We start from the raw sequence: 48357 nt of genomic DNA, 5'->3' as shown, positions 1-48357 counted from the left end.
TGTTCCGGTTCAGGGTGGCTTGGTTGTTCTGGTGTCGTGGTACTAGGCTGTTCCGGTTCAGGGTGACTTGGTTGTTCCGGTATCGTGGTACTAGGCTGTTCCGGTTCAGGGTGACTTGGTTGTTCCGGTATCGTGGTACTAGGCTGTTCTGGTTCAGGGTGACTTGGTTGTTCCGGTATCGTGGTACTAGGCTGTTCTGGTTCAGGGTGACTTGGTTGTTCTGGCTCAGTCACATTCGGTGTTTCGTCTTCATCTGGATTTTCCGGATTAGTAACACTGGGCGTTTCTGGGGCAGTTGTTTCGGGCCTGCTGATGTTAGCTGTCGCCGACCCCTGGTTGTTGTTTTTATCAGTATAATCAACATTGTTCGTAAAGGTAGTTGTATCAGCTGAGTGACTAATTTCTGTCTTGTAGGTCAGCGTCAGTGATGACGTATAAGTTCCAGTGGCACTGAAACTGAGTTGATTGCTGGTTGCGGTGGTGATGACAGGAATTGAATTTCCATTTGCATCATGTAGAACTGCACTACCAGTAACAAAAGTTTGACCAATACCTAGTGTATCCGCGAAAGTTGGGTCAACTAATTGATTGCCATTTGATGAAACGTGTACTGTCCAGTTGATGTGAGAAGGATCAGCTTCATTTTCCCATGCCGCATATTTTGTCAGTGAAATGGGTACTTGATTTCCGGGGTGACTTGGCATGGTTCCCTTAACGTCTAAGTTAACGTATCCAGAACGGTTGGTTGAATATTGGTATACTTTGTTGAAAGTAACGATTCCAGTATGTGAACCTGCCGCAATAAAGAAATTACCGATGGTACCCGCAATTGTTCCAATCATTGGAAAAGCTTCGTTGGTTGGAATTTGTACATTTTCTGGTACGTGGAAGGTCATGGTGTCGCCAGCCGTGATCTTAACACTATTTGGAATCCGCCATTTATAGTTAACCGTATAATTATCATTTTCTGGTAATTGCGCTTCATGAGAAATGACATTACCCTTACTATCTTTGATAACTACACTATTGACATCATTTCCAGTTGCTTCAATAACGTCACGTGCTTGACTGATTATTGGAGGGGCCAACATTAATAAAAGAAAACCTGTAAGTACTAATAAGAACAATTGCCATCTGTTATGCATGGCAAACACCTCCTAATATGAATTGTCCATAGGTTACCATTATTATACAAATTAATTGTGCACGAAGGTTTTGTTTGATAAGTGACCTAACCCTAGTTGGAAAGGTCAGATATAGTCATAAAAAAACGTCCGATTCACGCTAATTAATGTTGAATCGGACGTATAAATAAGATTTTCTTAGTCATTTGGTACTATGCAAATGCTTAGTTAGTCGTTGAGCCGTATAGGAATTGCATAATAAGTAAGTCAACTTGTGGGTTGATGTGAAGCATGGAATGAGCAGCGGTTAGAGGGCTGCCTTGAATGACACGGGTTTGTGGTTGCCAACCGGCTATCTGTAATTGACGACTGAATTTTAAAACATCCTTCAAATTGACCCCACCATCGCCAGTAGTATGCCAGATTTTTCCGCCAATATTTAAAATGGAAATTTGCGTTGGTAGTTGTTTTAAGACTTGTTGGGTGAGCCCCGGATAAGTTGAACCAATTGTAACGAACTTGTTGATTTTAGCGGGATGTTTGATGTCAGCTGTGAGGTAGTCGAAAATAATGTTGCCACCGGAAGAGTGACCAACTGCGTTATAGCGTTTCACATGATACCGATCAGCTAGGACGGTAATGACAGTTGCAAATTGGCGTGCTTGGCGTTTGGCATGGTGATTATCTGCAAAAATGACCTGAATTGTCGGGTTAGTTGTAAATGGCGCAAATTGTTTTACGCTGACATGTCCAGTTTGACTGACGTGAACGACGAGTCCCTTTTTCATTAGGTGGGCAGTTGTCAGTCGATGGACAAAACCATTGGTGGAGAATGCTCGGGCATAATCACCGCCGACAAAAATTGTTGGCACTGTAGTTTGGTTGACCCGCATTTTCTTCAATGGGGTGAGACGCCGTTGCCAATAAGTCCCTAAGCTGATAATTAGTGTGGCACTGATGATTGCCATGATTTTAATAAGCTTACTGTGTCGCATATCTCACCATCTCGCTTTCAATTCCTATTATAGGCCGTTTATTATGAATTGTGATGATAAAAATACAGGGATTAAGGCAAGTATTAAATGCCGTCGTATGAGGACCTTTTATAAGCTCATTTACGTGTCTTATTTTTAGTTTGTGAGTTGATTAGTTGAGTCGTTTAAAGGACGGTCTTACCCAAATAAATAAATTTGTTTTTGCAAACCCTCACAGAATCTACTAGAATTAGAAGCAACAAATCTACATACAAGAGAGCTGGGAAACGATGAGTTCAGATTACGATTTAACAATTATTGGTGGTGGCCCGGTTGGTATGTTTGCGGCCTTTTATGCTGGCATGCGGAACGCCCGCGTTCAATTATTAGAAAGTCTGCCCGAACTAGGTGGGCAGGTGCAAGCGTTATACCCTGAAAAGATGATTCACGATGTTGCTGGTTATCCGGCAATTAAGGGGCGCGAGTTGGTTGCACAATTGGCCAAACAACTGGACCAATTCCCCATCGATGTGCGGTTGGCTTCTCCAGTAACGGATGTGACGGGGGCCATGGGTGACTTTACTATTACAACTATTAATGGTCAAGAATCCCATACCAAAGCCATCATCGTTGCCACCGGGAGTGGGGCCTTTGAACCACGCCGTCTGGCAGTAGACAATGCAGCTACTTTTGAAAACACGCAATTATTTTACCATATTCCAAGTGTTGAGCGTTTCAGAGACCAGACTGTTTTGGTTGCTGGGGGTGGTGATTCAGCGATTGATATGGCTTTGATGCTAGAACCGGTGGCTAAGCAGGTATATATTATGCATCGTCGTGATCGTTTTCGGGGCATGGAACATAATGTTGACTTACTGAAGGCCTCATCGGTGAAAATCAAAACGCCATTCCTGATTAAACAACTCGATGAGTTGACTAGTGGTCAATTACAATTGACCATGAAAGAAGTTCGCGGAACAGCTGAGGAGACCTTAGCCGTTAATGATTTGATCGTGAACTATGGATTTATTGCAGATAACAAAGTGATTCGCAATTGGCATGTGACGCCAACCATGGAACATCGGCTCATTACAGTTGATACCCAGATGAACACAGATGTTCCCGGGATTGCAGCAATTGGTGATACGGTTACTTATCCTGGTAAGTTGGGGTTAATTGCGAGTGGCTTTGGCGAGGCACCAAATGCTGTTAATCAGCTGATGATGATGTTATATCCTGAACGTCGTAGTCCGTTACACAGTACGACTTTGTTTGAAAAAATGTAGCACACGCATAATTTATGAATAAAAATAGTCGCTACCGGTTGTCAGTTTTTACTGATTATTGGTAGCGGCTATTTTGATAACGACGATGGTCAACAAGCAATCAAGGTAGTTTAATCAGTTATTATTAACCAAAATATATGCTATGAATGTGCTAGTAGCAGAAATAGCTTATTCATTGCTGGTCAAGCTTAACTCATTCATGAATGTTAACAGTAACTTGGCATAGCTAGGGTGGTCAGTGTTACTCTTAGCCTCTTGTTGCATTTCTGTTAAGTTGTCGGTAATGACTCCTGTCACACCCATGAACATCATTCGATCCATTTGGTCTGTGTCATCAATATCCCACGCGTAGACTGATTTGTGATACCGATCGGCTTTATCGACGAATTGGTCATTAAGCGTTGTAACCTCCATGGTATATCCGTTGGCATCCGTATGTGGGAAGGTCAGGTTATAGGGTAAAATGTAGCTGACAAATTGTTGCCGGTCAAGTCGTTTTAAATCTCGCATAATCTTGTAGCTAAGTGTGTGTACTTGGTCGTGATGTGTGATCAGGATCGAACCGTATCGGTGGATAAAGCGTTTGGTATCAGCGCGGGTGTAGGCGCGACTCGTTTTAATTTCTACCAATAATTTTTGATGATGCTTATCAGCTGCCTTCAAGTAGGCGTCAAAACTCGGAATCTTGGCCTGATAGCCATTCTCGCGGACAGTAATTTTTTCTAACTGTTTCAAGGTCAATTGTGCAGGTTTCTTGTTGATACCTGCCAGTGCTTTGAGGGTCGGGTCATGCATGACGACAAATTGGTGATCCTTCGTGATTTGGATATCCATTTCGACGTAATCAGGCCGTGCCTTACTGGTTTTGATGAGGGCCGGTATCGTATTTTGCACACCATTGCCGTCGTCAACGCCGCGATGAGAAATAATAATGGGTTTTGTAATCACAAGCCCGTTCAAGTAAACAAGATTTACCGCTACTAATAAACTAGTTGCAAGTATAATTCCAACGGCAACGCTAGCTCGAGTCCACCGTTTTAGCCGAGGCGCTTCGTTAAAGTGTTGCGGTATTTGCCGAAGTAGGGTGAAGTCTTGCCGGTAACAGGCGATGATGAGCATCATAAAGACGGCGGTCGTGTAGCAGATAATAATTTCTGTAATGGCCTCCATAATGAATAAGTTGACTGTTGCGGCAGCCATTGCAATGCCAGTCTTATCGAATTCTAACTGAGAAATATAAATTAAAGTATAAATCAACGTTACAGTGACAAAAATCATGAATAAGATTACTAGCATTGTCCACAAGTACCGGAGTGTTCGATGCTTGGTGTGGTGCCAACTACGAGTCATGGCGGTTTTCCATGGCAAGTGATCAATAATCATCAGTGGCAATAAGCTGATTAAGCGAATGCCTAGATAACCAGCGATTAAATAGAAACATGCCAATCCGAGTGCCATCCACGGGTTCTCAAGCAAGTAATTGACGATAAAGGCTGGAATCTGGGCTTTGTTTAGAAGCGGGGTGGTAAAAATAAAGCTTCCAAAAGGCAAGATAACAATGAAGTAGCCAATAAAAAATAAGAATGTACTTGGCGAAGTTAGTGTCAAACTTGTGATGGTCGTTCGCAAAACGGACTGAATCCTTTGCGGACGACCCCTAAAGATATTAATAATTCCTAGCAGTAAGAAAGCAAATTGCCAATAAACCAATATAATAATTGCTAATAAAATAGCTAACATACCTAATGCTGCAATTGGTTCGTGAACAATAATACTGCCGATATTTGTATATGAAACGTAGCTCACACCTTGCCATTTCAGCAATATTTCGAGTACCCAATTGAAAAATGGAACTGCCAGATAGCTAATGACCAAATTGGTGCTGAAAATTAGCGCAATGTAACTACCCCAGTTTTTATAAAAGCGGCGGGTACTATCCCACCAGAAACGCCAAGCGCCCATGCGTATTGTCCCCCTTCACGTGATCGAGCACATCACGTGTTAAAAATAATCATACTGACTGCCCGGCCAATCCCCAAGTAGTCAGCGTGTATAATTAATTTTATTCTATCATGAAATGCATCAGTGTAGACGGACGGTTTAAAATGCCTCAGTAAAATGAAACCGACTGAGTTACTATGATACGCGTTATACTAATTAATTTGTCATGAATCATGATTAAAACGTACTAGTTCTATGATTAAAAACGACTATCTGAAGCTTACTGGGAAGGTAAAGGCTGTTGATCAGAAATAATATATCCTAGTCGGCAAGCTATCTTTTGTCAATTAATAGACCAATTCCCCAAATTTATACGCTTACTGATTAAAATCTTTAGACACATGGATGAATGTGATACTCGTAAGTATTCTAGTATGAAATTTGAATCGAAACTGGTCATAAAAAAGCCCCTAAGGTTGATTAATCAGCCTTGGGGGCTCGGTTTCATATATATTAGAAAATTTAACTTGAATTTTGCGCTGAGGGACTTAATCCAAGTTACTTAGAACTGCTGGAACTAGTCGTGCTGTCAGTATCGTCTGGATTGGTAATCTTGATTCGAGTTGAATCCGTCTTCTTATGTGATGCTTCTGGTGCATCCGTCTTATACAGGTCAACAGTTGACTTGTTACCATTCTTGGAGTACAAGTTGGTTGACTTACCGGCCAACTTGTTTTGAATTTCGATTTCTTTTTCAAGGCCATCGGCGTAGTTATACTGAGACGCGTCGACTTTCTTGAAGTCCTTTGGCGTATAGAAGCGTAATAGGTTTTTATTATTGAGTGAGTCGGAGAGACTTAATGCTTTGTCCACCTTTTTCTGATCTTTGTCGACCAACTTCTGAACACTTTCATCATCTTCAATTTGTTGGCCAGTGGCATTATCAAAAATTTTGCCACTCAGGACAGTATACTTCGGCGTTACGAAATCACGATTTCGGAAGGCAACCGTAGTGTCATGTTGTTTGGAGAACAGGTCGGTGCCAAACTGGATATAGCGTTTACTTGAGATTCCGAGAAGATGCAAAATTGTTGGCAAGACGTCGATTTCACCACCATAAGTCGATTCAACTTTACCGCTTTTAATACCAGGAATATTAATCATAAATGGCACGCGTTGCAGTTGGGCACTGTCAAACGAAGTCCAGTTGTCCGCTGACTTGCCGAGAATCGGTGCTAGAGTCGAATTTTCACTATTAGAAAGGCCATAGTGGTCGCCATACAAAACGATCATTGAATTCTTAAGCAAGCCCGCCTTTTTTAGATAGGCATAAAATTCTTTGATCGATTGATCTAGATAATGGGCGGTCTGGAAATAGCCGTTAATCGCTGAATCGCTAGTATCAGTCGTCTTGAAGGTCGTATCTTCACTGTCCAGTGAGAACGGAAAGTGGTTCGTGACAGTGATGTATTTGACATAGAATGGTTGCTGGAGACGTTCAAGATATTTAACGGAGTCCTTAAAGAGTAACTTGTCTTTCAAACCATAACCCGTGGATTTGTCACCCGTGGTATCAAAATAACTAGCATCAAAGAAATATTGATATCCCATATTTTTGTAAGTGTTGTTCCGGTTCCAGAAACTAGCGACATTTCCGTGGAAGACTGCGGATGAGTAGTTAGCTCGTTGATTTAAAATTGCGGGTGCTGCTTGAAACGTATTATCTGAGCCTAATTGCGAGAATAGTGAACCAGTTGAAAGGCCGTAAGTACTTGTTTCAAGCATGTTTTCAGCATCGGAAGTCTTCCCCTGGCCGACTTCATGAAAGAAGTTCTTAAAGCTGTATGTCGATTGGCTGGCATACAGCTTATTTAGGAATGGCGTCACTTCTTTACCATTGATTTTTTGACCAATTAAAAACTGTTGGAAACTTTCCAGATGAATTACAATCACATTACGGCCCTTTGCGATACCATACATTTTAGCATTTGGAGCGGCGTAGTGTTTTTCCGTGTAATCTTTGACGGTGTCCAGTTCGGATTTCTTTGCACTGGCCCGTTGATGATTCGTTTGTTCATCCTTAATGCCATCATAAACTGTAAAGGCATCCAGACCGAGATATTTAACGATATAGGTGCGGTCAAATGTTCTGGTCAGAAGCTGAGGACGATTGGACTCGGCTAATGTGAGATTGAGTCCAAAACCTGCAATTGCTGCTGACGTGTACGCAAAAGCAGTGTGCTTTTTAATGGGCCGTGTATCTTGTTGAATGCGATGGAGAATCACTAAGATAAGGATAATGACAATATCCGCCCAATAAAGAATATCGCCCCAATTGGCTAAGGCCAATGAAGAACCAGTTAATCCTTGACTGACCTTGGAGACCCCAGTAATTGTACTCACGGTCATGAAATCAGTGAACTCACGGTGATAGATGACATTGGCGTAAAGTAAAATGGTGTCCAATGCATCAATGAATAGCAAAATATAATAGTATACACCAGTTTTACGAATGTAGAATGCCAAACTAAACAGGAAGGCCGTCGTTGCAATGGGATTAACAAGCATTAAAAAGGCCTGCAAAGGGTCTGCAACGCCGAGCGCAAATTCGGTTAAGTAGGCGTAAACTGTTTTGGCCCAGAATAGAAAGACTAACAGCCAAAAGAATCCAATTCGTGTATTAACGTATTGGCGAAATTTGGTAAACATCGATAAAGACCTCATTTTTAACAAATTTGGATATGACTCGATAAACAGTCATCAAGTCATTTTACCATAACATTTAGGGCCGTAATCGCTAACAATTTTAAGAATGCGTTAATTTCAGTGAGTCATAATTTGACGATAATGTGGCATACGCGTATTGTCAAAGGTATTTGAAAAGAAAAGTAGGCGATAATATGGAAATCAAGATGAGCAATCAGACTGATTCGGATGTCTATGCTGATGCGATTGCAATTCGACGGGCCGTATTTGTTAAGGAACAGCATATTGATGAAGCGTTGGAAATTGATACAGTTACCCCGGCAACTTGGCACTATGTGGGCTATGATGAACAAGAAAAGGCCGTTGCTACGGCACGAGTTACCCCCAGCGACGCAATAACTGGGCATATTCAACGAGTAGCAACGTTAAAATCCGCTCGTGGGCACGGTTATGCGCGCCAATTACTGACCAAAATTGCGCAGGACGCTACCAAGTGGGGTTGGCAACAGCTGACTTTGGGCGCACAAGTGACGGCCCAGAGTTTCTATGAACAATTAGGCTATCAACCAACTGGTGCGCCATTTATGGAAGCCGGCTTGTGCCACCAGACAATGACCAAAGTATTGACAAAACCTTCCAAAGATTAAAGAAGACTGTTAAATGATTAAGAAAGCACGGTAATATGATCTTGATGAGATCATATTACCGTGCTTTTTTCACAGTCGTTTGTGGTTGGTTAGCGGTTTGTTTGATTAGTTGGCGAATAAAAGTTATTGTTCGTCAGTAACTAATGAGTTGCGGTATTGTACATATAGAACCGATCAGCAAAATGTACTGATTGGTGCTCAGTTAGACGTCAGGTGATGGTCGGACTGATAGTATAGATAGGTCGTGTGGCTTTTTTGAATGGGGGAGGAACATATGCGAAAAAAGCGAGTTGGGTTTTTATTAAGTGTTTTGATGGTGATATTAACTTTATTTGTGTTGGGCAGTACAGTACACGCCAAAGAAATCAATGTGACTGGTCTCGATGTTGGTAGCGCCAAAATCTATGACTCAAGTGGGCAACTGATGCCTCCTTCCAGTTCTCTAAGTACAAACAAGGGGTATCAAGTGCGGTATGAGTGGCAGATTCCTGATTCTGAGGTCATCAATGCTGGTGACACAGCTACGGTTGAAATACCAACTAGTGTGATGCTTCAAGGCGATCTCACTTTCCCAGTTTTGGGGCCAACTGGCGAGACGCTCGGAACATTTACGTATAAGAAAGGTGACGCGACTGGAACGATTACTTTTAATGAAGCGTTAGGCAGTCTAAAGAATCGTGAAGGCACGTTGACTTTGAATGCGAATGGTAATGCTACTGTACAGGAGGGTGAACGTAATATTACCAAAGATGGACTGGTTTTAACATCGGATGCGAACGGGACACCAACCACGCTGTTCTGGCATATGACTGTCACACCTGGCAATGACCCTACCGTTATTGTGACTGATACATTGGGACCAAACCAGACCTTCTTGCCGGATAGCGTTCAGGCATATATGCTCACAACTGTGAATGGCACCCTGATGCCGGGTCAGCCACTTACACCAACAGTTGCTGTTAACGGTAATGTGGTCACGTTCTCATTTACGAACGTGACTGGTAAGATGGCGATTTCTTACAAAACTCAAGTAACTAATGCTGTTTCAAATGGGTATAACGTTTGGCATAATACGGCTTCCTTGAATGGTTTAGACGTGGCTGCCGATGCTGATATTGCAGCCGGAGGAAGTGGTACTGCCACGCAAACGTATAGTGTACAGTTAACTAAGCATGACGCCGAGACCAAAGCTGTCCTTGCTGGCGCAATTTATGAGTTACAAGATAGTACTGGCAAAGTATTACAGTCAGGGCTAACAACGGATGTGAACGGTCAAATAACAGTCAAAGATTTGGCAGGTGGCACCTACCAATTTGTTGAAACGCGGGCTCCAGCTGGGTATGAATTAAATCCTAATCCTGTGACTTTCACATTAGGTGGCGCCAAAACTGTGATTTCTTTGAAAGTCAGTCAAGATGACCAGAAGACACCAGTCTTACCAGCGACTGGTGATGTTACGTTGACGAAGACGGATGCAACAACGAAGAAAGCTCTAGCTGGCGCTATCTATGAATTGCGCGATGCGAACGGCAAAGTCTTACAGTCGAATCTGAAGACGGATGCAACTGGCCAGTTAACGGTGACAGGATTAACGGTAGGTGATTACCAGTTTATTGAAACGATGGCACCGACAGGATATCAGTTAAATGCAACACCATTGCCGTTTATGATCAAAGCAGGTCAGACTGCGGCAGTGACTGTTTCTGCGACTGATGTGCCGGTAACTAATCCAAGTCAGCCGGGTGAGCCAGGAACGACAGAACCAGGAAAACCGGGTGAGCCAGGAACGACAGAACCAGGAAAACCGGGTGAGCCAGGAACGACAGAACCAGGAAAACCGGGTGAACCAGGAACGACAGAGCCAGGAAAACCGGGTGAGCCAGGAACGACAGAGCCAGGCAAACCGGGTGAACCAGGAACGACAGAACCAGGCAAACCGGGTGAACCAGGAACGCCAAGCGAACCCGGAACAAACGAACCAAGTTACCCCGGGACTACTGATCCTGGTCGGCCTGGTATAACTGGGCCAAGTAATCCGAGTCAACCGGGCACAACTGAACCAAGCACGCCGGATCAATCGGATGGGTCGCCAGCGGCTAATGCTAGTCAAGCGCGCACAACGGCACCAAATTTATCAGGTGACGGTGCCCAATTTGCAAGCAATTCAGGTATGACCACGTCAAATGGTTCAGGAACACCAGCTTCTGGCACTAGTTTAAGTGGCACGAACACGGATACCAATGGGTCTGGTGCAGACCACAGTGGAACACTACCACAAACATCTGAAACGCCGACTACATTATTACTGATGCTCATGGGTTTGATCGGGTTGTTATTTGTTAGTACCGGTGTTGTCTATCTTCGGCATCGGCATAATTAAAATTAATCAATTTACTGACAGATTGAAGAATTGATAAGCTTCAAAAAAAGAACGCCAGCTAGCCGGCGTTCTTTTTGTTCACCCAAAGGCGGAGCTACTTTGGGTCTTGCCGAGTAATATGGACAGGGGTTTCAAATTGAAGATATTCTTGCTGTTGGTATTAAAAGACCGCTTTAAGCGTATACCTCAAACCTGGTCTACTTATAACGGCTGTTTAGAAACTTGAAAATTAGAAGATTGAGTAATTGTAATAAACGTGACGGTTGTGCTTTCATGATGTGCGGCGTTTGACTAGTTGCGACCAACGTGGGAAGTCGATAGTCCAACGAATTAGTCCTGGAAGCGTAGCGGGTACGATCAGATTGCTTAGACTAATCCCAATCAGGCTCATCAGAGCTAAGGCTTTTAAATTTGGTGCAATTGTCAGGCCGAGTGGTAGGAGATAACTACATTCCAACAATGTTATTGGCCATACGATTTGCCCGCAGATATAAAAATGCGTCTGTAAGCGGTGACCATCAAAGTTATGGAACCAGTTCTGTCGATCAACTGTGATAAGCGTGATCATCAACCAGTGGAGGGTTAACAGTACTAAACTGCCGAGGAAAACGGTACTGCTCAAAAGGCCGCTGTGTTGCCACTGGATCATAATCAGCTGCGTCCAGCCCCAGCTGGTAATCATTAATACCACTAAACCAGATGTTAGTAAGGCGCTCAGTAGGAAGGAGCGTAATTCTATCCAGATTAGAATTATTAGTATACCAATAATGCCGACGGTCCACTTTAGGGCGTGCTGATTAACCAATTGATGCCGTACTTGTTGCTGTGCGGTGATACCAGAAGTTGAAATTTTGACAGCTTCTAACGGTGTTGCCAACAGATTGTCGTGAGTAATTGATTCGAGTTGACGCAAAGTCTGGCGACTAGCTGGGGCATCAGGTGCCGATTTGAGAATAACGATCAATTGGGTCATCTTCAAATCGCTACTAACATTTGTAAAAAGACTGTTTTGATAAGCTTGATTGGTGATTGCAGTTGTTGGTAGGTAAAAACTATGACCTACTTGACTTGCTGCCAAACTTTCAAGATAGTCGTGTGTGGTTTTCAGTGAAGTTAACAATGCTTTGAAAGGTTCAGTTGTTTGTTTGAGCGATTCCGTTACAAGCTTGACGTGTTGATTGACATAGCCGGCTTCCGTTGCCACGCTAGTTTGTGCATTGACAACATGATTGAGTGCCGTCGTAGCACGGTTTGTTAGCAGGTCAAGTTTGACCATTTCCCGGCGTAACTGAGCCGTGGTAGTTGACGGGGCAGCTACTTGTGTCAACAGTTTATCGATGCTTTTAAGGCGATCAGCGATTTGATCGTTCAAGTTAGCCAGATCATTGATCCGGTCTGAGAGGTAATCAACTGATTGGGTGTGCTGGCTAGTAGCCGCTTGTTTTAATGTTTCTTGATCAGTAGTAAGTTGACGTTGTAATTGAGCGACACTAGTTTGTTTGCCAATTAGATCAGCATTAATTGCAGCTAGCTGATTGTTGACATAAAAGTTAGTGATGGGCTGACCAGTCGGTCGTGTAACTGAGATAACCTGACTGACATTTGGAACAGCCTGGAGTTTACTTGTCAGTTGATCAATCGTTTGAACAGCACGCTGGTGCGTCAATGCTTGTGTGCTATGAAGTGTGATCGTGATTGGACCAGTTGCGCCGATACCAAAGTGTGCTTGAACGAGTTGTTGTCCTAGTTCAGCATTAGTCAGATGAGTTGGTTGCCAAGGACGTAAATTGTCGTCAGCAAACTGCCGGTTTGCAATCATAAGACCAGGTGTGATCAAAATAGCACTGATTAATAGACCCAAGGCTGGTTGCCAGTAACTAAAGCGGCTTACTTGTCCCCACAGATTGTGTGACCGTGGTTGCCAGGTTTCAGTACCGGGCCAAAAGAGACTGTCACCCAGCCAGCTTACAAAGGCAGCGTTGAGCGTTGGCACGGCTAGTAAGGTAATCATCAGCGCGACTGTGATCGTCCATGCACTAGCTAGCGTGATGAAGGCTGTCCAGTGAGCCATCAAGGTGATTGTTATCAGTGGAATAAGCGTCAAGCTCCATTGCCGAAAATGGATGGCTAGAATTTTGAGTCCAGTGACTTCGGGTATTGTATCAGCGATCGACTGCCAGTAAGTACGCATGAAAGCCCAAGTCAGGATTGGCGTTAATAGCAGACTGACCAAGCCGGCTAACCCGAGCGCATTGGCTGTCAATGGCCAGTGCCACGCCAAATGACTGTTAGCAATAAAACTGATTGTCGTTATTAGGGTGACTGCTTGACAGCCTAAATTCAATAATGGCACTAACAAGGAACGAAAAATCAGTCCGAGAATTAATAGTGTTAAGGTGGTACCAATGAGATAGACTACGATGAGCGTGTGAGCTTGCCTTAGGACATGTTGTTGGTAGAGGAGATCGGAACTAGTCACACTGGTTGTCAAATTGTTGGCGGCAATTGCAGTATTCAATTGGTTTGCGATAATTGGTAAATCGGTACGCGAGACTTGAACAGCTGCCAGTGCTAGTTCGGTTGAACCGTCGTTAGACCGCAATAATTGGCGATCATTGGTCATGCTAGTAGCAGTTCGTAGCTGCACAAGACCATACGTGTCGGCTTTTTGATTGAGTCGGGATAAAATGGTTGAAATTTGATGATGTTGTGTCTTGGTCAGTTGACCATTAGGGTTGTTGAACACTAACGTCAATGAACGGGTATCAGTCAGTCCGTGTCCCCATTGTTGTTGGTATTTAGCACTTGTTCGTTGGTTTTGTGGCATGATTGTTTGCTCACTCACAAATGTTGTGATATTTGGTAAGATCACAATACTTGCTAGCACTACAATCCCCCAGAATAATAAGAATAGCCATTTTGGCTTCAATAATTTTTGCATATGTCTTGACGCCCCCACATCAATTACTTTTAACTACGATAATCTTATCACATCAGGAAAACAATTAATGGTTTTGACGTCAGTTTGAAAAGTTAATTACAGTAATTACTTCAGAGTTATGATATCCTAAAACGCGGTAAGGGGGTGACTGTTATTAAAACAGATCGTTTTCAAGCGTTTAGTGATGGCATATTTGCTATTTTAATTACGATTTTAGTGTTAGAGTTTCATATTCCAGACTATCGACCTGGTCACTTATTGACGGCGCTACTGGCACAGTGGCCTCTAATTCTATCGTATGTATTTTCATACTTTTATGTCGGGACGTTATGGTTATTTCATCATGACTATTTCAATATGCTACAACGAATCGACCGTAATGTGAACATGTTGAATTTATTGATGCTATTTAGTATTACTCTATTAGATTATCCCATGTCACTCGTTGCGGATGCCCTGACTACCGGCAATCGCCAGGACATGCAGACGGCATTTATTGTTTATGACCTGGTCGCCTTATTCATTTCAGCGACTTTTTACATGATGTATGCGTATTTGCATCATCATCAGAATTTGAAAAAGCCTGGCATCTCGATGGCTTTCTATGATGCCATCAAGTTTGATCCCGTGCGTAGTGTGACAATTTACGCGTTGGCAGTCGTGGCCACATTCTGGTCTGTATGGTTAGGCGCAATTTTACTTGCCGGTGGGATTATTTTTCATTTCTTAGCCTACTTACGGATGAGTCGTCAGTTAGAACAGGCGAAGGGAGGTGCTCACTAATGGATTATTCGAGTTTATTGGGTCCTGATCGCTATGATTTAGCGGTGACTTTAGCAAGGCAATATCACCTTGACCCCAGTCAAGTCTTGTTTGGTTACTTACAAGTAGTTAGTCAAGTCACGGGTGGGGCAGATGCCACTCAAGCTGATTTACATGAGCCCCGAGTGCGCGCAGCCATCAATCAGGATTTTGATCGTTTCTTGAAGCAACGCCATTAATTGCATTGAAGCTCTTGTATGAAAATGTAAATGCGTTTGACTAACACAATTGTTACAGTCAAACGCAATCTAAGAGATTTATTATTAAGCGGGCTATATCATTTTGTGTTTTGCTGATGGCCATCAGGGTTGGTCTTCGGCAGGGGGCTAATTCGCCGGAAAAAGATAAGGTGTCTGCCAAGCTTTGACCATTTCTGGTGATAAGGTCAAGCTTTGTTGGTGACCCGTCGTTCGTGGAATGAACTGGTAAGTTCGGGTTTCAAGCTTGATTAAACAGCGATAGTGAGTGTAGTTATGGCTGATGAGGTAGCGACGATCGGCATCGTATGGCAAACTCACTTCTTGTAGCCAGTGAAAGATAGTGGCTGGCGCTTGTTCGGCTGACAGACGGGGCGTCCCAAGTCGCCGAAGTGCCATGTGGATAAAGCGGTCAGTTGGAATTGAACTACTGGGTAGTGGCTTTTTAGCTTGAATCACTTGCTGAGCTGCAAGCCGAGTAGTCGTCGTAATCTGATCACCGGCTAGTCCTAAGTACTTGTTTAGGCGGTGTTGATGGTCGATTAGAATTGGTGTATTAGTTAAAACGCCGGCTGGGTCAGGTTGAGCAGTCAAGGGGCCACCTGTCGGCTCGATAACAACACTCGCATGAGTATCACTGATATACCAATGAAAGGGATAAACCTCACCCGTATCGTCTCCCCAGGAGGCCCCAACAAGATTGACTCGTGGAAGATCGGCAATAACGGCAGCGACTGACTGATGTTCGCCGAGCACCCAGTTGATGAAGGCTTGTGGTGTTAAGTTGAGTTGGTTGAGTCTAGGCTGAGTTACATACGCAACTGCGTGTGGTAAGTAGAGTTCAGCACACACCAAGCCGGCTTCATTAATGCCATCAGCCATCAAACAACTGTTAAAATGCTTAGGCAACCGGCCACCACCGAGAATAGCATATTTTGTCGTTCGGTTAGTAGTTAGTCCGGTTGACCATTGATAGTGACGCGGTAGAAAAATTGGTCGCCAAGGAGTAGTGGTTGGAAAATCCATAGTACGGGCAAAATAATGTTGATTGAGGGTATCGATATAAGTTAAGCTAGTGCACATGTTGTCACCTCCTGCTCAGGTTACATCTAGTATACGCTAAAATGGTGGAACAAAGAGTTGAGGGTAACGTGCAGGAATAAAGATATTCAGGCTATGGTGAACTGTATCAGTGGTCAATACAATTTCAATTAATATAGATATCAATCTAAAAACTGTGCACGTTCGCAAACTCATTATTTTCTAATTTTTACAAACGTGCTATAATGAGGTTTCAATAACTATCAAAGCGAGGTCTTCATAGTGAGTGGATATAACGTCGCGATTGTCGGTGCAACTGGTGCAGTTGGCGCGCGGATGATCAAAATGGTGGAACAGACGAGTTTACCTGTTAACTCAGTTAAGCTTTTGGCATCAAGTCGTTCAGCCGGTAAACAATTACAGTTCAATGGTCAAGCCTTAACTGTTGAAGAGACCGTTCCTGAATCATTCGAAGGAATTGATTTAGCTCTCTTCTCAGCGGGTGGCTCAGTATCTAAGAAATTTGCCCCTGAAGCAGTCAAACGGGGCGCCGTAGTTGTCGACAATACGAGTGCCTTCCGGATGGATCCTAAGATTCCGTTGGTCGTTCCTGAAGTTAACCCTGAAGCATTGAAGCTTCATCATGGAATCGTGGCTAACCCGAACTGCTCAACCATCCAAATGGTCGTCGCTTTGGAACCAGTGCGCAAAGCGTTTGGTTTAAAGCGGGTCATTGTTTCGACTTATCAAGCCGTTGGTGGTGCTGGTAACCGGGCTTTGAAGGAATTGCATGATGAGACGGAAGCCTACTTAAAAGGTGAAGAGATGGAATCCCATATCTTGCCGGTTGCGGGTGATAAGAAGCATTATCCAATTGCCTTTAACGCGTTACCACAAATTGACGTGTTTGAGGAAGATGGCTACACCCATGAAGAATGGAAGATGATCCATGAAACCAAAAAGATTATGTGTGGCGGCGACATGGATAGTAAGGATATCAAAGTAACCGCAACCTGTGTCCGAATTCCGGTGCCGGTGAGCCATTCCGAATCAGTTTACTTTGAAGTTGAAGATCCTAAGGCAACGGTCAAGGGCATTCAAGATGCTTTGGCAGCTGCACCAGGTGTGGTCTTACAAGACGACCCTGATAACCAAATTTATCCGCAAGCCCATAATGCGGAAGGCTCTAAGGACACGTTTGTTGGCCGGGTTCGTCCTGATCAGGAAACACCGCAAGCCTTTCACATGTGGAATGTTTCTGACAACCTCTTAAAGGGTGCTGCTTGGAACTCAGTCCAGATTGCGGAGACCATGGACAAGATGGGCCTATTGCACGTGCAATAAAGCCGATTTGTCAGTGGAAATTTAAAAGCTGATTGCTAGAATATTGATTCTGGCAATCAGCTTTTTGCTATGACTAGCTATTCGAGAGTTAGTTCAAATGTAGTGGTTGAACATACTAAGAGAAGTTCGGTTCGAAAAACTAAGAATTTATTAAGACATAGTCAATGATTGGTCTTTATTCTTGTCCTGGAGTCAGCTCCAGCATATAAGCTAGGGCTATTCAAAGTTAATGAACGGTCAATGAGATGTTCTAATACCAATTTGTTAGTTTGAATAAAATTTTAACGCAAAACAAATATGGAGGACTTACTAATGCAATCAATCAATTGGTCAACTGAATATTTACCAGGTCGTACGGATAATTTTGTTTCGAATGAGGTCATCGCTGAAGGAGTTACGTTAGCGGCTGTTTGGGAGAATCTTGTAGATACAGCTAAATGGACAACGTACTATGACAATGCGGCTAATATCGTATTGGATAATCAGACAAGTTCTAAGTTAAAATTTGCTGAACATTTTCGCTTCGATACGTTTGGCTTTCCAATCGATGCGCAGGTGATGGAATTAGTTGAACCAACCGATGGTAAGACCGCTCGCCTAGCTTGGCATGGTTGGCAAAATGGCGATCAAGATACTCAATTTGATGTTTATCATGCATTTCTAATTGAAAAGTTGGCGGATGGCCGGATTAGATTATTAACACAAGAATCTCAAATTGGTAAGCCAGCTAAGGACTTAGCTTCACAGACCCCCAATCCAATGTTGAATGGGCACCAAAGTTGGTTAGACGGCTTAGTACGCGCAGCTAAGAAATAGTGGCTAAGCAAACTGGTTAGTGAGAATAAAGAGGAGCATACAAAATGGCAAAAACATGGTTAATTACAGGAACTTCGAGTGGCTTTGGTAAGGCATTAGCCACAATCGTCGCGCAGAATAAAGATACGAACTTAGTGGCAGCGGCTCGGCACTTAGATGATTTGGCTTACTTAGATGCTTTTGATGCTAAGCGTATTGAAAAGGTCGTCATTGATGTTACCGATGAGGAACAAATTAAAGCGGGCGTTGCTAAGGCCATTGAGCGTTTTAAAACCATCGATGTTTTGGTCAATAATGCTGGCTTGGGTTATTTTGCAACAATTGAAGAGAGCGACCTGGACCAAGTTCGGTATATGTTCGAGGTCAATGTGATTGGATTAGCGAATATGACCCGGGCCGTGCTCCCTACGATGCGCAGACAACGTTCGGGTGTGATTATTAACTTATCATCGGCATTAGCTCTAACCACTTTACCGACGATGGGGTATTACAGTGCAACCAAGTACGCCGTTGAAGGTTACAGCGATACGTTACGCCAAGAAGTAGCTGATTTAGGTATCCGTGTGATGACGGTTGAACCTAGTGGCGCCCGGACGCAGTGGTCAGGTCGTTCTTCACAAAAGGTCGTGCCGACAATCAAGGATTATGCGGCTTTTAGTGATTCAGTCGCAAGCGTAGCTGATTCTGTAACACAAGCTCCTGGCAATCCAAAACGTATTGCGCAGGTAATGTTTGCACAGGCTAATGCAAGTGAAATTCCAGCACACTTACCACTTGGTAATTTTGCCTATCATGGCGGTTTAGCAAATTTACAAGGATTGGTGACTGAAATCCAATCACGCGAAAATATTTCGTTGTCAACGGATGATTAAACGCGTTAAGGTAATTGGAAAAATAATCCTAAGGAGTGAAACTACATGACTTATTCAATTGGGCAAGTTGCAAACGAGTTAGGTGTATCGATCGATACGATTCGGTACTACGATAAAGCTGGCTTATTACCATTTGTCCAGCGTAATTCGATTGGTCGGCGCGTTTTTACTGACAACGATATCCATCTGATGCGGACAATTGTCTGTCTTAAGAATGCCGGCGTACCGGTTGCAGAAATTGCGACCTTTATTGCGCTCAGACTGAAGGGTGACGCGACATTGACGGATCGTTATCAGCTGTTGAAAAAGCACGAACAAGACTTGCAACAGCAGATTACCGATTTACAAGATACAATGAGTTATTTGAAGTTTAAGGAATGGTATTATCAGACAGCCACAGAAGCTGGTCATGAAAACATTCACTTTGTACCAGGTACGAATGAAGTGCGGCCAGAATTAGATCAAGAGTATGATCAATATTTGAAGACAACTGGCCAGCTGGATGAATTGGCCCGGTTTGCGAATGTGAAAGATTACCGCTTAAGACGCCGTTAACGGTCGTGATAACTAAACGTATGAACAAAAATTGTCTGTATGAGGACAACTTAAGCAGGTGATTTGAGTATCCTTAATAAGTCTAAAAAAGTTAGTTGCATTAAATAGGCATAATAAAAGTTTGACAACCGTTTTTGGCACTCAAGACTAAGCATTTGAAAAGATATACGCAAAGAAATGGCAGGCATTCGCTAATCAAGAATGACTGCCATTTTCGTCGATCTTATTGGGTTAAACCTAACAAGTTGATGGGTTTGGATAAGCATTAAGCAATTAATTGTAAGACTTGTTTAACTAGTTCAGTTGGAACGGGTTGGTTCAACTGAATATTAAGCCGTTTTTGACCAGTCGCGTAGCCAGCCGTTTTAGCAGTGGCGAGCGTCTTATCATCAAGATCGGTCGCAATGCTAAGACTGACGTGAGCCTTATAAGCTGCGATGCTGACGTATTGTTTGCCATATTCATAAAAGGGCAAATTCCACTTGATTTTAGCAGTGAAATCAGGTAATTCAGTCGTGATAAGCTGGTCAAGAGCACGCAAAATTGGTCGTGCCGCTATGGCGGCCTTAGTGATGTAATCATTGGTATCCGTGACTTTGATTCGACTAGGCATTCTTAAGCCTTCCTTTATTTACGAAATGAGTTGCGTCTTAGTAGCCAGATGGTGAGTGCGCATAGGGCAATGGCAATCACGACAGTAATTTCCCAACCGAACGGATTCTTCATGAAGGGCAGGTCGACATTTTGACCGAAAAAACCAAAGACGATGTTGGGCATCGTGAGCACGATCGAGAAGATGGTAAGCACCCACATGGTGTTATTTAGACTGTTGTCCAGAATATTGGAGTACGCATTGGACACCCGGCCGATAATGTCAGAGGCAATGTTGGCCATCTCCAACCCTTGCTGAGCTTCAACGATAATATCATCAAGCCGTTCTAGTTGCGCCGCTGAAAATTTGACAGGAACAAAGCGCTTCAGTGATTGTAGCATGTCATTATTACTTTTCAGTGAGGTTAAAAAATAAACTAACGTGGTTTCCAAATCCATTAGTTGGATGATAACCGACCGTTGAATTTGCTTTTTCATCTTCATTTGAATGTCTTGGCGCTGCTTATTAATTTTGTTGATAGCGGAAAAATATTGGCGCGACAATTTGTACAAGACGTTGAAGATATGGTCGTATGGGTGCAGCACGTCTTCCCAATCCGCATCGATTTCGTCAGCTAACATATTTTCGACAAAGATGGTGTTATCAGTAGTGAATGTCAGGAGCGTGTGGTCGATCAGCATAAAGCTAACTTGTGCCGTGTAGGTTCCTTCGTCATCATCTTCAGTGACCACGTCGAAAATAATCGTGGTGATGGCACTTTTAGCATCATATTCAAGCCGACCACGTTCATGCTGGTCGGTTGCATAACCTAGCATTTCGTCCGTAACATGTTCTTCACTAACGAGTTGGTGATAATCGTTTTCAGTATAATTATTAACAGCGACCCAACGGAAATCGTCGCTTAATTCATGGACTTTTATCATTGTTTTTACTTCCAGCGTTTTGAGATATCTTCAATTTAACATGAGTTGCGGGTCAACGCAAAGGAAGTTTTACTACGACCTAACTAATTGACGGTTGTCCGGCTTAACTTTTCACACCATAATTGGTGGCTACGACTGAATAGGGCCAATAATAAATCATAACTGACTATTAGTAAAATAACTGAGACTAAGACGAGGTAGACGTCGAGGCGGTTAAGCGTAGCACTGGGGACGTTACCGAGCCGGTTGAATAACCATAAGTCTAAGAATAATAGCGGCAGACTGATGAAGTAGAGGCCACCGTAATGAATTAGTAGTTGCCAGAGGTTAGCACGGTTGCCGGTTGTCGTCATGATTTGACTATTGAGCAGGTGGCCGCCAAGCGTCTTACCTTGCCAGCACCAAGCTGGTAATAGGAAGAAGAGGACGATATCGGCTAGGTATAGCCAGCGGAAATCATGTGGTAATGGCCAATTAAAATGTTTGACTAGGACAAAGTAGACGGTATCAAAGGCGGCAATCATCAGCCAATCGGTGGCTAGCGCCCCAATTCGGCGCCAGTTGATCGGGTGGTCATGCCAACTCAGTCGGGTACTGTGGTCACGATTGCGCCACTTGTTGGGAATGAGATGCAGGCACCAAGCACCGACGATGCCACCGAGGGTATTCATCATTAAATCGTCGACATCGAACATGCGATAAGCCCGTGAGTAATATCCGTATAATCCAGTTAACTGAGTGGTCTCGAAGAACAATGAAATTGAGAAGCTCGTCAGGGTGATCAACCAGAGTGGCCAGCGATGACGCCACTTTAAGTAGGCACCAATTGGCATGAATAATAGGATGTTGAAGAAGGGTTGAAAGAAGGTGTCGGATTTGAAGGCGGCTAACCAAGTACTAGGGTCGCCAAGCTCAAATGGCGTGAGTGCTTTCAACTGCAATAAGAAGTAAAAGGGTTGTAAATTATATTCGGTGCTGGTCAGACTGGCTACCGAGGAGCGGGTGGGTAGCGGCAAAATAATCAGTAAATAGGCCGCGGCCAAGTACCAAATGAACGAATAGGTACTAATTAGGTTACGTTCACTCAATGTTTGGCGGGTCCGTAACTGGACAGTCAGGACAATCATGGCTAGCAGTAAGGTCATGATGGGTAAAGCTAAAATAACGATATGCACGGGTTCCAGCAACGTACTGACAATGTGACTGGAAAGTGCGAGTTGATAAAGTTTAGTAATGAGTTCGTGCATGGCTGGTCCCCCCTTTGATGATTGATGCAATTTAACTAATGTTGACTATATCATGGTATAAAGAAATTGTGACGATTAATATAAATAAATAGGTAAATTATTAGACTTTCGGTGCGATACCGCGGTATTCACCATAAGCTCTAACCCTTATTTAGTATTAATCATGATTAAAACGTGCCAACTAGTTAAGTTCAAAAACGGCCAGGTTAGGCCTGCTGGGAACAGGTGCGAGTTGGCGTAAGCTTACTGAGTTAGTGCGTCCTACGCCGACTTCCAGGCATTTCTGCCAATTGCTGGAACGCGGCGGACACAGATTTAAGCCGCAACCCACGTCTTAAATACTGGTCTTCCACGCCTTAATGCCATATTGGTGAAACGTGTTCAGGTCAGACTGAGACTGAACCTCACACTCTTGCAGCGCTGAGCATTGACCAAAACGCCTTCCAGTCGGGATAGTGTTCGAATGGCAGACATGAACGTACCCAACTTTTGATGGCTTGATTATTACTTTTCTCAAACGGTAATCTTGTCATCAAACTGTCAGACTGATAATACTATTGTGATAGTGTAACGATGTCTAAGTCGCCATGCTTAGTATTGGAATAGCTAAAATGGACGATAACAGCTTAACGTTTAATTGAAGTGCCAGTATCAAGATATTCAATAACTAATTGTGCCAAGATAGGTGGTCGTTCATATGCCATTCGAGCGGCTTACCGAACGTAGGGGCTGGGTGACAATGCTCAGTAGCCAAATTATTCTTAGCTGGAAGTGAATTTCTTCCGGCTTAGAATAAGACTCGTATTTGAGATGACGCGGGTTGGGCGTTAGCTCAAATCGACGTCGGCTGCGTTCCAGCAATTGGCACCCAGCCCCGGAGGTCGGAATAGGACGAGCACGTGCTGACGAACAGGAATCCATCTAGTTGGCACGTTTTAATCATGATTAGTGATGACTGGCACAATAGGATAGCGGTGTTTGAACATGTGACCGGATCGGACTGAACATCATCGCCGATGTTTGCTTAAATTATAAAAGTATGGTTGAATAAGCATAATTTATGAGAGGGTGATGAGGATATGTTAATGGATGGGCATACTCACACGGAATTATGTCCGCATGGAAGCGGTGAAGCAACGGATAAGATGGTGCAACGGGCGATACAGTTAGGCATGCAACGTTACTGCATTACGGAGCACGCACCGTTGCCACCAGCATTTCGTAACCAGTATGAAGGTACGCTGGCCGGTTATACCGAGGCGTCATTGCGGTTGGATCAAGTCGACGATTATTTGGCATTAGCCAACGAACTGAAAGTCAAATATGCTGGGCAGATCGAGATTTCAGTCGGCTTTGAGGTTGACTTTTTGCCTGATCACGTCGCTTGGACGCGCGATTTTCTGAATACGTACGGTCCACAGACGCAGGAAAGTATTTTATCGGTGCACTTTATGCGTGGCCGGCATGACCATTTTTGGCCAGTGGATATGTCGACCGATGATTTTTCAGCTGGCTTTGGTCAATGGTTGTCAACACCACAACAGGTCTTTGAGCACTATTATCAGACGGTCTTAGCTTCAATACAGGCTGACTTGGGCCCATACGCTCCTCAGCGAATTGGTCATATGAGCTTGGTCCGCAAATACCAGGACTACTTTAATTTGAACGAGCCATTGGATGCGAACAACCTTGAATTAGTTGATCAGATTCTAGCATTGATAAAGCAACAGCACCGGCAGTTGGATTTGAATTTAGCTGGTCTTTACAAACCATTTTGTAATGATTTTTATCCGGGTGAGCAGATTCTGAATCGGGCGCAAAAGCTTGGTATTCCAATGATCTATGGGTCAGATGCGCATGATATTGTTAGTGTTGGTCGCGGTTATCATCTCATAAAAAAATTAATTAATGGTTGACAGCTATCAGGTTAGTGACTACAATGAATATTAAATTAAACGACTAATCAAATTTTAATAAACGGTTGTGATTAGAACAAGTAGTTAAGGCTTCCTCATCCAGAGAGCTCGGATAGCTGAGAACCGAGCAGACAGACTTAATGAACACACATCTATGAACTGCTAGGGTGAATCAGTCTCATTAGCCTTAGCCGAATTGGTTTCGTTATCCAAGTTGACTTGATCAACATGAGGTCTACCGTGCGAGCGGTGGATGAAATAAGGTGGAACCACGCGAAAACGTCCTTTTAGCAAATTGCTAAGGGGGCGTTTTTTTTAGTTCCAACTTGCTCTTGTGATAAGCCAGCATCATGGAACGGTAAGCCGCTCCGGGTAGCATGTAAGTTTTTAGTTAATATGTTTGATAGATAATGGTATAAATTAATTTGATTAGCTTTAAAAAATAACGACGTTTTAGGAGGCGTAAATTATGTTGAAACACTTATTACCATTAGGAACTCGTGATGAATTTGGTCGGCGAGCTCGTACTAAGCAACACTTGATCGCGGTGATCCAAGCCCATTTTAAGCAACGGGGGTTAGCGCCGATTGCAACGCCGTTATTAGAGAACGAGGCGGTATTCGAACCTTACCAGATGGGGCGCTACCAGTTATATCGGTTGTTTAGCAATAATGGTCGGACGCTAGTTTTGCGGCCCGATATGACCTTACCAGTGGCCCGCTTCATTAGTGCGACCAACGTGCCGTTACCTCAAAAATTCGGTTACGTTGGTGATATCTTCCGGGTGAGTCGACAGCTATCGGGCTCGTATAACCAGATCACGCAAGCTGGGGTTGAATTGGTCGGCTACGCGTCGCTAAAAGCTGAATTTGAATGCTTGACGATTGCTAATCAGCTTTCAAGTGAACTGATTGCGGATGCTGTCGAAATCGAGTTAGGAGACGCCCAATTTGCACAACGGGTCGTAGCGAGTTTGACAGACGATACAACTGAACAGCAAGCGATTTTGACTGCGCTGTTTGATAAGCAGGTTCCCCGTTACACGAGTTTGATTGGCAAGTATCGCACGCAACCACTTTATGGTTTTCTCCAGGCGTGGCCACGGTTGTTCGGTCGACCAGAACGTATCTTTCAAGAATTAGCGTCCGCACCGTTACCCGCTACAGTTCAGCCGAGTCTTAAACGGCTACAAACGGTTGTTACTTGGATGCAGCAGACGATGCCAGAACAAGCCATTTCAGTGGATTTGAGTAGTCAGGCCCCGCAAAAATATTATACTGGGCTTACTTTTCGGGGGTATTCACAAGCGGGCGCGGGCTACTTGTTTAGTGGCGGACGTTATGACAAATTGCTGACAAACTTTCAGGCTGAAGCTGAACCAGCCGTGGGTATGGGCCTCAATGTTGACCTATTAACGACCTTAGCGACTAATCAACAAACCGCCTATGCGGAACAGTTGATCTATTTTGAACCTACCCAGTGGGCACAAGCCGAAGCCTACTTGGCAAAGCAATCGCACGCCATTTTGAGTTTAGCTGATGATTTGGCAGGTGCGCGCATCGAAGCACAACGTTTGAATGCCCAACTGATTGATTTAACTGGAGGTGTGACCAATGACTGAAACGCGATTGAAGATTGCTTTGACTAAGGGGCGCGTGGAACAACAAGTGCTGCCATTACTTGAACAGGCTGGGTTGGATTGTACCCAAGTTCGTAACAAGCAACGTCGATTGATTTTTGATTCTGAGACGCAGCCCTATGAGTTTATCTTGGCAAAGGGTCCCGATGTGACGACCTTTCTCGAACGAGGTGCTGCCGATATCGGAATCGTTGGAAGTGATATTCTGACGGAACACGAGAGTACCCAATACGAACTTTTAGACTTGGGCGTTGGCCAGTGCCAATTCGTACTTGCTTCCACTGCTGACTTTGATCCGGTTGCACCACGACGGAAAATTATTGGGACTAAGTACCCGCTGATTACCCAACGCTATTTTGATCGTTTGGGTCAAGACGTTGAAATCATCAAGATTGAGGGGTCAGTTGAATTGGCTCCGTTGACCGGGCTAGCCGATGCCATTGTGGATATTACTGAGACCGGAACCACGATTCGGGAGAATCATTTACAGATTTATGACTATCTACAACCTGTGTCGACGCGGTTAGTAGTCAACCGGTTGGCTTTAAAACAACAGCAAACCGCCATCTTTGATTTAGTTGACCGGTTAGCCGCAGTTGTCAATATGAATAATCCAAAGGAGTTTGTCTAATGAAAATTATTAATAAAGATTTAGCTAGTTTAAAACGCTTAGTTCAAACTAAGACCCAGCAATTGACAGACCTGAAAGTTGAATCAGCCGTGCGAGATATCATCGCTAACGTCATTGAAAAGGGAGATGCGGCCGTTAAAGCCTATGAAGCACAATTCGATAACGTCGATGTGACGGATTTTAAATTGTCACAAGCGGTGATTGACGACGCTTATGCGAACTTAGATTCCCAAGTAAAGGACGCCTTGTTGTTAGCAAAGCGTAATATCACGAGTTTTCACGAAAAAGAAAAGGCGACGGGGTTCATTGATGCGGAACAACCCGGGGTCCTTCGCGGGCAAAAACTGTTACCGCTCAAGCGGGTCGGATTATACGTTCCCGGTGGCACGGCCGCATATCCGTCAACGTTACTGATGAGTGCGTTGCCTGCTAAAATCGCTGGTGTCAACGAAGTCATTATGGTCACACCTCCGCAAGTAGATGGGATCAACCCGGCTGTGTTGGCCGCAGCCAAAATCGCTGGCGTCGACGCCATTTATCAGGTCGGTGGTGCTCAAGCGATTGCGGCTTTAGCTTATGGGACAGAATCAATTCCAGCAGTTGACAAGATTATTGGGCCCGGCAATATCTTTGTGGCCACTGCGAAAAAACAAGTCTTTGGTCAGGTGGCAATCGACATGGTTGCTGGTCCGTCAGAAATTGGCATCTTAGCTGATGATTCCGCCGACCCGCGTCAATTAGCAGCTGACTTACTGAGCCAGGCCGAACATGATCGGCGCGCTCGGCCGATCTTAATTACGAATAGTACTGACTTGGCGCAGGCCGTTAGTGACAACGTGACGTCGCAGTTGAAAGTTTTACCACGTGAAGCGATTGCCACGAAAGCGGTCAACGAAAAAGGGTTTATTGCCGTCGTTGCGAAGGTTGAAGAAATGTTTGACTTGATGAATACAGTGGCGCCTGAACACTTGGAAGTACAATTGAAGAATCCGACCCAGTATTTGAATCTAATCAAAAATGCTGGTTCCGTCTTTCTAGGTCGCTACGCTTCCGAGCCACTCGGCGACTATGTGGCTGGCCCAAACCACATCTTACCAACCAGCGGAACAGCGCGGTTCTCATCACCACTTGGTGTCTATGATTTCGTTAAGCGGACGTCTTTTATCCAATATACTAAGGATGCGTTGGCGAAGGAAGCCCCAGCGATTACCACGTTAGCGCGGGTCGAAGGTCTGGAAGGCCACGCACGGGCGATTGAGAGTCGTTTCGATACTTATTATGATGATTAATGTTTCAAAGACCAAGTTGCTACTGACTGCCGAAATAGTCAGTAGTGGTTTTAGTAGATGAGGAGGAAATGAATATGCGACAAGCAACGATTAAGCGTGAAACACAGGAAACTCAGATTGAAATCAGTTTGAATTTAGATGAGCAGAGTGGTATCGAAATTGATACTGGGATTGGTTTTTTGAACCACATGTTGAACTTATTTGCAAAGCACGGACGCTTTGGATTAGTGGTGAAATGTCACGGTGATCTGGATGTTGACCCCCATCATACGACTGAAGATACGGGAATCGTGCTTGGTGAATGCTTTAAGCAGGCGCTGGGTGATAAGCAGGGAATTGAACGGTACGGGACGGAATTTGTCCCCATGGATGAAACATTGGGGCAAGTCAGTGTCGATCTAAGTGGGCGTTCTTACTTAGTCTTTGATGCTGAACTCACCAACCCGCGGCTCGGTGGGTTGGATACTGAAACAGTTGAGGATTTCTTCCAGGCCGTCGCTTTCGCTGCCGAAATGAATTTGCATGCACGGATCTTGTATGGCCGTAATACCCATCACAAAGTTGAAAGTTTGTTCAAAGCGTTCGGCCGGGCAATGCGGGCGGCCGTCACGATCAATCCTGATATTCAGGGGGTCAACTCCACGAAGGGTGTGATTTAAATGTTTGCGATCGTCGATTATGATACGGGCAATACTCGTAATCTGAAGAAAGCTTTTGACTACCTGCAAGTGCCAACCGTTTTAACGGCTGACCCGCAACAATTAGCGGTCGCCGATGCGATCATTTTACCCGGCGTAGGGGCTTTCGCAGCGGCAATGGCTGCTTTGAAAGAACGACGACTAGTTAGCGTATTAAAGACATTAGCGCAGAATGGTAAGCCCATTTTGGGGATTTGTCTGGGCATGCAACTGTTGTTTGAGAGTAGCTCAGAATACGGTGAGCATTCGGGTCTGGGGTTGTTAAACGGCCACGTTACTGCTCTGCCAACGGACTTGAATGTCAAAGTCCCACAGATGGGTTGGAATCAGAATGAACTCCAGCGTTCTGACAGTCCCTTTGCCAGTATTGACGCAGCTTATACTTACTTCGTTCATTCGTACTACGCGGTTTGCCCGGCAGCTGAAATTGTGGCGACGGTCCAACACGGCGTCCAGGTCCCAAGTATCGTCCAGCGGCAAAATGTGATTGGCATGCAGTTTCACCCGGAAAAGAGTGGGCAAGTCGGACTGAAACAACTAGCAGCTTTTAAGGAAATGGTGAGTGCAAATGATTTTTCCAGCAATTGATTTACGAGCCGGTCAGAGTGTCCGGCTCTACCAAGGTGATTTTAAACAAGCAACGTTAATCAATTCTGACCCTGTCGTTCAAGCCCAACATATTAACGCGGCGGGCTTGCAGCAACTACACATGGTTGATTTAGACGGTGCCAAGTCTGGTCGTCCTGAAAACTTAGCGACGATTACGGCGATTCGGCAGGCGTTTACCGGTACGATTGAGCTTGGCGGTGGCATTCGCACTTACGAGCTTGCGACCGGTTATCTCAAATTGGGGATTGACCGCTTGATTCTAGGGTCGGTTGCGTTGACTGATCCACAACTGGTTAAACAGTTGCTAAGTGAGTTTGGTGGCGAACGAATCGTGATTGGGTTGGACGGAACCAACGGCTATGTGGCAATCAAAGGCTGGTTGGAGCAGTCGCAGACCAAGATGAGTACGTTAATGAAGACGATGACCGTAAGTGGTGCCAAGCATTTTATCGTGACGGACGTTGCACGTGATGGCACGATGCAGGGGCCGAACCTCGCGTTGTATCAAGAATTACAAGCCCAAGTGCCCACGGCCAACTTGATTGCCAGTGGTGGCGTTCGAAATTTGACCGATGTTCAAGTCTTACAAGCTAGTGGGTTTAAAGATGTCATTATTGGTAAAGCCTTAGCTGAAGGCGGCGTGACACTGGCTGAGTTGGCGGGGGTGACTAAATGTTAGCAAAACGAATTATTCCTTGTCTGGACGTTGCCGATGGACGGGTTAAGAAAGGTGTTAATTTTGTGAACTTGACCGATGTTGGTGATCCAGTTGCGATTGCAGCAGCTTACCAACAACAGGGTGCTGATGAATTAGTCTTTTTAGATATTGCGGCTACTAATGAGCATCGTGAGACCATGGCGACAATGGTGGAACAGGTCTCAGCTCAAGTCTTTATGCCCCTGACGATTGGTGGTGGCATTAGTAGTGTCGCGGATATGCAACGGATTCTGCGAGCAGGCGCTGACAAGACTGCTATCAATTCTGCGGCAGTAGCCAATCCGGAACTGATTCGTGCTGGGGCCGAGAAGTTTGGCAATCAGTGTATAGTTGTTGCGATTGACGCGGCCTGGGATGCAATGGCTGGCAAGTATCGCGTGTATACGCATGGTGGTCAGCAGGTGACCGACCTCGATGCGGTGGCGTGGGCTAAGCGGGCAGTAGCACTGGGCGCTGGTGAATTGTTGGTCACTAGCATGGATCGTGATGGCACTAAAGCAGGTTTTGATACTAAGTTGTATCAGATGTTAGGGGCGGCCGTTAAAGTTCCCATTATTGCGAGTGGTGGTGCGGGTAATTTACAAGACTTTGTAGATGTTTTTGAGACAACCCCAGTTGATGGTGCGCTGGCCGCCTCTGTCTTCCACTTTGGCGAGTTAACGATTGCGGATGTTAAAACGAGATTACGCGAGCGAGGAGTGGGTGTACGATGACACCAGATTTTGAGAAGGGTGCTGGCTTGTTGACAACGGTCGTCACGGATGCGGATACGAAGGATGTCTTGATGGTTGCGTGGATGAATGCTGAAAGTTATCAACGAACAGTGACGTCAGGCCAAACGTGGTTCTGGTCACGGTCACGGCAAGAATTATGGCACAAAGGCGCTACGAGCGGTAACTTGCAAGATGTCGTCAGTATGACGTTGGATTGTGACCAAGATACTTTATTGGTTACAGTTCACCCACACGGTCCCGCTTGCCATACGGGACATACGAGTTGTTTCTTTAACCCGGTTGAACTAGGAAATGAAGCTTGAGTCCTGCTGATGCTAGACTGTTACGATTGACTTCATCGTCTGTGGGCTCTGGCCCTCAATAGGGGTTAATCCGCTAAAAAGGTCACTCGCGACGATGGGGTGGTATTTAACCGCAGATAGGTTTCGACTCTTATTAATTGATTAATATATTTATAGAAGAAAGTGGTGTCGAATATGCAAAACATGGAAGAACTATATGAACTGATCAAACAACGAAAGGCAACGCCTAAGAAGGGGTCCTATACAGATTATTTATTTACTAAGGGGCTTGATAAGATTTTAAAGAAGGTTGGCGAGGAATCGACCGAAGTCATTGTGGCGGCCAAAAACCCCGGTGATGATGAACTAACTTATGAGACGGCTGATCTGTTATATCACGTTTTGGTGTTATTGGTTGAACGGGGGGTTAGTTTTGATCAGATCAAGCAAGAATTGGCTAAGCGTGAAGGTAAGATGAGCGAATATAAGGATCGGCCCGAAATTAAGAACTTATAGGAGGTAGCCGAATGAAAGCTAGTATTGAACAGTTAGAACCCTATGTGCCCGAAAAGCCGTTGGCGACCCGCCAAGCAGAGTTAGGCTTGACAAAGCTAGTCCGATTATCAGCTAACGAAAATCCGTATGGGACATCGCCAAAAGTGGCGACTGCCGTCAAAAATTGGGATTTTACGCAGAGTAATCGTTATCCAGATGCGGACGCGCAGGCGCTACGACAAGCAGTAGCAAAGCAACAAGGAATTGCCCCGGCTAGTATTGTCTTTAGTGTTGGCCTCGACGAGATGATCGTGATGTTATCACGGACATTTTTAGCTACTAGCGATCAAGTACTGGTGTCTGCACCAACCTTTTCGGAATACGGTTTACATGCCGAAATCGAAGGAGCTCAATTAGTCAGTGTGCCAACTCTGGCTAATGACCAGGTGGATTTTGCGGGCTTGGTCAAGGCGATTACGCCACGTGTTAAGATGGTTTGGCTGTGTAACCCGAATAATCCGACTGGCACAGTGGAATCATTAGCGGATATTGAAACATTTATTCAGCAAGTACCGACGGAGACAATGGTCTTGATTGATGAAGCTTATATCGATTTTACACCAGACGTAGCGCAAGTGACGGCCATGAAGTTACCGACCAAATACCCTAACGTGGTTGTGATGCGGACATTTTCCAAGGCATACGGTCTAGCTAACTTTCGAATCGGGTACGCCGTTTTTAATACCAAATATGCCGCAACGATGCAAACTATTCGGCTTCCATACAATGTGAATTCATTGGCTCAAGTGGCAGCCCTGGCGGCAATCAATGATCCTAATTTTGTGCAACAAACGGTCCAAAAAAATGCGACGGAACGAGTTAAGTGGATGGCATTCTTTGATGATCAGGGGGTCACTTACGACCAATCCGGCGCGAACTTCATTTTCTTCAAGTATCCGAATGCGCTGCAATTAGCTGACTATTTATTGCACCATGGCTATCTGATTCGCACTGGGTTACGGCCAGAGTGGTTACGACTAACCATTGGAACGGCCAGCGATAATCAGCAACTTCAACAATTAATTCGTGATTTTAAGGCCTAGAATTGGCGCAAAGAAACCTGAGTAATCGGTTTCTTTTTTTGTTGTCCTAACTGCTGAACAAATTCGAGACAGTTGGTCCGAAAGGATAGTTGCCAATAACACCTGCTAAACCATTAACTCAAGTGTTGACTTTGACGCCACTCTAAGCAGTAAAATTAGGGTGATAAAATATAGGAGGGACAACAATGTCAGAATTAGATAAATTAGCAGCCGGGGAATGGTATCAATTTAAAGATGTTGAGGTGGCCGCTCAAAAAGCGCGGGCTGCCAAATTATGCCAAGAGTTCAACCAGATCGATGCAACAAATCCAGATGCGCAAACTGCCAAGATTCAAGAGATTCTTGGCAGTTACGGTCGCAATCTTTCCGTTCAAGCAGACTTTAATTGCGATAATGGTCGTAATATTCACGTTGGCGATAATTTTCTTAGTAATTATAACTTAACTATCTTGGATATCGCGCCGGTTCATATAGGGGATAACGTGATGATTGGCCCCAATGTTGATATTTATACGGTCAATCACCCGTTGACGGCTAGTGGTCGACGCGCTAACTTGGCCCAGGGTCATCCAGTTACGATTGGTCATGATGTTTGGATTGGGGGTAGAGCGGTAATTACCCCCGGCGTGACGATTGGTAATAATGTTGTGATTGCGGCTGGAGCAGTTGTTACTCATGACATACCTGATAATACGTTGGTGGCCGGGGTACCAGCAAAAGTTATTCGACAATTAGAAAAAGAAAGGTAGCAATCTGCTGGCTTTTTTGGCACTTATTTCACTCATTGGCATGATGAGTCGTAAATACGACGAAAATAAGGTTTATTTTTGAAAATTGGTCCGCGTAAGCGGCACCAATTATTTTTACAGGTATACTTAGATTAACAAACTAATATTAAGAGAAAGAGGATGCCGTTTGTTACATTTAATCGAACAGTTGTATGGACCCTTCTTCAGTGCGGCTAACTGGGGTAACGTCATCACATCTGCTAATGATTGGTTGATTATTTTATCATTAGCGATTATTGAATGTTTGCTCTCAGTTGATAATGCCGTTGTCTTGGCAGCGCAAACACAGAGTTTAGATAATTTACAAGAACGTGAAAAATCGTTATTCTATGGTTTATGGGGAGCCTACGTGTTTCGATTTCTGATTATTGGTATTGGCACATATTTGATTAGTTTTTGGGAGATTAAAGTGTTAGGTGCGGCTTACCTAGGGTACTTGGTTTATCGGTATTTTAGTCAGCCGAAAAATGGGGTTACGGTGGCACAGAAACCGAAGAAACAACGACGCTTCTTTGGCTTGAGCAATTTTTGGTCAGTTGTGATTCAAATTGAAATGATGGATATTATTTTTTCAATTGATTCGGTATTAGCTTCATTAGCCATTTCTGATAATCCAGTCATCGTATTGATTGGTGGAATGATTGGGATTGCTTGCATGCGCGGGATTGCTGAAGTAATCATGCGATTAATGCGTAAGATTCCTGAACTGGAAACGATGGCATACTGTTTGATTGTTTTGATTGCCATTAAATTGTTTATTTCAATTCCTGTCATTGGTTGGGATATTCCCGCAACGGCCTTTGGTGGGATTGTATTAGTAGCATTTATGATCACGCTCCTGATTCATTTTTGGCGACTTCGCCGCAATGAACAGCGCGTAGAAGGAAAGGTGCGTAAATGATGAAATTAGGTTGGATTGGTACCGGCGTCATGGGGGCAGCGATTGTCCGCAATCTGATGGCGGCTGGCTATGACGTGACGGTTTATAATCGAACAAAAAGTAAGGCGGATGCGTTAGTTGCGGTGGGGGCCACTTGGGCGGATACGCCGGCTGCCGTGGCACAAATGAGTGACGTGGTCTTCACCATGGTTGGGTTTCCACAGGACGTTGACCAAGTTTATTTTGGCAATCACGGGATTTTCAGCGGCTTGGCTGCTGGGAAAACAGTGATTGATATGACGACGAGCCAACCCAAGTTAGCCGTTAAAATTGCGACTTACGCGCGTGAACATGATATGCACGCCTTGGATGCACCCGTGTCCGGTGGTGATATTGGTGCTCGAAATGCCACCCTGACGGTGATGGTCGGTGGTGATGTTGCTACTTATGAGGCGATGCTACCGTTATTCAACGTGCTTGGGCACAAGGTCAATCATTTTGGTGATGCTGGTACCGGTCAACATGCCAAGATGGCTAATCAGATTATGATTGCAGGGACGATGACTGGGTCAACTGAAATGTTATTGTATACCAAGGCAGCCGGTCTTGATCCAGAAAAAGTCTTGGCAACGTTATCCAGCGGTGGTGCCGACAACTGGAGCATGGATAATTACGTGCCTCGGATTTTGAAGGACGATTATACGCCGGGCTTCTTTGCACGTCATTTTCTCAAGGATCTGCGGATTGCCTTAAGTGAAGCGGACGCGATGGGGCTTAATCTGGTCGCGACGGCGCAGGCTAAACGACTGTATGAAGTGATGGTCGATGTCAAAGGCTTGGGTGATCAAGGAACCCAGGGATTGATTAATATTTATTAGTGCGTGGCCGACTTGATGAAAGTCGCTCAAACATTATATATTTATTGAAATAATAGTTATCAAGGCGGGGATTCAGCGAGTTTAATCTTTCTGAATCCCCGTCTTTTATTAACATGATACACATGATGCGAGTTAATTTGTCATGAATCGTGATTAAAACGTGCCAGTTGTGTAAGTTCAAAAGCAGCCAGCTTAGGTCCGCTGGAAAACGTGCGAGTTAGCGTAAACATGCTTTGATGGTTCGTCCTAAACCGACCTCCAGGCATTTTTGCCAATTGCTGGAACGCGGTGGGCACAGATTTGAGCCGCAACCCATGTCTCAAATACTGGCCTTCCACTAACCAAGCAAAGAACGCTTGCTAAGTGGAATTTCACCGCTGAGCATTGGCAAAAATACCTTCCAGCCGGGACAGTGTTTGAATGACAGATATGGATGTACCCAATTTTTGATGGATTGATCGTTATTCTTCTCAACCGATAATCTTGTTATTTGTCTGTGAGACAAGAAATGCGATTATGCCAGCTCAACTATGTCTAAATCGCGATGCTTAGTATTGGAATGGCTAAAATGATCGACGTCAACTTAACGCTTAATCGAAGCTCCAGTTTCAAAATAACCAACAACCAATTGTACCAAGTTAAGTGATCGTTCATCAGCCATACGAGCGGCTTACCCGAAACGTGTTCGGTGCCACTGAAGCCTGTGCTTGCTACACCAATGGACTAATGCCAAACCACATTAATCCGTTGGCTAGGCACAACCCGTGGCCCTCACAGGCTTGAGACTGGAGGGGCTGGGTGACAATGCTCAGTAGCCAAATTATTCTTAGTCGGAAGTGGTCTGCTTCCGGCTTAGAATAAGACTCGTATTTGAGATGACGCGGGTTGGGCGTTAGCTCAAATCGACGTCGGCTGCGTTCCAGCAATTGGCACCCAGCCCCGGAGGTCGGAATAGGACGCACACCGGCTGACGAACAGTAAACTAACTGGCACGTTTTAATCACGATTGATGCTCAGTAATAACTTAGTACAACGTCTAGCATGGTGTTTCATGAAATGATATCTGAAAATAAACTTGTTACACTGTCAATTCTGATGACTGGCATTGAAAAACGGATTCTTCAGCGATGTGTGGCTGAGGGATCCGTTTGATGTTTCATGGCTTAATTAAGGCCTAATTGATTTAGTTTAAGGTTGCGGCTGCTTTTTGGGCAGCGACGTTGATGATGTTCCAAGGACGGTCAAAGCCTGGTTGGAAGAAGAAGTCCGTGTAAGCTAAGTCAGCAACAGTCAGTTTAGCTTGAATAGCCACTGAGATGGCGTTGATGTTAGCAGTAACATCGTACTTCGACATGATTTGCGCACCAAGCACGCGACCATCAGTTGGGTCAAAGGTCAATTTGAACCAAACCTTGGTGTTGCCAGCGTCTTCAGAGACAAACTTAGGCCGAATGGTATCGGTGACTAACACGGATGCTGTCTTGACGCCCAGTTTATCAGCGGTACCTTCTTTAATACCAGTGGAAGCAAAGTGATAGTCAAAGACGGAAAGTGCGGATGAACCAGAAACGGCGGGCATTGGGACATTTTCGCCAAGTAAGTTCTTAGCGGCAATTCGACCTTGCCGACGAGCGTTAGTGGCTAACGCAATGCGGTTATCCTTGCCAGTAGGGGCAAATGGGACTAAGGTCGCGTCCCCAACGGCGTAAATGTCAGTGTCACTCGTTTGGAGATGGTCGTTGATCTTGATCAAACCGTGATCATCCAAGTCGACAACGCCCTTCAAGAAGCCAGTTGCTGGCCGAATTCCGGCGGCGGTTACGACTAGGTCAGCTGGATATTCGCCTTGGTCGGTCACCACTTTGGTGACGTGGCCATCAACGCCTTCATACGATTTAATACCTTGGCCAACGGCGGCATAGATGCCGTGATCGGCCATCGTATTAGTCAAGATATCCGTGAATTCTTGATCAAGATAAAGGCTGAGTAAACGTGGTAATAAGTCGATAACCGTGACGTGCATGCCGGCTTTAGCAAAGACTTCAGCCGCTTCGATACCGATATAACCGGAGCCAATGACAACCACATTCTTAACGCTAGGGTCAACGGTCTTGGCCTTTAATTTGATGGCCCAGTCGCGTCCACGCATTGCGTAGATGTTGGCTAAGTCATGGCCGGGTACTGGTAGGTCAAATGGTACTGCGCCGACACTTAGGACTAGCTTGTCATAAGCTTCATCACGTTCGTCACCAGTGGCGTGGTCAATGACGTGCACACTGTGACTAGCAGGGTCGACCTTACTAATTTCACTATTTACAAAGACGTGAACGCCTTGGGCTTGCATGCCAGCAGGCGTGGCATAGCTGACGGCGTTAACGTCTTTAACGGTACCTTCGAGGTATAACTGCATCCCGCATGAGAGGAATGACAGAAAATCGCCTTTTTCGTACCATTGAATTTCCGTATCTGGTTGAGCGGCTAAAATACCGCGAACCGTTTCATAACCACCATGAGAAGAACCAACGACAATAACTTTCATAATTGTAAAGCCTCCAAATTTTAGTTTAGAACTGTTCTAAATAGAATATAACACGAACTAAGTTTGTCGACAAGGGTAGTTTGTAATTATTCTAAATTATCAACTAGAAATGGTTGTGCATGTCGACACCACTCAGTTTAGAAATATTCTAGTTAGAATATAGCACTAAAATAAATTGTTCACAACTAAAACGGTTACAATTAGCTGTAAAAAAAGCACCCAATCATCAAAAAATTGATGACTGGGTGTCAGTATTAGCAGGTTAGACTTAATTTATTCAATAATATCGAAGAAACTTAACAGTTTTTCCTTTGTTAGTTGTGCTTTTTCCGCATCACGAACATCGTACTTGATTTGGCCCTGATCAAGGACAATCAGGCGGTTACCGTACTTAAGTGCGTCATCTAAGTGATGTGTAATCATCAAACAAGTTAGTTTTTCTTCTGTAACGCGCTGATTAGTTTGCGTCATAAGCTGGGCGCTGGTTTTGGGATCAAGGGCGGCCGTGTGTTCATCTAATAACAAGAGGTCGGGACGCTGTTCAGTTGCCATTAAAAAGCTCAGCGCTTGTCGTTGACCACCAGATAGATTTTCAGTCGCGGTATTGAGTCGCTCAGAAAGACCGTTGCCGTCCATGGTTTCTGTCAGGGCCTGGAAGTGTGGCAGATGCTTTTTTAATTGCCGTAATTTCAACGTACGCCGTTTGCCACGTTGACTAGCGAGCAGTAAGTTTTCGGCAACGGTCATTCGTGGTGCGGTCCCCATTTTAGGATCTTGGAAGACCCGCGCCAGGAAGGCCGTCCGTTTTTCAACGGAAAGTCGGGTAATATCGTGATCTCGTAATTGGATGGTGCCACTATCAACGGGTAATTCACCACTGATCGTATTAAAGAGGGTCGATTTACCAGCACCGTTGGAACCGAGGACGGTAATAAAATCCCCGTCATAGACGTCTAGGTTGAGTCCCCGCAAGATTTTAACCTCATTCGGGGTTCCGGGATTAACTTTAGTGACGATGTTTTTTAATGATAATAATGGAGCGTTATTGTTCGTCATAACGGGCCACTCCCTTCTTCAAAACATGACTAAGGTGTAAGACTTTATTGAATTGAGGCAGCATCAGGCAGATAGCCAAAATCAATGCGGATAATAAATTCATATCGTTGGTGTTGAATCCCAATTGGAGGACTAATAAGCGCACGAACTGGTACAAGATACTACCAAGTGTGACCGCAACGAGTCGTTGGTTCAATGTCAATTCGCCAAAGACGACTTCACCGATGATGATCGAAGCTAGTGCGATTACAATAATCCCAATCCCCATGCTAACATCGGCATAACCGTTATTTTGGGCAATCAGCGCGCCACCAAGGCCAATGATGCCGTTGGAGACCATTAAGCCCATGATAGTCATGTTGTCGGTATTGATACCAATTGAACGGGCCATCTCACGATTGTCACCAGTGACAATGAAGGCTTGACCGAGGTTAGTCTGCAAAAAGACAATTAGTAGCACGGTAATGATACTAATGACAACGAGGCCAACAAAGACGCTGTCAAAATACTTAGGTAATGATTCTAAAAAGTAATTAGAAAAAATGGTTTGTTTGCCAAGTAGTGAGACGTTGGAGCTGCCACCCATAATGCGTAAATTGATTGATAAGCACGCGGTCATCACCAGAATACCAGCTAAGAGAATTGGCACTTTACCCTTGGTATAAAGTAGGCCGGTTACCAGTCCAGTAATCGCGCCTGCAACGAAGGCTAGCAGGGAAGCGGTGATGGGTCCCATTCCATGGCTGATTGCCATGACGGCAGTTGCTGCGCCGAGCGGGAAAGTACCTTCAACGGTCATGTCAGGAAAGTCAAGGATTCGGAATGTCAAAAATAATGCGACGCCAAGGGTAGCCCATAAGAGACCCTGGCCAATGCTTGATACGATCATACTCATTTGTAAATAACCCCTTTCGTCTTGGCTTCTTTAATAACACTAGCAGGGAACTTGATGCCGAGTTTTTTAGCTTCACTCAAATTGATGGTCATCTTACCCTTAGTAATCACTTTGATTGGGTAATCACTCGTTGCTTTACCTTTCAAAACTTTAGCAGCCATTTCTCCGGTTAGCTTACCAAGTTGATATTGATCAACGGATAAGGTTGCGAGGCCGCCCGCTTTAACCATCGTATCAACGGCCGGAATAACTGGAATTTTAGCCTTGTTTGTTACGGAGACAAGGGTCTTCATGGCGCTAGCAACACCATTGTCTTGGGGCGCGTAAACGGCATCAACATTAGCGGCCATCGTTTCAGCAACTTGTTGCATGTCGTTCGTGTTCGCAATCGTGTATAACTTGTACTTCACGCCTGCTTGTTTACAAATTCGAGCAAACTTTTTGGCATTATATTCACCACCGTGATCTGACGTGGTATAGATAATGCCGATTGTTTTAGCGCTTGGCACTAATTTGCGTAATAAATCTAAGTGTGATTTCAGAGGTGATTCGCCTGAAGTCCCAGTAATGTTAGCACCTGGATGCTGATCACTTTTGATGAGACCACTACCAGATGGATCGGTGATTCCCGCTAGCATGACAGGAGTTTGTTTGTTCGCCGCTGAGGCAAGTGCTTGTGCTGCGGGGGTGGCAATCCCAACTGTTAATGTCGCGTTTTCATTCATGAATTTCTGGCTCATCGTTTTCAGGTTACTCTGATCGCCTTGTGCGTTTTGATAATCAATCTTAACGGTTTTACCAGCGACGTAGCCGTTTTCTTTTAAACCTGCGACCACGCCTCGATGAATCGCATCGAGGGCGGGGTGGGTCTGAAGCTGAAGAATGCCAACTGTTGGCACTTTCTTTGTACTGGTCGTTTTCGTAGCGGTAGTTTTGCCAGTCATAACAAAGGCTACCCCTAGAAAGACGATCAGGGCACTAATAAATGCAATCATACGTTTCAATCTAATCACCTCAAAAGATTTCTTAAGTTCGGGCAAGTTCAAAGCCAATAAAAAAGGGCAAACCAGTAAGCTCTGGTTTGCCCTTTACGGAACCGAAGCCTGCTGTGTTTAAAACCCATGCAGACTTCTTTGAATATCAAAGTTAGCCAGCACAGATACAAACTGTTTGCCAGATTGTATCCGTGTGGACGGTATTACAATCTGAACGGCCGGCTTTGCCATGAACTGTTCAAGTTAGTAATTGACTTTGACATCTTGGTTCCTCGCTTTCGTTATTGAATGTGTTCAGTATAGGCAAAGACGAAAAAAGTGTCAAGGATAAATTTCAACAAATATTAAAATTTGTGGTGAAAACCTTGTGATATGCGGATGCTTATAAGTTATTGGATAGCTTAAGTCCAAAACAGCTAGCTGAGTGTAAATGTGCTTAGTTGGTTCGTCCTACGCCGATTTCTAGTCGGGATGGTATTCGAGTGTCTGATAAAGATGTCCCTCAACCTCTGATGGATTGGGCGCTATTCTTTATAAACGGTCAATTTGTTATTCAGTAGTCGATTTAACAAGATAATGTACTTATTTTTAAATTAGCGTATTAGGTTGAAGTGTCCTACAATTATCACCTGGAGATCGGCCTAGGATGCGTAATTGCTGCCAAACAGGTATATGATTGTGGGTGTTCAAAGCACGGGTTCAAGTTAAAACATAACAAAAATAAAATAATAAAATGAGTTGACAATGAATAAAACTGGTGTTAAATTAGTTTTAAATTAAAAAAAGATTAAGACGCTGAAGAGAAGAGTAATCACATAACTGATTTGCAGAGAGCTTCGTGATGGTGAGAGAAGTAATCAGAAGTGCGGTGAAGATGAGCTTGGAGTCATGATTCGGGTCGTAGCGGCTACGCATGCGGTGGCAACCGATATATTGCGGGGTTTCCTAGATGTTAGGGTACTCGTCGAGGTTGTGATCGTGAGATGGCAACGAATAACGGTGGTAACGCGAAAGCTTTCGTCCGTTAGTTTCTATGTATAGAGACTAACGGACGAAAGCTTTTTTTGTTTAAGAACACGAGAGAGGAAGCGGTTAGATGACAGTCACAGCAAATAATGGCTTGTTAGCGGCACGTGGTGAGTGGAAAAATACGGATAATCAGGTCAATTCTCAGACGAAACAAATTCTAATTTTAAACCTGATGCCGACGAAGCTAACAACGGAACGTCAATTTTTGAAGCGCTTTGCGGCCGGGACAACCGATGTTGCCGTGACTTTCATGTATCCGGCAAGTCATCAGTTTAAGAGTTTGCCACAAGCGGTCATTGCCGCACATTACGTGACGTTAGCGGATATTCGAGATCGGTATTTTGATGGGTTGATCGTCACGGGCGCTCCAGTTGAAACGTTGCCGTTTGAAAGGGTCGATTACTGGCGGGAGTTACTGGTGATTATTGATTGGGCGCAACAACATGTTGGTCAGACTTTATTTGAATGTTGGGCAGCTCAAGCAGGGCTTTACGCACAGTTTGGCATTGATAAGCGGCTTGTGGCGCACAAAATATTTGGTATTTATCGTGCGACGAATACTGATGTTAAATCGCCATTGATTAACGGTCTGAGTGCTGGGGGCTTACTAAAAATGCCGCAATCACGGCACACCGCGCTGGTCATGCCCGAGCAATTACCAAATGGGTTGCAAGTTGTTGCCGACAATCCACAGGTGGGACCGCTTGTTTTGACCGCACCGCAACAGCACGCGGTTTATGTCACCGGGCATCCCGAATATGAACGGCAAACGTTAGCTGAAGAATATTTCCGTGATCGGCGGAAACACTTACCAATTCAGTTACCTGAACATTATTTTGCAACTGAACAACTAACAACGGTCGATTACAGTTGGCAGACAGCAAGCGACCGGTTGTATCAAAACTGGTTAGCAACTTTGAATTTAACGAAAGTAGGTTATTAATTATGACAACAACGAATCCTGAAAATTACCACTTTGAAACGTTACAAGTCCACGCAGGGCAAACGGTCGATGAAACCGGTGCTCGTGCTGTTCCAATCTATCAGACAACGTCGTACGTCTTTAAGGACGCCAAACAAGCTGCGGGCCGGTTTGCTTTGACTGATGCTGGCAATATTTATACTCGGTTAACCAACCCAACGACCGACGTAGTTGACAAGCGAGTCGCGGCCTTAGAACACGGGACGGCGGGGGTGACGTTGGCAACTGGTTCTGCTGCAATTACGGCCGCAATTTTAAACATTGCACAACAGGGCGATGAAATTGTAGCAGCTAATACCCTGTATGGCGGGACCTATGACTTATTCAGTGTAACGTTGAATAAGTTAGGTATTACAACGCACTTTGTTGATCCAGATGACCCTGCTAACTTTGGAACCGCGATTAATGAGCATACCAAAGCCTTGTACGTTGAAAGTATTGGTAATCCAGGAATTAACCTCGTTGACTTTGAAGCAATTGGTAAAATTGCCCATGACCACGGCATTATTTTCATTGTGGATAATACTTTTGGGACACCCTATTTAGTCCGACCACTTGAACACGGTGCTGACGTGGTCGTGCACTCAGCTACCAAGTTTATTGGTGGACACGGAACGACCATGGGTGGCGTCATTGTCGAAGGTGGGCAGTTCGACTGGCGTGCGAGTGGCAAGTATCCGGACTTTACGGCGCCTGATCCCCAGTATAATGGGTTAGTCTTTGCCGATTTAGGTGGTGCAGCCTTCACGACCAAGGTGCGGGCAGAAACGCTGCGGGATACCGGTGCCACCATCAGTCCATTCAATTCCTTCTTGTTGCTACAAGGATTAGAATCGTTGTCACTGCGGGTGGAACGGCACGTTTCCAATACGCGTAAAATCGTGGCCTTCTTAAAGGCACATCCAAAAGTTGCTTGGATCAACTATCCAGAACTTGAAGATAGCCCGTACCACGACTTAGCAATCAAGTACTTTCCGCATGGAGTCGGGTCCATCTTCACCTTAGGATTAACTGGTGGAGAAGCAGCTGGTAAGGCACTGATCGAACATTTACAACTCTTTTCACTGCTAGCCAATGTTGCCGATGCGAAATCATTAATTATTCATCCAGCCTCAACGACGCATGCGCAGTTGAATGAACAGGAATTATTGGCCGCCGGGGTGACCCCTGATTTGATTCGAATTTCGGTGGGGGTTGAGAATGCGGAGGATCTAATCGCTGATTTGGATCAAGCCTTGGCACAAATTTAGCTGATGATGAATTTGTGCTGATTGAAAGTGAACGAAACGGAGGGTGTTGTAATGACAACGACAATTGAAGTGGGCATGTTAGGGTTAGGAACCGTGGGTAGCGGGGTGGTTGAACGGTTGACCCGCTCAGCAACTAAAATTGAACAAACGCAAGGTATTCGGTTGCACCTAGCAGCAGTTGCCGTTAATCATTTGAATGCCCATCGTTCAGTTCAGTTACCGATTGGCACGCGGCTGACTGATTCATTGACGAACGTTGTTTGTGATCAACAGATTCAGTTGATCATTGAGGTCATGGGAACAGTTGCGACAGCCAAGGCGGCGATTGTAGCGGCGCTTAATCAAGGTAAGGCCGTTGTGACGGCTAATAAAGACTTAATTGCCACGGCCGGGCCTGAATTGGCCGCACTAGCTAAGAAGCGGGGATGTGATTTGTTTTATGAAGCCAGTGTTGCGGGTGGGATTCCCATCTTGCGAACCTTGACGGATAGCTATGCTACGGATAATGTTCAGTCTGTTAGTGGCATTATTAATGGGACTGCTAATTATATTTTAAGTGCCATGACAGCTGGTCAATCTTATGAACAAGCGTTAGCTGCCGCCCAGACGGCCGGTTATGCGGAAGCTGATCCGACTAATGATGTTGCGGGAGTTGATGCGGCCTATAAATTAATGATCCTCAGTCGCTTTGCGTTTGGTCAGGAGCTGACTTTGTCACAAATTCGTCCCGTTGGCATTACGGCGCTGACAGCCGTGGATTGTCAGTTAGCAGCTGAAAATGGTTGGGGCGTTAAATTACTGGCTCAAATCCAGCAGCATGTTACCGGATTATATTGTCGTGTGGCGCCGGTAGCCGTTCCTACTAATCAGTCTTTAAGTCAAATCGATGGTGTTCAAAATGCAATCGTGATCCAGAGTGAGGCTATTGGAACTGGTTTGTACACTGGTCCAGGGGCTGGGAGTACGGCAACGGCCAATAGTGTGCTTAACGATGTTTTAGTGGCGGCTAAGCATCTGATTAGTGACCATCAAGTTGTTCGCAATCCCGAACCAGTTGCACCGTTAACAGTGGCTCGGTTGGACCAGTTAACACAAACGTATCTCGGTTTTAGTACCGTTAGTCAAGAAGAATTGAAGCGCCGCGCTAATGAGGCCGATTTCTCAGTTGAATTCGTCACGGCCAATTGTTATCGGATTGCCGCGTTGTCTGCTGTCCAGCGTGACAAACTACGAGCTGAATTACCGATTAATCTCATTCCGATTGCAAATACCATGGTCTGGCCGCAAACGTCTGAGAATACGATTACAACCCCTGTAAATGTCGCGATTTGAAAAAGAATGCTCAGGTACAGTATACTGTATCTGAGCGTCTTTTTTTGGTGCTGATTTTCCATGGACTTATCATGGCTGATGGACGTGCTAATCGAAGTTAATTAGCGGGACGTGGCAGTTATTTGACTGACACGATGAGGAGTGAAATTATGAAAATTGCGGTGGTGACCGAAAGCTCTGCCAATTTGAGTGCGCAAGCTATAAAAGATTACCAAATTACGGTGGTGAATGATCCAATTATGTTTGGTAATCACGTTTATCATGAAAACGTTGATATTACGACTGATCAGTTTTATCGGTTATTGAAGGTTGAGAAAGATATTCCGACAATTTCTCAAATTTCAATGCCAGAAATGCAAGTGGTTTTTGACCAATTGCAAGCGGCTGGGTATGATCAAATCTTGGTCATTGGCTTGAGTAGTGGTATTAGTGGTTGGATCAATAATTTGAAGACTTATGCGCCGTCAGTCGATGGGATTGACGTGCGGGTGTTTGATTCACGGACGGCCTGTGCTGGTACGGCCAATATGGTGAAGTTAGCGGCGGCCATGGCATTAGCGGGTTACGCGTTAGCTGAAATCTTAACACAGCTAAAGCGCTTGCGGGCAGCAACGACAACCGTCTTAATCGTTAATTCGATGCGACATTTAGTTAAAAATGGCCGGATATATAACAACAGTAGTTTAGCCGGAACGATGGTATTACGGAATAAACCGATTATTACGTTTAACGAGCACGGTAAGATTCAACTCTTAGGTAAGGAGCGAACGTTAAAAAACGCGCAACAGGCTGTCCAAGATGAATTTAGTCAATTTGTGATGACCAGTCAATTGCCGGTTCGACTTGATGTTATTAGTGCTAATGACGCGCAGATTGCGGAAGATTGGGCGAGCGAGTTACGTTATCAATTTCCAGCTGTGCGAGTCAAAACGGGCGTCATCGGTCCTGTCTTAGGCGTCTTGACGGGGGATCACGCACTCGGCATGATTTGGTCGCTTGATTGGAAGCCGTTACTAACGACACTCGATAGTGAACGACGACAATAGGTGGGGCAAGGTTAGTGTTCGTGACCTGTGTCGGATAAGTAGGTCATGTTTTTGAAAAAAGTTTTGCTTTTAAGGTTGACATTCTCTCAAAATGATATTATGGTTATAACATTAAAACTTGATGAAAAGCTATAATGTTTTAAGGAGTAACCGACTTGTAATGCTCAGAAAGTGCCGTTGCTGTGAAGGTGTGATGACAAGTCGTGGAAAGTTAAAGGATTGGCGTGAATTTTACGAGATTCACTGGTTGCACCCATTATTGTGCACACGTTTAGTTGTTGTGAACGTGATGAGTAACCGGATGTGAGTTCGGTTAGCACTAAGGTGGTACCGCGTGTAAACGCCCTTTGAATAATCTGATTGATTATTCAAAGGGCGTTTTTTTCACCAAGTGACACATAGCACTAATTTATTTAAAAAACACATAGTCGTTAAGTAGCTTAGACACATAGTAGTAGGTATAGCGTGGCAACACATAGAGATCGGTCCAGTGGACTAAGATTAGAGACGTCGTGAATTGATGTTTGACGGGTACACACATAGTTGGCAAGATGAAAGGATGGTTTTACTTATGAAATATGGCATTATTGGCGCGGGCGCAATGGGATATCGGTACGGCGTGATGTTACAAGAAAACGCTGGTGTAGACGTTGATTTTATCGATACGTGGGAACCAAACGTAGCGAAGGTCCGCGAGCAAGGCGGCGTTGATGTAGCGCGGGATCATCAGAACCATCACGTTGTTCCCATCAACATTTATTACCCTGAAGAATATCAAGGCCATCCAGATGTCTGGATTGTTTTTAAAAAGCAAATGCAGTTAGCCGATGAACTCAAGCGCGACGCGTCGTTATTTCATGAGGATCAGTACGTTTTTGCTGCAATGAATGGTATGGGGCACTTTGAAAAAATTGCGCAATACTTTCCCGAAGATCACATTATTGGCGGTACTGCCATGATTGCAACGGTCTTAAATGGTCCGGGCGCCGTTGACTTTATGGGACCTAAGGGCAGCGAGGCGATGCACATGAGTAAGTATGTGGGCGTGATTGATGCGACTACTAAGCAAGTGATGGCTGACTTCAAGGCCGCTGATTTAAACCCAATCTGGTCTGATAACTTTATGGGCATGTGCATGTCTAAAGTTGTTTTCAACGCTGTCACTAATAGTTTGTGTACGATGTTTGAAATTCAGATGGGCCAATTCATTGAATATCCGGGCGTTAAGGATATGGCCACCCAGATGTTCAACGAAGCGTATGATGCTTGCGAACGAGCAGGTATTAAACTCATTGAGACACGGCAAGAAGAAATTGATTCGGTTGAAACGGTCAGTCGGGCGTACAAGTACCATTACCCATCAATGTATCAAGACTTCTCAAAGGGGCGGCCAACCGAAGTTGATTATATCAACGGTTACATTGCCAAGATTGGACGGGAACACGACTATGTTTGTCGGGTCCATGAGTTTGTGACCCATGAAGTCCACTTAGCAGAAATGATGCGGCAGTATCGGCACCCGGAAATCCCAGTTACTGAAAAATAAGAATATTAATGAAAAAGTTCTGAAAAATTTCAGAACTTTTTTGGTGGGTAGAAAAACTTAACTTAGTAAGGCTGAAATCGGTTTCTTGTTCATTGGTCTATACATTGAAATGGCCTTGTAAACTTGCAATGAAAACATGTTGTGATAGGATTTATAACGTGCTTAAAAAGAGAACGAGGAGAAATTGGTATGAAGACATATTTTCAAAAAATCGGTCAGTCATTGATGCTGCCGATTGCAACGTTGCCCGCAGCAGCGATTTTGGTTGGGATTGGGAATTACCTGCCAAAACAGTGGCTGTTTGCAAATTACTTGATTCAGGGTGGTAACGTTGTCCTGAATAACTTAGCCTTGCTGTTTGCAGTCGGCTTAGCAATCGGGATGTCAGTCAATAAGGACGGCGCGGCGGCTATTGCCGGTTTGATCGCGTTTGAAGTTCTGGTAACTGTTTTGAAACCGGCAACGTTAGCGACGATGCTGAATGTTAAAGTGAGTCAGATCAATCCAGCATTTAGCGCGTTAGATAACAACGTCTTGATTGGGATTAGTGCGGGATTGATTGCGGCTGCCCTCTATAATCGGTTCCACGAAGTAAAATT

42 protein-coding genes and 1 other annotated feature (1 of these 43 running past the window's edge) are annotated in these 48357 nt (G+C 44.6%); of the genes, 29 read left to right on the top strand and 13 right to left on the bottom strand.

Annotated features, from left to right (window positions below):
* Both RXV91_RS11430 and RXV91_RS11425 read right to left on the bottom strand, forming a co-directional pair.
* On the bottom strand, positions 1-1145 hold a 1145-nt coding region (locus RXV91_RS11430; protein ID WP_316439952.1), incomplete at its 3' end, for an Ig-like domain-containing protein.
* Positions 1146-1348: 203 nt separating this feature from the next.
* Positions 1349-2092, bottom strand: coding sequence for an alpha/beta hydrolase (locus RXV91_RS11425; protein ID WP_316439951.1), 744 nt, complete (start codon positions 2090-2092; stop codon positions 1349-1351).
* A gap of 296 nt (positions 2093-2388) precedes the next feature.
* Here RXV91_RS11425 and RXV91_RS11420 point away from each other — a divergent pair, with 296 nt between their 5' ends.
* On the top strand, positions 2389-3384 hold the full coding sequence (locus tag RXV91_RS11420; protein ID WP_316439950.1) for an NAD(P)/FAD-dependent oxidoreductase: 996 nt from the start codon (positions 2389-2391) through the stop codon (positions 3382-3384).
* Positions 3385-3552: 168 nt separating this feature from the next.
* On the opposite strand, the gene RXV91_RS11415 is transcribed toward RXV91_RS11420, so the two are convergent.
* On the bottom strand, positions 3553-5346 hold the full coding sequence (locus RXV91_RS11415; RefSeq protein ID WP_316439949.1) for a glycerophosphodiester phosphodiesterase: 1794 nt from the start codon (positions 5344-5346) through the stop codon (positions 3553-3555).
* Positions 5347-5883: 537 nt separating this feature from the next.
* The gene (locus tag RXV91_RS11410; protein WP_316439948.1) at positions 5884-8034 is read right to left on the bottom strand and encodes an LTA synthase family protein; all 2151 of its coding nucleotides are present in this window, start codon (positions 8032-8034) and stop codon (positions 5884-5886) included.
* Between the two features lie 191 nt (positions 8035-8225).
* Between RXV91_RS11410 and RXV91_RS11405 the strand changes: the two genes are divergently transcribed.
* Positions 8226-8678 carry a GNAT family N-acetyltransferase gene (locus tag RXV91_RS11405; RefSeq protein ID WP_316439960.1) on the top strand — a complete coding sequence of 151 codons (453 nt, stop codon included), beginning with the start codon at positions 8226-8228 and terminating at the stop codon, positions 8676-8678.
* Between the two features lie 274 nt (positions 8679-8952).
* Positions 8953-11058, top strand: coding sequence for a SpaA isopeptide-forming pilin-related protein (locus RXV91_RS11400; RefSeq protein ID WP_316439947.1), 2106 nt, complete (start codon positions 8953-8955; stop codon positions 11056-11058).
* Positions 11059-11329: 271 nt separating this feature from the next.
* Here the strand turns inward: RXV91_RS11400 and RXV91_RS11395 are convergent, their stop codons facing one another.
* Complete coding sequence (locus RXV91_RS11395) at positions 11330-13999, bottom strand: MMPL family transporter (RefSeq protein ID WP_316439946.1); 2670 nt, start codon at positions 13997-13999, stop codon at positions 11330-11332.
* 153 nt (positions 14000-14152) lie between these two features.
* Between RXV91_RS11395 and RXV91_RS11390 the strand changes: the two genes are divergently transcribed.
* Together RXV91_RS11390 and RXV91_RS11385 are read left to right on the top strand one after the other, a co-directional pair.
* Positions 14153-14782: a TMEM175 family protein gene (locus tag RXV91_RS11390; RefSeq protein WP_316439959.1), complete on the top strand. Its 630-nt coding sequence runs from the start codon at positions 14153-14155 to the stop codon at positions 14780-14782.
* A complete protein-coding gene (locus tag RXV91_RS11385; protein WP_316439945.1) occupies positions 14782-15000 on the top strand; it encodes a hypothetical protein in 219 nt (72 codons plus the stop codon). The genes RXV91_RS11390 and RXV91_RS11385 overlap by 1 nt, the downstream gene beginning before the upstream one ends.
* Before the next feature lie 147 nt (positions 15001-15147).
* Here RXV91_RS11385 and RXV91_RS11380 read toward each other — a convergent pair whose 3' ends face one another.
* Entirely contained in the window at positions 15148-16101 is a 954-nt protein-coding gene (locus RXV91_RS11380; protein WP_316439944.1) for a linear amide C-N hydrolase, read from the bottom strand.
* A gap of 240 nt (positions 16102-16341) precedes the next feature.
* Here RXV91_RS11380 and RXV91_RS11375 point away from each other — a divergent pair, with 240 nt between their 5' ends.
* The 4 genes from RXV91_RS11375 (at position 16342) to RXV91_RS11360 (ending at position 19646) form a co-directional block, all read left to right on the top strand.
* On the top strand, positions 16342-17403 hold the full coding sequence (locus RXV91_RS11375) for an aspartate-semialdehyde dehydrogenase (protein ID WP_316439943.1): 1062 nt from the start codon (positions 16342-16344) through the stop codon (positions 17401-17403).
* A 312-nt stretch (positions 17404-17715) separates the two neighbouring features.
* Complete coding sequence (locus RXV91_RS11370; protein ID WP_021732720.1) at positions 17716-18219, top strand: hypothetical protein; 504 nt, start codon at positions 17716-17718, stop codon at positions 18217-18219.
* Positions 18220-18263: 44 nt separating this feature from the next.
* A complete protein-coding gene (locus RXV91_RS11365) occupies positions 18264-19091 on the top strand; it encodes an SDR family NAD(P)-dependent oxidoreductase (RefSeq protein WP_316439942.1) in 828 nt (275 codons plus the stop codon).
* Between the two features lie 45 nt (positions 19092-19136).
* On the top strand, positions 19137-19646 hold the full coding sequence (locus RXV91_RS11360) for a MerR family transcriptional regulator (protein ID WP_316439941.1): 510 nt from the start codon (positions 19137-19139) through the stop codon (positions 19644-19646).
* A gap of 265 nt (positions 19647-19911) precedes the next feature.
* On the opposite strand, the gene RXV91_RS11355 is transcribed toward RXV91_RS11360, so the two are convergent.
* From RXV91_RS11355 to RXV91_RS11345, 3 genes are all read right to left on the bottom strand, one after another.
* On the bottom strand, positions 19912-20259 hold the full coding sequence (locus RXV91_RS11355) for a DUF1801 domain-containing protein (protein ID WP_316439940.1): 348 nt from the start codon (positions 20257-20259) through the stop codon (positions 19912-19914).
* Positions 20260-20273: 14 nt separating this feature from the next.
* Positions 20274-21182, bottom strand: coding sequence for a magnesium transporter CorA family protein (locus RXV91_RS11350; RefSeq protein WP_316439939.1), 909 nt, complete (start codon positions 21180-21182; stop codon positions 20274-20276).
* Positions 21183-21265: 83 nt separating this feature from the next.
* Positions 21266-22429 (bottom strand): VanZ family protein, encoded by a 1164-nt coding sequence (locus RXV91_RS11345; RefSeq protein ID WP_316439938.1) that lies wholly within the window; start codon positions 22427-22429, stop codon positions 21266-21268.
* A gap of 1079 nt (positions 22430-23508) precedes the next feature.
* Here RXV91_RS11345 and hisJ point away from each other — a divergent pair.
* The 14 genes from hisJ (at position 23509) to RXV91_RS11275 (ending at position 35088) form a co-directional block, all read left to right on the top strand.
* Positions 23509-24345, top strand: a complete 837-nt coding sequence (gene hisJ, locus RXV91_RS11340; RefSeq protein WP_316439937.1) for a histidinol-phosphatase HisJ — start codon at positions 23509-23511, stop codon at positions 24343-24345.
* Positions 24346-24403: 58 nt separating this feature from the next.
* Positions 24404-24635, top strand: a binding site (T-box leader).
* Between the two features lie 179 nt (positions 24636-24814).
* The gene (hisZ, locus tag RXV91_RS11335) at positions 24815-25966 is read left to right on the top strand and encodes an ATP phosphoribosyltransferase regulatory subunit (protein ID WP_316439936.1); all 1152 of its coding nucleotides are present in this window, start codon (positions 24815-24817) and stop codon (positions 25964-25966) included.
* Positions 25959-26615: an ATP phosphoribosyltransferase gene (gene hisG, locus RXV91_RS11330; protein ID WP_275090866.1), complete on the top strand. Its 657-nt coding sequence runs from the start codon at positions 25959-25961 to the stop codon at positions 26613-26615. The genes hisZ and hisG overlap by 8 nt, the downstream gene beginning before the upstream one ends.
* A complete protein-coding gene (gene hisD / locus RXV91_RS11325) occupies positions 26615-27904 on the top strand; it encodes a histidinol dehydrogenase (RefSeq protein ID WP_316439935.1) in 1290 nt (429 codons plus the stop codon). The genes hisG and hisD overlap by 1 nt, the downstream gene beginning before the upstream one ends.
* 74 nt (positions 27905-27978) lie before the next feature.
* Positions 27979-28563: an imidazoleglycerol-phosphate dehydratase HisB gene (gene hisB, locus RXV91_RS11320; RefSeq protein ID WP_316439934.1), complete on the top strand. Its 585-nt coding sequence runs from the start codon at positions 27979-27981 to the stop codon at positions 28561-28563.
* Entirely contained in the window at positions 28564-29190 is a 627-nt protein-coding gene (gene hisH / locus RXV91_RS11315) for an imidazole glycerol phosphate synthase subunit HisH (RefSeq protein ID WP_316439933.1), read from the top strand.
* Positions 29171-29890 carry a 1-(5-phosphoribosyl)-5-[(5-phosphoribosylamino)methylideneamino]imidazole-4-carboxamide isomerase gene (gene hisA / locus RXV91_RS11310; protein ID WP_316439958.1) on the top strand — a complete coding sequence of 240 codons (720 nt, stop codon included), beginning with the start codon at positions 29171-29173 and terminating at the stop codon, positions 29888-29890. The genes hisH and hisA overlap by 20 nt, the downstream gene beginning before the upstream one ends.
* On the top strand, positions 29884-30642 hold the full coding sequence (gene hisF / locus RXV91_RS11305) for an imidazole glycerol phosphate synthase subunit HisF (RefSeq protein ID WP_316439932.1): 759 nt from the start codon (positions 29884-29886) through the stop codon (positions 30640-30642). The genes hisA and hisF overlap by 7 nt, the downstream gene beginning before the upstream one ends.
* On the top strand, positions 30639-30965 hold the full coding sequence (gene hisI, locus RXV91_RS11300) for a phosphoribosyl-AMP cyclohydrolase (RefSeq protein ID WP_316439931.1): 327 nt from the start codon (positions 30639-30641) through the stop codon (positions 30963-30965). Before hisF ends, hisI begins: the two co-directional genes overlap by 4 nt.
* A gap of 174 nt (positions 30966-31139) precedes the next feature.
* Positions 31140-31460 carry a phosphoribosyl-ATP diphosphatase gene (gene hisE, locus RXV91_RS11295; protein WP_316439930.1) on the top strand — a complete coding sequence of 107 codons (321 nt, stop codon included), beginning with the start codon at positions 31140-31142 and terminating at the stop codon, positions 31458-31460.
* Between the two features lie 11 nt (positions 31461-31471).
* On the top strand, positions 31472-32542 hold the full coding sequence (gene hisC, locus RXV91_RS11290) for a histidinol-phosphate transaminase (protein ID WP_316439929.1): 1071 nt from the start codon (positions 31472-31474) through the stop codon (positions 32540-32542).
* Positions 32543-32727: 185 nt separating this feature from the next.
* Positions 32728-33291: a sugar O-acetyltransferase gene (locus RXV91_RS11285; protein WP_316439928.1), complete on the top strand. Its 564-nt coding sequence runs from the start codon at positions 32728-32730 to the stop codon at positions 33289-33291.
* Positions 33292-33457: 166 nt separating this feature from the next.
* On the top strand, positions 33458-34231 hold the full coding sequence (locus RXV91_RS11280) for a TerC family protein (protein WP_316439927.1): 774 nt from the start codon (positions 33458-33460) through the stop codon (positions 34229-34231).
* Positions 34228-35088 carry an NAD(P)-dependent oxidoreductase gene (locus tag RXV91_RS11275; RefSeq protein ID WP_316439926.1) on the top strand — a complete coding sequence of 287 codons (861 nt, stop codon included), beginning with the start codon at positions 34228-34230 and terminating at the stop codon, positions 35086-35088. Before RXV91_RS11280 ends, RXV91_RS11275 begins: the two co-directional genes overlap by 4 nt.
* Positions 35089-36271: 1183 nt before the next feature.
* Here the strand turns inward: RXV91_RS11275 and RXV91_RS11270 are convergent.
* The 4 genes from RXV91_RS11270 to trpX form a co-directional block, all read right to left on the bottom strand.
* Complete coding sequence (locus RXV91_RS11270) at positions 36272-37627, bottom strand: FAD-dependent oxidoreductase (protein ID WP_316439925.1); 1356 nt, start codon at positions 37625-37627, stop codon at positions 36272-36274.
* 273 nt (positions 37628-37900) lie between these two features.
* On the bottom strand, positions 37901-38683 hold the full coding sequence (locus tag RXV91_RS11265; protein ID WP_021732698.1) for an ABC transporter ATP-binding protein: 783 nt from the start codon (positions 38681-38683) through the stop codon (positions 37901-37903).
* A complete protein-coding gene (locus RXV91_RS11260; RefSeq protein ID WP_316439924.1) occupies positions 38670-39578 on the bottom strand; it encodes an ABC transporter permease subunit in 909 nt (302 codons plus the stop codon). Before RXV91_RS11260 ends, RXV91_RS11265 begins: the two co-directional genes overlap by 14 nt.
* Positions 39575-40573 carry a tryptophan ABC transporter substrate-binding protein gene (gene trpX, locus RXV91_RS11255; protein WP_316439957.1) on the bottom strand — a complete coding sequence of 333 codons (999 nt, stop codon included), beginning with the start codon at positions 40571-40573 and terminating at the stop codon, positions 39575-39577. Before trpX ends, RXV91_RS11260 begins: the two co-directional genes overlap by 4 nt.
* A 1096-nt stretch (positions 40574-41669) precedes the next feature.
* Here trpX and RXV91_RS11250 point away from each other — a divergent pair.
* From RXV91_RS11250 to nagE, 6 genes are all read left to right on the top strand, one after another.
* Positions 41670-42545, top strand: coding sequence for a homoserine O-succinyltransferase (locus RXV91_RS11250; protein WP_316439923.1), 876 nt, complete (start codon positions 41670-41672; stop codon positions 42543-42545).
* Between the two features lie 2 nt (positions 42546-42547).
* The gene (locus RXV91_RS11245; RefSeq protein WP_316439922.1) at positions 42548-43834 is read left to right on the top strand and encodes an O-acetylhomoserine aminocarboxypropyltransferase/cysteine synthase family protein; all 1287 of its coding nucleotides are present in this window, start codon (positions 42548-42550) and stop codon (positions 43832-43834) included.
* A 51-nt stretch (positions 43835-43885) separates the two neighbouring features.
* Complete coding sequence (locus RXV91_RS11240; RefSeq protein ID WP_316439921.1) at positions 43886-45166, top strand: homoserine dehydrogenase; 1281 nt, start codon at positions 43886-43888, stop codon at positions 45164-45166.
* 149 nt (positions 45167-45315) lie between these two features.
* Positions 45316-46212 (top strand): DegV family protein, encoded by an 897-nt coding sequence (locus tag RXV91_RS11235; RefSeq protein ID WP_316439920.1) that lies wholly within the window; start codon positions 45316-45318, stop codon positions 46210-46212.
* 571 nt (positions 46213-46783) lie between these two features.
* The gene (locus tag RXV91_RS11230; RefSeq protein WP_316439919.1) at positions 46784-47758 is read left to right on the top strand and encodes a 2-dehydropantoate 2-reductase; all 975 of its coding nucleotides are present in this window, start codon (positions 46784-46786) and stop codon (positions 47756-47758) included.
* 189 nt (positions 47759-47947) lie between these two features.
* Positions 47948-48357 carry the start of an N-acetylglucosamine-specific PTS transporter subunit IIBC gene (nagE, locus tag RXV91_RS11225; RefSeq protein ID WP_316439917.1) on the top strand. It continues 1579 nt past the right edge of the window, so only the first 410 of its 1989 coding nucleotides appear in the window; the start codon lies at positions 47948-47950; its stop codon lies beyond the right edge, outside the window.

Origin of the sequence: Lactiplantibacillus sp. DA1, assembly GCF_032681335.1 — a bacterium.
In the GTDB taxonomy this organism is placed as follows: domain Bacteria; phylum Bacillota; class Bacilli; order Lactobacillales; family Lactobacillaceae; genus Lactiplantibacillus.
This window is presented reverse-complemented; position numbering and strand designations above follow the sequence as displayed.

Excerpts from the sequence above, each read along its gene's own strand:
- RXV91_RS11275 (WP_316439926.1), top strand. The coding sequence starts at position 34,228 with ATGATGAAATTAGGTTGGATTGGTACCGGCGTCATGGGGGCAGCGATT.
- RXV91_RS11235 (WP_316439920.1), top strand. The coding sequence starts at position 45,316 with ATGAAAATTGCGGTGGTGACCGAAAGCTCTGCCAATTTGAGTGCGCAA.
- RXV91_RS11345 (WP_316439938.1), bottom strand. The coding sequence starts at position 22,429 with ATGCACGAACTCATTACTAAACTTTATCAACTCGCACTTTCCAGTCAC.
- hisD (WP_316439935.1), top strand. The coding sequence starts at position 26,615 with ATGAAAATTATTAATAAAGATTTAGCTAGTTTAAAACGCTTAGTTCAA.
- RXV91_RS11370 (WP_021732720.1), top strand. The coding sequence starts at position 17,716 with ATGCAATCAATCAATTGGTCAACTGAATATTTACCAGGTCGTACGGAT.
- hisC (WP_316439929.1), top strand. The coding sequence starts at position 31,472 with ATGAAAGCTAGTATTGAACAGTTAGAACCCTATGTGCCCGAAAAGCCG.
- RXV91_RS11260 (WP_316439924.1), bottom strand. The coding sequence starts at position 39,578 with ATGAGTATGATCGTATCAAGCATTGGCCAGGGTCTCTTATGGGCTACC.
- hisH (WP_316439933.1), top strand. The coding sequence starts at position 28,564 with ATGTTTGCGATCGTCGATTATGATACGGGCAATACTCGTAATCTGAAG.
- RXV91_RS11405 (WP_316439960.1), top strand. The coding sequence starts at position 8,226 with ATGGAAATCAAGATGAGCAATCAGACTGATTCGGATGTCTATGCTGAT.
- trpX (WP_316439957.1), bottom strand. The coding sequence starts at position 40,573 with ATGATTGCATTTATTAGTGCCCTGATCGTCTTTCTAGGGGTAGCCTTT.
- RXV91_RS11240 (WP_316439921.1), top strand. The coding sequence starts at position 43,886 with ATGACAACGACAATTGAAGTGGGCATGTTAGGGTTAGGAACCGTGGGT.
- RXV91_RS11245 (WP_316439922.1), top strand. The coding sequence starts at position 42,548 with ATGACAACAACGAATCCTGAAAATTACCACTTTGAAACGTTACAAGTC.
- RXV91_RS11285 (WP_316439928.1), top strand. The coding sequence starts at position 32,728 with ATGTCAGAATTAGATAAATTAGCAGCCGGGGAATGGTATCAATTTAAA.
- RXV91_RS11380 (WP_316439944.1), bottom strand. The coding sequence starts at position 16,101 with ATGTGCACTAGCTTAACTTATATCGATACCCTCAATCAACATTATTTT.
- RXV91_RS11350 (WP_316439939.1), bottom strand. The coding sequence starts at position 21,182 with ATGATAAAAGTCCATGAATTAAGCGACGATTTCCGTTGGGTCGCTGTT.
- hisE (WP_316439930.1), top strand. The coding sequence starts at position 31,140 with ATGCAAAACATGGAAGAACTATATGAACTGATCAAACAACGAAAGGCA.
- RXV91_RS11420 (WP_316439950.1), top strand. The coding sequence starts at position 2,389 with ATGAGTTCAGATTACGATTTAACAATTATTGGTGGTGGCCCGGTTGGT.
- RXV91_RS11360 (WP_316439941.1), top strand. The coding sequence starts at position 19,137 with ATGACTTATTCAATTGGGCAAGTTGCAAACGAGTTAGGTGTATCGATC.
- hisJ (WP_316439937.1), top strand. The coding sequence starts at position 23,509 with ATGTTAATGGATGGGCATACTCACACGGAATTATGTCCGCATGGAAGC.
- RXV91_RS11400 (WP_316439947.1), top strand. The coding sequence starts at position 8,953 with ATGCGAAAAAAGCGAGTTGGGTTTTTATTAAGTGTTTTGATGGTGATA.
- RXV91_RS11230 (WP_316439919.1), top strand. The coding sequence starts at position 46,784 with ATGAAATATGGCATTATTGGCGCGGGCGCAATGGGATATCGGTACGGC.
- RXV91_RS11425 (WP_316439951.1), bottom strand. The coding sequence starts at position 2,092 with ATGGCAATCATCAGTGCCACACTAATTATCAGCTTAGGGACTTATTGG.
- hisB (WP_316439934.1), top strand. The coding sequence starts at position 27,979 with ATGCGACAAGCAACGATTAAGCGTGAAACACAGGAAACTCAGATTGAA.
- RXV91_RS11250 (WP_316439923.1), top strand. The coding sequence starts at position 41,670 with ATGACAGTCACAGCAAATAATGGCTTGTTAGCGGCACGTGGTGAGTGG.
- RXV91_RS11355 (WP_316439940.1), bottom strand. The coding sequence starts at position 20,259 with ATGCCTAGTCGAATCAAAGTCACGGATACCAATGATTACATCACTAAG.
- RXV91_RS11410 (WP_316439948.1), bottom strand. The coding sequence starts at position 8,034 with ATGTTTACCAAATTTCGCCAATACGTTAATACACGAATTGGATTCTTT.
- hisF (WP_316439932.1), top strand. The coding sequence starts at position 29,884 with ATGTTAGCAAAACGAATTATTCCTTGTCTGGACGTTGCCGATGGACGG.
- RXV91_RS11415 (WP_316439949.1), bottom strand. The coding sequence starts at position 5,346 with ATGGGCGCTTGGCGTTTCTGGTGGGATAGTACCCGCCGCTTTTATAAA.
- RXV91_RS11395 (WP_316439946.1), bottom strand. The coding sequence starts at position 13,999 with ATGCAAAAATTATTGAAGCCAAAATGGCTATTCTTATTATTCTGGGGG.
- hisI (WP_316439931.1), top strand. The coding sequence starts at position 30,639 with ATGACACCAGATTTTGAGAAGGGTGCTGGCTTGTTGACAACGGTCGTC.
- RXV91_RS11365 (WP_316439942.1), top strand. The coding sequence starts at position 18,264 with ATGGCAAAAACATGGTTAATTACAGGAACTTCGAGTGGCTTTGGTAAG.
- hisZ (WP_316439936.1), top strand. The coding sequence starts at position 24,815 with ATGTTGAAACACTTATTACCATTAGGAACTCGTGATGAATTTGGTCGG.
- hisA (WP_316439958.1), top strand. The coding sequence starts at position 29,171 with ATGATTTTTCCAGCAATTGATTTACGAGCCGGTCAGAGTGTCCGGCTC.
- RXV91_RS11270 (WP_316439925.1), bottom strand. The coding sequence starts at position 37,627 with ATGAAAGTTATTGTCGTTGGTTCTTCTCATGGTGGTTATGAAACGGTT.
- RXV91_RS11265 (WP_021732698.1), bottom strand. The coding sequence starts at position 38,683 with ATGACGAACAATAACGCTCCATTATTATCATTAAAAAACATCGTCACT.
- hisG (WP_275090866.1), top strand. The coding sequence starts at position 25,959 with ATGACTGAAACGCGATTGAAGATTGCTTTGACTAAGGGGCGCGTGGAA.
- RXV91_RS11385 (WP_316439945.1), top strand. The coding sequence starts at position 14,782 with ATGGATTATTCGAGTTTATTGGGTCCTGATCGCTATGATTTAGCGGTG.